The following is a 54297-nucleotide window of genomic DNA, read 5'->3' on the forward strand; positions in this document are numbered from 1 at the left end:
CTCGAACCAGTGACATACGGATTAACAGTCCGCCGTTCTACCGACTGAACTACAGAGGAATCGTGTGAACGAGGCGAATAGTAGCGACCTCAGTTCGTCTTGTCAAAGGGGGAAAACGTACTTTTCGTTCGTTTGCCGACAATTTCAGCAAATCGCTGATTTTATAGCAAATTCGTGCTGAAATTACGCAGCAAATTGCGCCGCCCGCAGGCGGCGCACAGGATTAGAACAGTACGGAGTAGTTCAGACCAAACGTACGGCCACGGCCTTTATAGGTATACAAACCTGGTGCACCGTAGGTTGGGCTATACAGCCCCGGCGCGCGCTGACCCCAGGCGGTGGTGTAGTCTTTGTCCAGCACGTTTTCCACGCTGAAGCTCACTTTACCCACCGGCAGGGCGTAGCTGCCCAGGAAGTCGACCGTGTTATAGCCATCGATCTTCTTGCCGTCCGCATCTGACACGTCAAAGGTCTGCGTGCTCTGCACGCGCAGGGTCCAGTCGCCCGGTGCCCAGTTGACCCATGCGCTGGCTTTTGACTGGCTGGCGCTGTCTACCGTCAGCTTCTCCCATTTACCGTTTTCGCGGGTTTCAGACTTAATGGCGTTAAAGTTCGCGCCCGTGCTCCAGTCGCTGTCGGTGAAGAAATAGTCCACCTGGCCTTCAATCCCGTAGATACGACGCTTGTCGTCTTCGAGGTTGATGGTCATGTCCGTCTTGTTGATGGTGATCGTTTTGTCCGAGAGCGAGTAGTACGCCGCGACCTGGGTACGCAGGTTATCGCCGGTGTAGCGCCAGCCCAGCTCGTAAGCGTTGACCTTGATGCCGTCAAGCGTCGAGTCGTTCACGTTCACGCTGTTCAGCAGGCGATAGTGACCATCCACCAGCTGATAGGTGCCGGAACCGTAGTACTTCGCCAGATCCGGAATTTCAAAGCCCTGGGAGAAGTTAAACCACAGCTGCTGCTGTTCGGTCAGACGACCGAGGATCCCGGCGTTAAACAGGAAGTTATTGTAATCGGTTTTCCCGCCCGGCACCGCGTCTGCGGAGGTGGCTTTCCCGGTAGCAATGGCCTGCTGCTGGGCGTAACCCACAAAATCGTCCACCTTGTTTTCGGTGTACTGGTAGCGCACGCCGCCGCTCAGGGTGATGGCGTCAATGTCGTAGCTGGCCTGCAGGAACGGGGCGAGGTTGGTAATGCTGTAACCCGGGTAGCGGCCCACGTTATAGGCATTATCAAGCTCCATGCCGCCGCTCGCCGCTGCTTTGCTCAGATCAAAGAACTGCTGATTGGCATCGAAGGTTTCATGGTCGGCATCCACACCCCAGGTCAGGGTTAAATCATCCACCGGTTTGCTGTTCAGCGTCAGCTTGCCGCCGTAAAAATCGGTTTTCTGCTGCGATGCACCGATGCTGCTCACGACGCCTTTGGTCAGGGTCGGGAAGGGGTAGTAGGTCAGGCTTTCGTCACGATAGTAAATCTGCGCAACCAGATCCTGGCCCCAGAAGTCGGTATTGGAGTATTGCAGGTTAATCAGATGACGCTCGGTACCCGGTATACGGTCAGAATCGAGATTACCTTTGTTATAGGCAGTCGCATCGCCCGTGACCGCCGAGAAGTTTTTCCCGAGGTACAGGCCATGCTTGCCGTCGGACTCGCTCTTATAGTACTGCGTCGTGAGCTGAAGCTGCTGGTGTTCGTCAATGTTGAGGGTGCCGGTCCCCATCACATCAATACGGTCGGAATACTGTAAGCCGGTCTGGGTGTTATCAATGATCACCTCGTCGCCGTTGCCGTCATACCAGCCGCCGTAACGCTGATACGACACCGACAGACGACCCGAGGCGTTGTCGTTGCCGCCGCTGACCGCCGCCGACACGTTCTCATCGTGGTCGTTGTGGCTGTTAAAGCCGCTTTTTGCTCCGGTCTGGAACTCAACTTCGGCCTCAGGCTGGCCTTTTTTGGTGACGATGTTCACCAGGCCGCCGGTGCTGCCGCCGCCGTAGAGGGACGTGGCGCCGGAGATCACTTCGATACGGTCAATGTTGAACGGATCGATGGAGTCGAGCTGGCGGCTGTCGCTGCGGGAGGAGTTCAGGCGCACGCCGTCCACCATCACCATCATCGAGCGGCCGCGCAGGTTCATACCGTAGTTGGTACGCCCCTGGCTGCTAACGTCCATGCCCGGGATCAGCTGCGCCAGGACTTCTTTAATCTCCTTTCCGCCCTGAACCTGCTGCTCAATTTCAGACCGTTCAATAACCCACGTGGTCTGCGCCATCTCGGCCACGCTGCGGTGTGCACGGCTGGCGGAGACCACGATATTTTCTTCCTTTTGTTCTTCCGCCCACGCAGAGGTAGAAAGTATTGCAAGCAAGCAAGGATTTAAAACCCAAAGATGAGAACGTTTCATTGTTATGTTGATCCTGATTGTGTGTGTCAGTACTCGGTCGTTTTCTCTAACGCGTTAAAAACCGGGCTGCTGTCCTGGCTGGCGGTGGTGCGCCAGTGGATAACGCCGGGTGTGGTAGCCAGCTCAAATGGCTCGTCAGGATGCGCGCGGTTAAGAATGCGTGCGGCACGCCAGGCCATCAGGCTGAGCTGGGGTTCAGCAATGCCGAGACGGTGCATCCCGGCATTGACGGCAAACAGGCGGTTGCTCTGCGGGCCGTCCCATTCGAGGGTGAAATCGTTGTTGATGCAGAAGGCTTCGTCCGTATCCAGATGCAGGCGGTGAGACAGCGGGGCAAGGAACGCAGGCTGCACGGCGCGGTAACCGGTGGCAAAGATCACCACGTCGGTATCCAGCTGTTCGCGACCGCCGTCGAGATGATGCTGTATGCTCAGACGCTGACCGTTTTCCTGACGCGCCAGTGACGTCACCGAGCGGGACGGCAAAAGGTGCGCCCACGGTTTTTCACGCAGCACCTCAAAGCGGTGATACATGGCGCGGTAAATTGCCAGCAGGGACTCGGTGGTAATGCCGTCAGAGGTCATCTTCTGCTCGTGCAGCATCTGACGACGGGCCTCTTCGCCGAGCGTTGAGAAGCTGTCCACATACTCCGGCGTGAAGTACTCGTTGGCGAAGGCGGCTTCATCCAGCGCGTTATAATTGTTACGGCGCGACACCCAGTTCAGGCTTAGCGGCTGGCCCCATTCCCCGCGGAAGATATTTAAGAACAGGTCGGCACCGCTCTGGCCGCCACCGACGACGGTCACGCGCTTGCCCGCTAAATTTGGCGTGCGCAGCATCATCTCGCTGGCGTGGAAACAGGTGTCGTCCTGCACCGTCACGCAATCCGGGAGGTTAATCTGTTTGCCAATCCCCACGCAGACGTGGCGGGCAAAGAACCGATCCCGCTGGGTCACGACCTCAAACAGACCGCGTGTCTCATCAAAGCTCACCTGCTGCACCTGCTGGCTGAAGGCGAGGTTGGTGAGGTTTTCTGCCGCCCAGCACAGGTAATCGGCAAACTCTTCGCGAGACACCGTGCGCTGTTCGGTGGTCAGGAAGCGGTAGAACTTTTTACGCTGCACCAGGTAGTTCAGGAAGCTGTGGCGGTTGGTCGGCTCCACGGCGCTGACCAGATCCTTCAGGAAGCTGGTCTGCATGTGGCAGTCCGGCACCATCATCCCCGGGTGCCAGGAGAAGTGCGGCTTGCGCTCAAGGAACAGCGAGCTAAAACCGTCCAGCCCTTCGGCCAGGGCGGCGATGCTGAGGTTAAACGGGCCAATACCAATGCCGATGAAATCATAGGTTTTCATTGCGCTGACTCCTGGGAGGCCAGAAAAAGAGGGTTATCAAGGTCGGTAACGTAGTTCGGCAGCATGCGGCTGCCGCCGTCATGCTCGGAGAAGGTCAGTTTGACCGGGTTGAGGATCACGCGAATAATTTGCGGCTTAAACAGGTCGAACATCGCGAAACGTTCCGCAAGCTCGGGGTGCGCAGCCATATACCGGCGCAATACCCCCGCCAGGATTTGATAGAAACGGATTTCGCTCACGCCGCATTGCAGGGTGAGACGCGAGATAAAGCGCAGCACCGTCACAAAGTTGCCGGTTTGCAGGTCGTGGATGATGTAATCCGCGCTCAGACGTGCCGTAACGTCCTTCACCTGCGCCGGCAGGCTCTGCGCCTGCGGGAAATCTTCGTCCACCAGACGCATATCACCCTGGAAATCCTTCAGCAGGATGCGCTGCGGCACGTAGTTTTTCATCACCAGCGTCACGTTCTGACCGTGGGCGATCAGCGCCACGCCGTAGCGGCAGAGCAGGTGATAGAACGGGATCACTGTCGCGTCGAACAGCTTTTCCAGCCACGCGTCGGCGCTTAGCCCCGAGCGCTTAATCCACGCGTCGATCAGCGGACGCCCGGCGTTATCGGTTTCCATCAGCGCCGCCATCAGCACCGCCTGTTCACCGTCTTCTAAATAACAGGACGGATTCTCGCGCCAGATCACCCCCAGCATCTCCTGATAGCGGTAGGGCGCTTTAGGTAATGCGGCATAGCCCGGATGCGACAGATATCCGGCGGCGGGTTCACCCAGTACCTGCGCGCCGCAGCGAATCAGCGTGGCGTCAGAGGCGAACTGCTGCTGCAGCCAGCGTGAGGCCAGCGGCCCGGCGGCAATGTATTTGCCCGGAATGCCGCGATAGCAGGAGGTGTTGTAGATGGTCAGCGGCAGCTTGATGTCAAACGGCGCGCGACGACTGGCGTTGGTGAGCGTGCGCAGGGACTGCTGCGCCAGATACTCATCGCCAAATTCGCCCAGCTCCACCATCTCACCGCGCGCCAGCTGCGCCAGGAAGTGAATGGCAATTTTCTGCTGCCACTGCCACGGGTGTAGCGGCACGGGCAGCCAGCTTTCGTCGAGCTCCAATGCCTGCCAGCGATGATCAAACCGGACGCGCTCGGCGTTGTCCATGGTACTGGCAAGCAGATTCTGAATGTCGCAATCGGCGTCGCTGCTCCAGACCAGGTGTTCACGCTGAACGGCAACCCAGTGCAGACGAAAACGTCCGCGATACTCAGGCGCGTACTGATGCAGGGCATCCAGCCCCCATCCGCGGCGGCCTTTGTTGAAAATAAACTTAGGATGACCGCTCATCAGACACTGTAATTCATCCGGGTCGAGGTGGATCAGCGCGTCGGCATCCAGCGCTTCACGCGCCTGGAGCAGCTGAATATCACCGCGCAGCGTGGCGTAAAGATCTTCCATATGCTCCGCCGTTTGCGCGTCGCTCATCTCCAGCACGGTCGCCAGCTGCAGCAGCGCGCTTTCCGCTTCCACGGCGGCGCCGCTGGCGGTGGTCAGGGTATCAGGATCGATATGCAGCCAGCCCCAGATCCCGCGCGTGGCGCGAAACTGCCAGGACTCCGAGCCCATGGTGATGCGCCAGCCGTCCGATGAAACCGGCTCAGCGCGCAGGGTACGTTCGTATTCCAGTTCGGCGAGGATCTTCGCCACCATCTCGCGGTTTACTTTCTGCCAGAGCGCGTTCACAGTTCCACCTCATGGAAGAAGCGGTGACGCTCGCTCACGATCAGGCGCGAGCGCTTGTGCGGGAAGTCGAACTCTTTTGCGGTGTCGAAACCGGCGGACGCCAGGTGGCGGAACAGGCGTTGGTTGTCGAAGCGCGGCTCGGCCACAATGCGCGTCGTGCGCGGTTCATCCAGATACAGGTAGTGGCTCAGACCGCGCAGCCAGCTGCGGATGTACTGCGCGCCGCGCCAGCGCTCTTCGCCCACCAGCATATGCAGCCCGCGGTCGAACGGCTGCCAGCGGTAGTGGCGGCCAATGCGGTCTTCAGGTGCCCAGTAGAGTTCAAAGTAGCCGAACGGCTGATCGTCGAAGCAGCCGATAACCGGGTAGCAGTAGGTCGAGTCAAGCTGACGGCGCAGGTAGTTTTCCTGTTCGGCCTGCGGGCCGGCCATCTCCCAGAAGGCGTTCACGCGCGGGTTGTTCATCCATTGCGTGAATCGTTCGGCGTCCAGCGCCACGTCGGCCACGCGGAAGCTCAGCGTGCGTTTAATTTGCGGATCGTAACGGCGATACACCTCACCCTGCGGGCGGCGAGGGCGCTGCGGGAAGTACAGCTGACGGCTCTCATCAAACTGCATACCGTTGCTCGCCTGCGGTCGTTCACCTTTCAGCCAGAGCGGCAATTGCCAGAAGGTTTCACGCGCCAGGTAATCCCCGTGGGCCAGGCTAAACAGCGCCTTTGCCTGAGGTTCATCCTGCCAGGTTGCCCACGGCAGCGTAATGCCGGTCAGCGCGGGGGCGGCGACAAACAGCTGATCCAGCGCTTCCACCAGCCAGCCCGCCGGGATAGCCCCGAGACGCTCCAGCACCGCGCTGCCGTCGAGACCTAACGTCAGCGGCAGCGCGGTATCCGTTGCGGTGCAGCGAAAGCCGAAGCCAGAATGGACGATATTCGCGATGGCCATTACGCCTTCTCCTTGTAGAACGGGTTGCTAAAGTCGAAATAGATCACCGCCGGATCGGCGATGGTGTTTTCGTTGCGATCGTGCAGATAACAGAAGAAGTTGCCTTTGCAGTTCCAGGTCGGGCTGTCCAGCACGTAGTCAAGGCAGCGGGTCTGCTTCGCCGTACGGCGCAGCGCGACCAGCGCGTCACGCACGCGCGCCATCAGGCGCTCTTCACTGTCGAAACCGGCGGCGGCAAGGGCGGCAGTCACCGCAAGGGTGGAGTTCAGCAGCAGGTAGTAAGGGAAGTAGCGCAGCAGCTGGCTCTCACCGAAGCGGTTTTCCACGTCAGTTTCACCCGCCTCTTTCAGCCACCCGTCGGCTCCTTCGGTCCAGGCGCTGCCCTGGCAGTCACGGTAGATAAGCCCGACGGGGAAATCCTGCTGCATCTCAACCAGGATATTTTGCTGGTGGGCGAGCAGCACCAGGCCGTAGTCCGCCTCGGCGCTGAACAGGGGGAGTAACACGCGGTCACAATAGGCGTCCAGCCAGCAGCGTGCGGCCTGAGCGAGGGGTAAATCCAGACGCTGGCTCAGACGACGCACTGCCGCAGCCAGCAGGCTGTCACCGCCATCCGGGGCGGCCTGCGTCAGGCTGACCAGCACGTTGGTCTGCGTGTCCGGCGTGTCAAACAGCAGATTGACGCGCAGGGCCATCAGGCTCTCTTCCTGCACCACGCCGTTTTCGTCACGCAGTCCCGCCCAGCCGTCTTCCTGCATCACGCGCATCGTCGGGTAGCGTGCCTGAAGCGTTTGCCAGCGTTCCGTTTTCGCCAGGCGCGCCAGGCGCATCCCGCGCTTAACTTCTTTCACCGACAGCGTGCGCATGGAATTGGTCAGGCGCACGCTGAGGGAGAATTTAATCATGTCGCTGTTGGTTTCGCTGTACAGCGAGCGGGACGAGCTGGTGGGCAGCCACTGTGCGCCCGCTTCGCCCAGATCCTGCAATGAACCGTTTTCCACCAGACGCTGGCACCAGGCCTGACCCAGCAGATGCTCTGCCTGCCATGGGTGCATAGGCAACAGCCAGCGCGTGTCGGTGAAGTGGCCGAGCAGCTCAGGCGCGCTCTGGGCGGCGAAGCGCAGCAGACGTTCGCGCAGGGAGACGTTCAGGCTGTCACCGGCAATTCGCGTGCTCTCAACGGCAAACCAGCGCAGCGGGAAACGGGAGGCAAAATCAGGCAGATAGCGTCGCGCTTCGGTTTCGTTGAATGGCTCGTGCGACTTCGGTGCCGGGTGAAATGCGTGGCCGACCAGCAGCGCCTGTTCTGCTTCAGCAAACGTCAGCGGTTTATCACGCAGCGTGGACCAGCTGTGGCGCAGGTCGATCGCCTGCCAGGTATGCGCATGACTTTCCAGCACGCGTTGCTTAAAACGCGCCAGCGTATCGGCATCAAGAACGCCTTTTACTGATGGTTTTTCAAGAAGTAAATCAACCAGTTGGGTATATGTGACGGCGTCACCGCAGTCGCTATCGCTCTGGATAAGCGTTGCCGGGAAACAGTACTGATGGTGCTGGGTGGGAGAGAAATAGCGTACCGGAACCCGCAGGGCCTGAGCGGGAGAAAGCGGGATATGAATATGCGCCAGCTCATCCGCAGCGGCTGCGGGGAGATAGCGCCAGTCCGTCGTTTCGCGCAGCAGGGCATTTAAAAAACACTGGGCCGCAACGTCTGTACCGACGGAGCGGGGCAGAGTACGCATAGATGTACCTCATTCCATGATTGATAATAATTCTCGTTATGATATTCATTCTATTTACACTCACAACCATTTTTGCAATATTTGTTTTCATAAACTTCATAATTTCCACACATTTATTGACACTATGTTCACATTCTCATGCGCGCTAATTCAGAAACGCTGACTGAAAACGTCACCTCTAAAGCCAACTGGCCGCTGGCACTCTGTGCAGGTTTATTGGGCATCGGGCAGAACGGTTTGCTGGTCATGCTCCCGCAGCTGGTGAACCTGACCGGGCTGTCGCTCTCGGTCTGGGCCGGGCTGTTAATGTTCGGCTCCATGCTTTTTTTACCGGCATCGCCCTGGTGGGGGCGTCAGAGCGAGCGACGCGGCTGTAAGGTCGTGATGGTGGCCTCGCTCAGCGGCTATCTTGCCAGCTTCGCCGTGATGGCCGTGGTGGTCTGGGCAATGGCGGCCGGATTGCTCCAGAGCACCTGGGGGCTGGCGGGGCTGATCTTTTCGCGCCTGCTCTACGGTTTAACCGTGTCGGGGATGGTGCCTGCCGCCCAGACCTGGGCTATTCAGCGTGCGGGGCTGGACAAACGCATGGCGGCGCTGGCCACCATCAGCTCCGGCCTGAGCTGCGGCCGTCTGCTGGGGCCACCGCTAGCAGCAATGATGCTCAGCATTAACCCGGTGGCACCGCTCTGGCTCATGGCGATTGCGCCGTTTATCGCTCTGCTGCTGGTGCTGCGAGAAGTGGCTGACCCTCCACTGCCGCCGGTGGCGCATCAGGCGACCCGTCTGCAGGTCTCTATGCTGCCGTTCCTGCTGCTGGCGATGCTGCTGGCGGCGCTGGTGAGCCTGATGCAGCTTGGCCTCACGCCGCATCTCAGCCCCTTGCTGGAGGGCAACGCCCGTGAGATCAGCCACCATGTTGCGCTCCTGCTGAGCCTGGCCGCGCTGGCCACGCTCGCGGCGCAATTTTTGATAGTTCGCCCGCAGCACTTCAGCCCGCAGACGTTGCTCTGTATGGCGGCGGTATTGATGGTGGCAGGACTTGGGTTGATGTGTATTGCCGGGCTGGCGCTGTTCTACGTGGGAATTGCTGTCAACTCGCTCGGCGCGGCGATGGCAACACCGGGCTATCAGCTACTGTTGAACGATCGGCTGACCACGGGGAAAGGCGCGGGCGCGATCGCCACCAGCCATACGTTAGGCTACGGCATCAGCGCGCTGCTGGTGCCCGTAGTCACGCGCTTTTTCGGCGAGCAGTATTTAACGATGGCGGCAGGGGGGATGGCGGTGCTGTTTTTCGTACTGAGCATCGGGGTACGGTTAACCGGGCGCACCCCTGTCGAAAAAAATTAATGGACCTGGTGAGGGGAAGGGCCGACCGCCTCATTTTGACGCAGACGCTTAAGCGGATCCTGCTGATAAAACTGGGTAAAACGCTGCCATAGCGCCGGGAAACGCGGGGCGAAGAGTTCGGGGGCGCTGAAGAAGTACTCTGAAAGCACCGCGAAGCACTCTGCGGGGTCGGTCGCCGCGTAGGCATCAATGCTGGCGGCACTTTCGCCCACGAGATCGATCTCGTCCTGGATGTTATCCATCGCCGCATGCAGATCGTGCTCCCATCCTGCGACTTCACGCAGCGGGATCAGCGGAACGCCGCTGGCGCGGTCGCCGTTGCGGGTATCCAGCTTATGCGCGACTTCATGAATAATCAGATTAAAGCCTGACGCGTCGAACGAGTCCTGAATGTCGAGCCAGTTCAGGATAATCGGCCCTTGCTGCCAGCTTTGTCCGGACTGTACCACCCGCTGGTTGTGTACCAGGCCGATGTCATCCTCCCACTCATCGTCGACGATGAAGGGCGCCGGGTAGATCAGCACTTCATGGAAGCCGTCCAGCCACTCGATACCCAGTTCAAGCACCGGCAGGCAGAAAAGCAGGGCGATACGCGCGTTTTTCAGGGGATCCAGCTCGAACCCCTGCAGAGGAACCAGGCGTTTTTGCTGCAAAAAACGATCCGCCAGCTGAACCAGTTTTGACTGTTCGTCCGGCTGGAGATTCGCCAGAACAGGGATCGCCAGCGCGTCATCCCACGGCAGCGCCATATCCCGGCCAGCCTCATTCGTTTTCCAGGGCCACTTAATCATCGCTTTGCTCGCAAACTCGTCACTTGAACAAAAATGGGAAAGTCAGGTTCAGTTAAGATGCCAGAAAATGGCTTATTTCTACACTTCCAGCCTGAATAAACTATCATTTCGTACAGAGCAGTGGGTAGCGCTTTGCAGGCATCACCTTCATTTTGTGATGTCTGTCGTAGCCTTTATCCGCAGCCCGAGTGAATAAATCAGTCCGGTATTGAAAAGATGAGTGATTTCAAAGGTAACAAGCAGAACCTGCCCTGTCGGGCGTGTGTGCACTGCCAGCGGCCCATGACGTGGCGCAAGAAGTGGGCGAAATGCTGGGACGAGGTCAAATACTGTTCTGAGCGCTGTCGCAGGAGCCACCGTTGACCGAACTACGCCTGATTCTGGGCGATCAGCTCAATCCGCATCACAGCTGGTTTGATACCTGCAGCCCGAATGTCATTTACGTGATGCTGGAACTGCGGGCGGAAACCGCGTATGTCCTTCATCATGCTCAGAAAATCATCGCTATCTTCGCAGCCATGCGCGCGTTTGCCGCTGAGTTAAAAGAGAAGGGGCATCGGGTAAGGTATGTCCGGCTCTCTGAGGCTTCAAATCGCGGCGCGCTGGAAGATAATCTCAACGCGCTTATCGCACATTACCGTGCTGGCAGGGTGATGTGGCAGGAGCCCGATGAATGGCGCCTTGATGCGCAGTTGCAGGCGTGGGCGAAAACGGCGACCGTCGAGACGACCTGCGTCAGCAGCGAGCATTTTTTCACCTCCCGGGAGCAGGTGAGCGCGTTCTTTGCATCGCGTAAAAGCTGGCGAATGGAATATTTTTATCGGGAAATGCGTCGTCAGCATGGCGTGCTGTTGACCCCGGAAGGCGAGCCCGAAGGGGGGAAATGGAATTTCGATGCTGAAAACCGCAAGCGCTGGTCCGGCGAACCGCCTGCTCCGGATGACTCTCGCATCTACCACGATCGCTCAGCATTATGGGAAGAGATCCAACGCTGCGGCGTACGCACCTTTGGCGAACCGCAGGCCAACACTTTTCGCTGGCCAGTCGACCGTGCTGAAGCTAAAGCCCGGCTGGATGCGTTTATTTCGCACGTCCTGCCCCAGTTTGGTAACTGGCAGGATGCAATGCACACGGAAGAACCTTTTCTTTTCCACTCCTTAATTTCATTTGCGCTGAACACCAAAATGCTCAATCCCCGTGAAGTGGTTGCCGCCGCCGAGCAGGCATGGCGCTCGGGTGATGCGCCGTTGCCTGCTGTCGAAGGGTTCATCCGGCAAATTCTTGGCTGGCGGGAGTATGTGCGCGGGATCTACTGGTCGCAAATGCCGGGCTATCGGGAGCTGAATGCGTTAGAGCAGCACACCCCACTGCCGGAGTGGTTCTGGACGGGCAAGACGCAAATGCGCTGCCTGGCGCACGCCATTGGACAGTCGCTCACTGAGGCTTACGCTCACCATATCCAGCGCCTGATGATTATCGGGAATTTTAGCCTGCTCGGTGGTCTCTCGCCGCAGGCGGTACATGAATGGTATCTGGGCGTGTATATTGATGCGTTTGAGTGGGTGGAATTGCCCAATACTCTCGGCATGAGCCAGTTTGGCGATGGCGGTTTACTGGCCAGTAAGCCTTATGTTTCAAGCGCGTCTTACATCCATAAGATGAGTAACTACTGTCAGGGATGTCGGTATCAACACAATCAACGCACCGGCGAGCTGGCATGTCCCTTCAATGCGCTTTACTGGGATTTCTTTGAGCGTAACCAGGCACGTCTCGGTCACAATCCCCGGCTGGGCATTGTCTTTAAACAACTCGCGGATATGACGGAAGAGGAACGGCACGCTATTGCTGAGCGCGCCGGACACATTCGTCTCAATCTCAACGACCTTTGAACGGCATTCCGACACCGCGCCGGTTGCGGCAGGTTAATAAGCCGTTATTATTTTGGACTTTGTAACGTATTCCCTGACAGGACCGCCAGATACTATGCCCGTGAATTTTGACCTCAACGATCTCTATGCCTTCAGAGCGTTAGTGGAATACGGTAACTTCCGTGTCGCCGCTGAATCTATCTGCCTGTCCCAGTCAGCGCTGAGCCGCAGGATTGAAAAGCTGGAAGCCGCGCTGGGGAACCGACTCTTTGACCGAACCACCCGCCGCGTCTCGCTGACGTTATACGGGCAAAACTTTGCGGAACGCTCCGCGCAGCTGCTCGATAACGTAGAGTCAATGCTGGCTGATGTCGATAAAGCCAGCGAAGAGCGGACGGGGCTGATCACGGTGGCCACGGTACCTTCCGCAGCCTGTTACTTTATGCCCGATGTGATCCGTCGCTTTCAGTCTCGCTATCCGCGCGTTCGCATTAAGCTCATCGACAGCAGCGCGGGCAACGTGATGGACGCCGTGGCCCGAAGCCAGGCGGATTTTGGTATTTGCTTCGCAGGAAACTTGTCGTCTGAAATCGAATTCTTCCCGCTGGTGGAGGATGTGTATGTTGCAGCATGCAGAAGGGATCACCCGCTGGCGCAGAAGAGCCAGCTGACGTGGCAGGCATTTTTTCAGCAGGATTACATCTCTCTCGATAAAACGTCCGGCAATCGCAACCTGCTCGATCGCCTGCTGGGGGATATCATTCCCGAGCGTCCCAGCGTCTGCGAAACGCGTCATGTCACCACGATGCTCGGTATGGTAGAGGCGGGGATCGGCATTGCTGCCGTTCCCGCCATGTCGATGCCGACGTCAGAGCACACGCTGCTGACCCCTTTGCCGCTGGTGGCGCCGGAGGTGAAGCGTACCGTGGGGCTTATCCGGCGCCGGGGGCGCATCCAGTCCTATATTGCGGCTGAGCTTGAAAAACAGATCACCGAGCAGTATCGCCGGACGTAACGGGGATCATCCCCGTTACGCGGATGACTTCCCTTGAGGGCGGTGAGGCGAGATAGTTCAGCAGCGCTTTTCCCTCCGCGGGATGTTCCGCGTCACGGGTGACCGCGCCAGCGAAGCGCGTGATGTATTGCAAATTATCCGGGATTTTACCGATAAAGGTGACGCCCTGAATCGGCAGCAGCTCGCTGACCTGCTGGAACCCGACGGCGTATTTTCCTTTCGCCACTTCTGATGCGACCGGAATGCGCTCGACTTTTGTCGCTTTGCTCGTCACCTCCTTTTCAATCCCCAGCTTTTTAAACAATTCTTCGCTGACATACCTGCCGCTGGCGCTGTCTGAGTAGGCGATGGAGCGAGCCTGCAGCAGGGTATTACGCAGCGTCGTCTCGCTGCTGATATCAGGGATATCCGCACCTTTTTTCACGACCATGCCGATGGGAGAGTCCGCGAGTTCAGTCCGCGTACCCGGCCGGGTCAGACGGGCCTGTTCAAGCTTCGCCAGTGCATTGCCCACCATAATCACCACGTCGGCTTTCTCTCCGCGCGCGAGCCGGTTTGGGATTGCCTGCGGCGTAGTGCCCATTGAGGGACCGGGGATGATCACAATGTTATCCCCGGTCCGGCGTTCATACTCCGGAGCCAGCTTTTCCAGGGCGGCCTTGAATCCGCCCGAAATCATGACCTTCACGTCCTCTGCGCAGGCATTGACGCTCAGGAACATCGTCATTAGCGCGATGGCGGTAGAGCGAGACGTACGTTTCATGCGGCCCCCTGTGACTTAACGGTGTTTTGCAGCGATGCCGCGCGGCGACGGTAGAGGTAGAGCGTTGCCAGCAACGCGCAGACCGCCGCAAAGCTCATCCAGTATCCCGGCGAGGCTTTGTCACCCGTGTATTCAATCAGCGCGGTGGACATCACCGGGGTGAAACCGCCAAAGACGGCGGTAGCCAGGCTATAAGCCAGCGAGAACCCCGCCACGCGGACTTCAGCAGGCATGATTTCCGTCAGCGCCGGGATCATCGCGCCGTTATACAGGCCGTAGAGGAAAGAGAGCCACAGCAGGACGCTCAGCATCATGGAGAAGCTGGGGGCCGCCGCCAGCATCGTCAGTGCCGGGTAGCTGGTGGCGAGCGCCAGCAGCGTCATGACAACCAGCACCGGTTTACGACCGAAGCGGTCCGAGAGGGCTCCACCTATCGGCAGCCAAATGAAGTTAGAGACGGCCACCAGCAGCGTGACCAGCAGGCTGTCCGACGCGCTCAGCATCAGCACTTTTTTGCCGAAGGTTGGCGCGTAAACGGTGATCAGGTAGAACGCGGTGGTGGTCATCGCTACCATCAACATACCTGCGACCACCACCTGCCAGTTTGTCAGCAGCGTTTTGAAAACCTGGCGCATCGCCAGATGATGGCGCCGTGCGTTGAACGCTTCGGTCTCCTCCAGCTTACGACGCAGGAAAAAGATGAACGGCACGATTAAACAGCCAAACAGGAACGGGATGCGCCAGCCCCACGCGCGAATGGCGCTCTCCTCCATCAGGGCATTCAGGGCAAAGCCCATCGCCGCGGCAACCATAATGGCAACCTGCTGGCTGCCGGACTGCCAGCTGGTGTAAAAACCTTTGCGGCCCGGCGTGGCGATTTCTGCCAGATAGACCGAGACGCCGCCAAGCTCCGCACCGGCGGAAAAGCCCTGCAGCAAACGGCCCGTCAGCACCAGCAGCGGTGCCCACAGCCCAATGCTCTGATACGACGGAATAAGCACAATCAGGAATGTTCCGGCAGCCATGATCGACAAGGTGACAATCAGCCCTTTACGACGACCCACTTTATCGATGTAAGCGCCGAGCACAATAGCGCCGATCGGGCGCATCAAAAAGCCCGCGCCAAAGACGGCAAAGGTCATCATCAGCGAGGCAAATTCACTGCTCGCCGGGAAGAACGTATGCGCAATGTAGGTGGCATAAAAGCCGAACAGAAAGAAGTCGAATTGCTCAAGAAAGTTGCCCGAGGTGACGCGAAAAATCGCGCCCGCTTTCGCACGGACCGTTGCAGGTGAGGTTGAGGAAACCATGATTATCTCCAGTTTTTATCGTGACGTTATGCTCGTCTGTTTTTGAAAACTGGATCAGGAAACGGGAATTAATAAGCGCAAAGAGTGAATGAACTGATGCGCGTTGTGCATCAATGACAGGATGTTGACCAGGATTTACATACCTAACAATAACTTAACAATCGTGTGATTTTTTATTCACGCTAATTCGCTAAGTTGCTGATATCGCTGTTTTGTGACATTGCGCAGAGAAGACGCCAGGCAGCGCCTGGCTCTTAAAATCAGCGCAGCGCGTTCGCGATTGCGCTAAACATTAACGATGCTTCCAGCGGCTGAGCGCTGAAGGACGGTTCCGCCTGCGGCCAGGTGGACCACTGGACGATAACCAGGTTCTCTTTCTGATTCACCATAATCATCTGTCCAAAGATCCCCAGCGCCCAGAGCGACCCTTTAAGTGAATTGTCGACCTTTGGCGCGAAGTGGGTGGCATTAACCGGCACTTCGTTGTTCCACCACTGATAGCCATACAACCCCTTCGGATGCGCGGCGGACACCGAACCTTTTGCCTGCGTCCAGTCTGAGGACTGTTTTACCCAGCCTTCGGGCAGGATCTGCTTCCCGCCGGGCAATGTGCCGTTATGAAGGATGAACTGACCGAAGCGGCCCCAGTCTTCCAGCGTGGCGTTAAAGCCGTGGGCGCCGACATCATGCTGGCCTTTGCTGTAGGCATGCCACACGCCGTCGCTGGCCATGCCGTAGGGTTGCCAGATGCTTTTCTCCAGATACGCCGCGAGCGTCATGCCGGTTGCGCGTTCAAGCACGTCACCCAGCAGCCACGCGCCGCCCGAGGAATAGGACCAGTTTTCGCCCGCAGGGTGTGCGCGGTGTAACCCTTTTACTAATGTCCGCACGCAGTCATAGGTGCCCGGTTTGGCTTCGCACTCTGTCAGCTTTGCGAAATCGGATCCCGGATTCGTGTAGTCCTCATTCCACGCCACGCCGGAGGTGTGGGTAATAAGCTGTCTCAGCGTCACACCGTCCCAGGCGGTGCCTTTCAAATCAGGTTCATATTGGGTAATAAGATCGTCGAGGGAGTGGATTTTTCCCTCTTTAATCGCTACCCCAACCAGCGCAGAGACCACCGATTTACCGACAGAGCGTGAGGTCCAGAGCGTGCTGTCGGTATTCCCTTCACCCAGATACTTATAGGCAACGTGGCCGTTTTTTAATACCAGCATGCCGCTGACGTTCTGGCGTTTCAGGTAATCATGGAGATCGTAGGTCTTGCCATTCACCTGATAGCGGGCATCGGTCAGCGGTTTTTCTGCGGCCAGCAACGGCGAGGCGTTGCCGTGATGGAATACGTCGCCCGCATAGTTGCGGTAGTCATTGCGGAAACCCACGACGCGGTCGGCCTGGCTCCAGGTGAGCATCGTATGTGCGTCCGGCAGTTTTGTATCAAAAGGGGCAGGACAGGTGTCGAGAACGGTACCGTTGCAGGCAGCCATGGCGGCAGGAGAGAGCAGGCTGCTGACAATCAGCGCCGCGAGCAGAGTGCGGTTTGTTTTGTTTTTCATGTTTTTCTCGTATGGCTCAGGAAGGACTTCAGTTTACGAACCCGCGGCCTATAATAAAAAACGCGTTATGGGGGAAAATCCCCCGAAAAGGAACTGTGGAGGATCGCGTGGCGTCATTGATCTATTCGTTTGCCCAGCTTGAGGCGTTCACCGCCGTGGCTGAACATGGCAGCCTGGTGAAGGCGGCCACTAAACTGGGTAAAGACCGCACGACCCTGCGCGATCTGATTGATTTTCTGGAAGATGGTCTGGGTTACGCGTTGTTCCTGCGCGAGGGGCGAACCCTGCGTTTAACGCTGGAGGGGGAGCAGTTACAGCGGCAGGCGCATCTGTTGATGCGTCAGGTAAAAGCCTTTGAGGCGTTCGCCAGAGCCGTTCCGCAAAGCGCGACGCAGGATATTGCGCTCGTCTACGATCCGTTCACCCCACGCGCTTTTTTGCAGGCGCTGATAGCAAAAATGGCGAGCCAGAATATTCGGCTGAGCCTGACCAGCACCTCGCGTGATGAAGCGGAAGCGATGCTCGCCAGCGGTGAGGCCGATATTGGGATCTGTCAGGCACGTAATCGCAGCGTAGGCAATGAGATGGAATGGCGGGCGTTAGGGTCCATAGAGATGGATTTGTACGCCTCGAAAGCGCTGTTCCGGAATAACGCCTCTCCGGTTTCGCTACTCGATCTCTCTCTGGTGCCGCAGGTCATTATGCATGCGGCGTCTGACGAGCCGGTCGCGCGCCGTCTGCAAATCTCCGGACATACCCTTTTTACCAATGAACTTGAGATGCTGCGCGGTCTGCTGGAAAAGGGGTGCGGCTGGGGATTTTTGCCGACGCATCTTCATGCGGCGCAGTGGAAGGATGTAAAAAGGCTGCCCACCGAGGTGGGCAGCCAGGGGATAGCTCAGACGATGGTGACCATCTGGAAACCGGGTAGCGACAAGCGCGGGCTTATCAACGAAACGCTGTCGCTGTTACCGGCGTTGTGGAAGGCCTCAGCGCTGTGAGCAGCCTTTGCACTGTTGATTCTGGATCTGCTGGAAGAAATCGTTGCCTTTGTCATCCACCAGGATAAACGCCGGGAAATTTTCCACTTCAATTTTCCAGATGGCTTCCATACCCAGTTCAGGATACGCCACGCACTCCAGGCTCTTAATGCTGTTTTGCGCCAGCACCGCCGCCGGACCGCCAATGCTGCCGAGGTAGAAGCCGCCGTGCTTATGGCAGGCGTCGGTCACCTGCTGGCTGCGGTTGCCTTTCGCCAGCATGATCATGCTCGCACCGTGGGATTGCAGTAAGTCTACGTACGAGTCCATACGTCCCGCGGTGGTCGGGCCGAGTGAGCCAGAGGCGTAACCTTCCGGCGTTTTGGCCGGACCTGCGTAGTAAATCGGATGATCTTTAACGTACTGCGGCAGTTCCTCGCCGTTATCCAGCAGCTCTTTCAGCTTCGCATGGGCAATATCGCGCGCCACGATGATGGTCCCGTTCAGCGACAGACGGGTAGAGACCGGGTGCGCGGAGAGCTGGGACAGGATCTCGTTCATTGGCTTGTTCAGGTTGATGCTGACCACGTCGCCTTCACCCTGCTGACGCAGTGATTCAGGAATATACTGGCCCGGGTTGTGTTCCAGTTTTTCAATCCAGATCCCGTCGCGGTTGATTTTCGCTTTGATGTTGCGGTCTGCGGAGCAGGAAACCCCCATGCCGATCGGGCAGGACGCGCCGTGGCGCGGCAGGCGAATAACGCGGATGTCGTGGGCAAAATATTTACCGCCAAACTGTGCGCCCAGGCCGAGGTTCTGCGCTTCCTCGAGCAGTTCCTTTTCCAGCTTAACGTCGCGGAACGCCTGGCCATGTTCGTTACCTTCGGTTGGCAGCGCGTCATAGTAGCGGGTAGAGGCCAGCTTCACGGTTTTCAGCGTGGCTTCTGCGGAGGTACCGCCGATCACAAACGCGATATGGTAAGGCGGGCAGGCGGCGGTGCCCAGGGTACGCATTTTCTCCACCAGGTAGTTTTTCAGCTTCGCAGGGGTAATCAGCGCTTTGGTTTCCTGATAGAGATAGGTTTTATTCGCGGAACCGCCGCCTTTTGCCATGCACAGGAATTTGTACTCATCACCGTCCACGCTGTAGAGGTCAATCTGCGCGGGCAGGTTGGTGCCGGTGTTCACCTCTTTATACATATCCAGCGCGGCGTTCTGGGAATAACGCAGGTTGTCTTCAATGTAGGTGTTATACACGCCCTGGCTCAGGGCGGCTTCGTCACCGCCGCCTGTCCAGACGCGCTGGCCTTTCTTGCCCATGATGATCGCGGTGCCGGTATCCTGACAGGTCGGCAGGACGCCTTTTGCGGCAATTTCAGAGTTGCGCAGGAACTGCAGGGCGACGTACTTATCGTTCTGGCTGGCTTCCGGGTCGTTAAGAATGGCGGCAACCTGTTTCTGATGAGAAGGACGCAGCATAAAGGCGGCATCGTGGAAGGCCTGCTGCGCCAGCAGCGTCAGGGCTTCCGGCTCGACTTTCAGGATTTCCTGCCCCTCGAACTCGGCAACGGAGACGTGCTCTTTGGTGAGCAGATAATATTCGGTGTCGTCATGGGAAAGAGGGAAGGGGTTCTGGTAGATAAACGGTTTGTTTGACATAGCTTGCTCCACAAAAATAAAACCGCCGGAGGAAGACCCCGGCGGTCAGAAATCAGAACATCATCGACATCCACGGATAACCAATCAGCAGCAGGGCCGCCAGGAAGATGGCACCGAAGATAGTGCCCAGGCGCCAGTAGTCTTTGGTTGGCAGGTAGCCGCTACCGTAGTAAATCGGGCTTGGGCCGGTACCGTATGGGGTGATGATCCCCATTACACCCAGCGAGGTCACCATCAGCAGGACGAACACTTCCATATTCATGCCCGGAATGGTGGAGGCGATGGTCAGCATCGCGGGCAGCAGCGCGGTGGTGTGTGCGGTGGTGCTGGCAAACAGGTAGTGCAGCAGGTAGAACGCCAGCAGCAGGACGATAGTCGCCACGCCCGGAGAGATACCGCTCATCAGCAGACCGCCTTCTTTACCTAACCAGCTGATAAAGCCGGTAGAGGAGAGGCCATCCGCCAGCGCCACCAGGGTGGCGAACCAGACGAAGGTGTTCCACGCGGCTTTGTTACCAGTGATATCGTTCCACTCCAGCACACCGGTCCACAGCATCAGACCGACAATTAACAGGGCAGCCATGGCCGGTTCAATCCACGCGGCGGCGAAGATCCACATCAGCAACGCACAGCACACGAAGACCAGCAGCAGGATCTCATTGCGCGACAATTTGCCAAGTTTTTCCAGCTCGCGGGTCGCCCACAGCGGTACTTCGTTATTCACTTTCACTTCAGGCGGGTAGAACCAGTAGGCCAGCAGCGGCATGGTCAGAATCAACAGGATGCCCAGCGGCAGGAACGCGAGGAACCAGGTGCCCCAGGAGATATCAATCCCAACGGTGCTTTTCACCAGCGCCAGCGCCAGCAGGTTCGGCGCCAGAGCGGAGAGGAACATAGAACTGGTGATACAGGCCGCGGTGATAGCCACCCACATCAGATAAGAACCAATTTTGCGCGCGCTTGGGTCGTTGGGTTTTGAGCCGTACAGCGGCGGCAGGTTAGCGATAATCGGGTAGATGGTCCCGCCGCTGCGCGCCGTGTTGGACGGGGTAAACGGTGCCAGCAGCAGGTCTGCAAAGGTAATAGCATACCCGAGCGTCAGGCTGCGACGGCCGAGATATTTTACCAGAATCAGCGCCAGACGGCGGCCGAAGCGGGTTTTGTCATAGCCTGCGGCAAACATAAAGGCACCGAAAATCAACCAGACCGTGGAGTTACCGAACCCGCTCACCGCCCATTTGAAGGAGGCGCCTGCCAGCTTGAATTTTGGATCTGCCAGCTGGTCCGGGCTGAAGAGCACCCACTGGCTACACAGCGCAATGGCGACCACGCCGGTCAGGCCAATCACCGCGCCAGGCAGTGGTTCGAAGATCAACCCGACGATCACGCCAACGAAGATAGCGAAGTAGTGCCACGCGTAAGGCGGTAAACCTTCCGGTACCGGAACAAACAGCAGCAGTACGGCGACGATGACGGGCAACGCCATCATCAGCAGTCGTTTCGCTTTTCCATTTGATGCCTGGTTCGCCACTGGGGGCGTTACAGCAGTTTTTGTATTCATAGTTTCACGTCTTAAGTTGTCAAAAATTCGGTGGTGCAGAAAAAACCAAATGCGTTTTTTTAAGTTTCTTTGCTTTTTTTAGTTATTAAAGGTGCGGTTTGGTTTTTTCATTAATAACGATTTAACGCCTTTCTGTGTGCGTTAAATTAAAAATTGATGATGTTTTTATATTGCGCTTTTGGATGCTGCAACTATTGATCAGGATCAAAAAAACAGAAGTGCAGCGTTATTTTCGTGCTTTTATTAATAACCACTCTGGCGTATGGGGTTATTATTTATTTTTATCGTTTTCTTTATCATTCTTGTAACAATCCAAAATCTGGTATTAATTTTATTGTTTGATTTTATTGAAATTTTTATGGTTAAATGAAATTGGTATGACCAATATTTATTTAACGTATTTTAAATTATTGTAAACGGGTGAATTATTATCACTAACACCATTGTGTTATTTCTGTTATCTCAGGGATTAAATAGTTTTTTAACTAACGTAATGGCTTTAGAAACTAAAAAAATCATTATATTAGTATCATGACATCGGCAAATAACAACCAATTTAAAAATTAAACCCGATAACGAATTCTTAATTTTAAAAGTTTGGAGTTTCTATTATGAGCACTAACGAACGCATTCTTAGCCCCTTCACATTACCGAATGGCACTGAACTGAAAAACCGTTTGTTAATGGCCCCGATGACCACCTGTACCGGCTACTATGACGGTACTGTCACCAGTGAGCTGGTGGAGTACTACCGGGCTCGCTCCGGCAGCATCGGTACCATCATCGTGGAGTGCTGCTTCGTTGACGATCTCGGTCTCGCCTTCCCGGGCGCCATCGGTATTGATAACGATGAGAAAATTGCCGGGCTGGCGAAAATCGCAGAGGCGATTAAATCCAAAGGTTCGAAAGCGCTGCTGCAGATCTACCACGGCGGCCGTATGGTTGACCCAAAACTGATTGGTGGCCGTACCCCGGTTGGCCCAAGCGCGGTGGCCGCACCGCGTGACGGTGCCGCAACGCCGGTTGCACTGACCGCCGAAGAAGTAGAAGGAATGATCGGCAAGTTTGGGGAAGCTGTGCGTCGCGCCATTCAGGCCGGTTTCGACGGCGTGGAAATCCACGGGGCCAACACCTACCTGATTCAGCAGTTCTACTCACCGAACTCTAACCAGCGCGATGACGAGTGGGGCGGCAGCCGCGACAACCGCGCGAAGTTCCCGCTGGCAGTGCTGGACATTACGCACAAAATGGTGCGCCAGTACGCGGATGATGCCTTCATCATCGGTTACCGCTTCTCCCCTGAAGAGCTGGAAGTCCCGGGCATCCGTTTTGAAGACACCATGTACCTGCTGGAGAAACTGGCCGCGCGCGGCGTGGATTACCTGCACTTCTCCGTCGGTGCAATCCTGCGTCCTTCGATTGTTGACACCCAGGACCCGACCCCGCTCATCGAAAAATACTGCGCGATGCGTTCAGAAACGCTGGCGCAGGTTCCGGTCATGGGCGTGGGCGGCGTGGTGAATGCTTCAGACGTGAATGACGCGCTGGACCACGGTTACGACCTGATTGCCGTTGGCCGCGCCACCATCGCTTATCCGGACTGGACAGACCGCATTGCGGCTGGCGAAAGCCTTGAGCTGTTTATGGACAGCACCAAACGCGAGGAGCTGAGCATCCCGGAACCGCTGTGGCGCTTCTCGCTGGTGGAAGCGATGATCCGCGACATGAGCATGGGCGAGTCTAAATTCAAACCGGGCACCTTCGTCGAGAAAGTGCAGGACGACGCTAAGGAGCTGGTGATTAACGTCAGCCTGGAAACCGACCGCATTGCGGACATCGCGCTGGCCTCTGGCCCAAGCGAAGACGTTGAGTTTGTGACCAGCTTCGAAGAGATCCGTACCCGAATTCTGGATGCCAACACCCCGCACGTGGATGCCATCACCGGCGCAACCAGCCAGAGTGAAGCGGTGAAAAAAGCGGTTTCTAAAGCGATGCTGAAATCCAGTAAAGCGCTGGCGGCAGAGGAGGGCGTTGACCCGAACGAAACCCGCAGCGTTGACGTGGTTGTCGTGGGCAGCGGCGGTGCCGGTCTGGCGGCGGCGATTCAGGCGCACGACGAAGGCGCAAGCGTGCTGATTGTCGAGAAAATGCCAACCATCGGCGGTAACACCATCAAAGCGTCTGCCGGGATGAACGCCGCTGAAACTCGCTTCCAGCGCGTGAAGGGTATTCAGGACAGCAAAGAGCTGTTCTACCAGGAAAGCCTGAAAGGCGGCGGTAACAAGAACAACCCGGAACTGCTGCGTCGCTTTGTCGAGAACGCACCGGAAGCAATTGAGTGGCTGGCAACCCGCGGCATTATGCTCAACGACATCACCACCACCGGCGGGATGAGCATCGACCGTACTCACCGTCCAAAAGACGGTTCTGCAGTAGGCGGCTATCTGATCAGCGGTCTGGTGCGTAACGTCAACAAACGCAACATCGAGGTGATGCTGGATACCTCCGTCAGTGACATTATTTTCGAAAACGGCGAAGTGACCGGCGTGCGCCTGACGACCGAAGAGAATGAAACCGTCATCGTGGCAACCAAAAGCGTGATTGTGGCGACCGGCGGCTTCAGCGCCAACAGCCAGATGGTGGTGAAATACCGTCCGGACCTGGAAGGATTCGTCACCACCAACCATAAAGGGGCCACCGGCGGCGGTATCGCGCTGCTGGAGCGCATCGGGGCGGGCACCGTGGATATGGGCGAAATTCAGATTCACCCCACCGTGGAGCAGAAAACCTCGTACCTGATTTCCGAATCCATCCGCGGCGGCGGGGCGATTCTGGTCAATCAGAAAGGGGAGCGCTTCTACAACGAAATGTCGACCCGCGACAAAGTCTCCGCGCAGATCATCGCGCTGCCAGAGAAATACGCTTACATCGTCTTTGATGAACACGTACGCGCCAAAAACAAAGCTGCGGATGAGTACATCGCCAAAGGGTTCGTGACCAGCGCCAGCTCACCAAAAGCCCTGGCCGAAGCGCTGGGCATGGATCATCACGCCTTCCTGGCAACGCTGGAACGCTACAACGGCTTTGTCGAGAAACAGCACGACGATGATTTTGGCCGTACCACCGCGCTGCGTGCGCCAATCAATGAAGGGCCGTTCTACGCCATTCAGATTGCGCCGGGCGTGCACCACACCATGGGCGGTGTGACCATCAACACTGAAACCTGCGTGCTGGACAGCAACCACAACGTGCTGCCAGGGGCATTTGCTGCGGGTGAAGTGGTCGGCGGGATCCACGGCGGTAACCGTATCGGCGGTAACGCGGTGGCAGACATCATTATTTTTGGTACCCTTGCCGGACATCAGGCGGCGATGCGCGCAAAAATGGCATAAAGCACCTGTGTTGTAGGCCGGATAAACGCAACGTTATCCGGCGATTTCCCCGGCGGCGCGGTGCTTGCCGGGGCTACATCTGAGGAAACATGCATGTCAGATAACCGTGTTTACAGTTACTCCGCCGTCCTGATGGGTTCCCCCATCCTCCTGAAACTCTTCTCCCATGACGAAGCCCTCGCCTCCCGCGTGTTTCGACTCATCAAACAGTATGAAGATCTGCTTACCGTCAACCGTGCCCACTCGCAGGTGATGGACATCAACCACGCGGCTGGGCAGCATCCGGTCATCGTCAGCCGACCGGTGTTCGAGCTGATCCGCTGTGCAAAAGCGGCAAGCCTGCTCAAGGACAGCGCTTTTAACCTGGCGATAGGCCCGCTGGTGAAGCGCTGGAAAATTGGTTTCCGGGGTGACAGCGTTCCGCCTGCTGATGACATTGCGGCGCTGCTGGCGATTACCCGTCCTGAGGATGTCATCCTTGATGAGGCGCAGAGCAGCGTGTTTCTGGCGAGAGCAGGCATGGAGATCGACCTGGGCGCCATCGCCAAAGGCTATATCGCTGACCGGGTGCGGGATTACCTGCACAAAGAGGGGACCGAGCGGGGACTCATCAACCTGGGGGGAAATATCCAGACGTTGGGCTCACCGGAAGGGGGCTGGAGCGTCGGGCTGAAAAAACCGTTCGTCAGCGACGCGCTGATTGGCGCGATGACGGTGGAAAACCGCTCCGTGGTGACGTCAGGAACCTACGAGCGCTTCTTTGAGCATAACGGCAAGCGCTATCACCATATTCTCGATCCGCGCACCGGATACCCGCTGGACAACGCGCTGGACAGCGTCACCATCGTGTCAAAAGAGTCTATCGACGGCGATATCTGGACCACGCTGATGTACGGCATGGGCATAGAGAAGGGCTGTGCGGTGCTGCGCTCTCGCCCGGATATTGAAGCCATTTTTGTGACCAAAACAAAAGAAGTGGTGATCTCATCGATGCACCACTTCCGCTTTACGTTGCTGGATAATACCTACCGCGTTACTGACAGTACTGCTTAAGCAGCCCCGTCTGTTCCGGCTGGAGACGGTAACGATACACTGGCCTCCCGGTGGCACCGTAGTGAATGCTGGTGAACAGAATGTTGATTTGCGCCAGCCAGATCAGGTATTTGCGGCACGACACGCGGGAGATATTCACCGCGCTCGCCAGGTCATCGGTAGAGAATTCCATCTCCGGGTGGGCGTCAATCCACTGGCAGATCGTGCGCAGCGTCTGCGGCGTTAACCCTTTCGGCAGCTTTTTGCTGTCCGCCAGCTCCGGTGCTCCGCCGTGGATCAGGCGGTCAACGTCGGCCTGTTCATAATACGGATGCGATTCCATCAGGTTATGCTTCGCTTTCCAGCCGTTGAGCGCCTCTTCAAAGCGCGGGAACTGGAAGGGTTTGATCAGGTAATCCACCACGCCATAGTGGATAGAGGTCTGGATCGTGGCGGCATCGGCGGCCGAGGAGATCATAATGACATCGATCGGGCGGCCGGACGCGCGAATCACGGGCAGCAGATCCAGCCCGTTATCCTGCTGCATATAGACATCCAGTAGCACCAGATCGACCGGCTGACCCGGGTCGTTAATCACGGCCTTCGCCTGGTTGAGCGTGGAGGCGACACCGCAGCAGCTAAAGCCTTCAACACGGTTGACATACAGACGGTTGAGGTCGGCAACCATGGCGTCATCATCGACAATTAATACATTTATCACGCGATATTCCTCTCGCTATCCCAGGGGATGTGAACAAAAAATTGGGTAAAGACGCCAGGCTCAGACTCCACGGAGATCTCTCCGCCCAGGTTCTGAATCTGCTGGCGAGCAAGGAACAGCCCAACGCCGCGGTTTTCACCTTTGGTTGAGAAGCCCTTAGTAAAAATAGCCTCCAGCTGAGTGGGATCAATGCCGGGGCCATCGTCGCTGACTTCGCAACTGAGCCAGCCATTCTGATAATGCAGCAGCAGGCCGATCTCGCCCTCCTGCTGTCCTTCCATCGCGTCGAGCGCGTTTTCAATCAGGTTACCCAGCGCGGTGATCAACACCGCGGCCTGCTCTTCGCTGGCGGTATCCGGTATCTGGCTCTCGTCCGCCAGCGTCAGGGTGACGCCCGCCTCTTTTGCCCGGTTGATTTTACCCAGCAGGAACCCGGCAATGACCGGCGATTTTACCTTGCTCTGGATCGTACCGATATCCGTCTGGTAATTATGCGCCGTCTGGATGATGTACTCCTCCAGCTTGTCGTAGCGCTTCATATGCAGCAGGCCAAGGATCACATGCAGTTTATTCATAAACTCGTGCGTGTGGCTGCGCAGGGCATCGACGTAGTTGACCATGCCATCAATGCGCTGCATCAGCTGGCTGATTTCCGTTTTATCGCGGAAGGTGGCGATCGCCCCGATGACCTGCTCCTGGCTTTTGACCGGCACCATGTTGCACAGCAACAGCCGACCGTTACAGCTGATCTCCTGATCCTGGCGCGCGACGCCGGTTTTTGAAATCTCACGCAGGCTGGCTAAAAGTGGTGCGCTGGCGTTTTCCGTTTGCTTGCCGGAGGGCAGGAGTAAAATTTCTCTGGCGGTGTGGTTGATCATCGTCACGCGCCCGTGAATATCGACGGCCAGTACGCCTTCGCGAAGCGACTGCAGCATTGCCTGACGTTGTTCGAAAAGGGCGGATATCTCGTAGGGTTCGAGGCCGAACAGAATGCGCTTCAGCACCCGCACCAGGCCCCAAATCGCCATCGAACTCATAAAGATACTGAATAATATCGTCCAGAGCGCATTCAGCCGCCCGCGGGCAATCTGGTCTTCCACCTTTTTGAGGGAGATACCGACCACCACCACCCCGATCTGATCGTGCTGGCTGTCATAAACCGGGGTAAAGACGCGAAGCGCTTCGGCGAGGGCGCCCCGGTTAACCGAGACATTCTCTTTACCTTCCAGGGCGGGTTCCAGATCGTTGCCAATAAAATGCAGGCCAATCAGTGCTTCGTTCGGGTGCGAGTAACGAATACCGCGCATGTCGGTCACCACGGTGAGCAGCAGATCGTTGCGTTGGGTGACCGCTTTGGCGATGGGCTGAATGATGTCGGCCTGCGGGGACTGCATCAGGCCTCGCTGGATCTCCGGGCTGTCGGCCAGCGTGCGGGCGATACCCAGTGCGGTGTCTTTGACATCATCGCGGGTGGCCCGGGTGATCTGAACGGAGTAGAGCGCAAAGACCAGAAGCAGCACAGAGGCAATAATCGCGCATACCATCAACGTGACCAGCGTGTTCAGTTTCATGGGGCGCTTGCGCGTCAGAAGGAAAGGCTGCAAATCGCTCATCAATACTCCGCGATGATTAACAAAGGGGTAATTATCGCTGATGACGCGCGTTTCTTAAAGCCATGTAAAGGCGTGGATTTGGTCCTCTTTTCGTGACCCTCCTCGCAGGTCATCCATATAAAACACTTTATAGTGTGTGGGTACTCATAATAAGGAGGCTGTTTATGAGCATTATGCTTACCGGTTCGGTCAAGGAAAGACGGCACGCCAGCACGATGAATATTGATAGATTGTCCACGCTGGACATGCTGAAGGTCATTCACCAGGAAGATGCACTCATTTCCGCTGCAATATCCCCCTGTTTAACGACGATCGCCCGCGTGGTGGATAACGCCGCGGCAACTCTTAGTCACGGGGGCCGTCTGGTCATTGTCGGGGCGGGGCCGTCTGGCCGTGTCGCACAACAGGCTGCCGATGAATATGCGCCGGGTAAAACCCCCGTGATTGCCGTGACGGCACAGGAAGGGGAAGGGAGCTACGAGCGTGGCGTTGCCGATCTGCAGGCCATTAAGTTTGGTGAACACGATATGATGCTGGCGGTCACCGTTAGCGGAAAAACGCCGTGGGTCTGGGGGGCAATGCGCCATGCATGGTCGCTGGGCTCTATGGTCGCCATCATTACCGGTGATGCACAAAGTGAAGCGGCGCAGCTGGCAAGCATGGTAATTGCCCCGGCGCTGGGGGCTGATGTGGTGGCAGGCTTTAGCAATACCAAAGCGGGTATTGCGCAAAAAATGATCCTCTCGATGGTCACCACGGGGCTGGCCGTGCGGACCGGGCGCGTTTACAGCAACCTGCGGGTGGATCTGGAGGCACGCAATACCAAATGGGCCGAACGACAAATTGCCATTGTGATGGAGGCGGGGGGCTGCACCCGGGCGCAGGCAAAAGCCGCGCTGGAGAGCTGTAACCATAACTGTAAAACGGCAGTCCTGATGGTACTGACCGGGCTGGATGCATGGAAAGCCCACGAACTGCTGGCGCAGAATAACGGGTTTATTCGCGTGGCGTTGCAGGAAGCGCCGTAAATTCGGCTCTTATAAATGAAAAAAAGCCCGCGAGTGCGGGCTTTAGTAATTTTGGGGATTAGAACTGGTAAACAATACCCATCGCGAACTGATCGTCCGTCACATTACCCGTAATGGCTCCGTCTTCTTCATCCAACAAGTTAAATTTATATGCAGTATAAACATTCATGTTTTTATTGAAGTAGTACCAGGTACCAAGTTCGATGTAATTCACGCGGTCAGCGTTGACACCTTCATAACCATTAGTTGCACCGAAATCCTTGGCCTGAGAATAAACATAGCCAAGGGATGGACGCAAACCAAAGTCGAATTGATACTGAACGACTGCTTCTACGTTCTGAGTCTTATTAGCAAAACCGCGATTAGAACCTGCTTTGGTCATGTTACGCGTTTCGCCGTACATAACTGCGGCGTAAACGCTATTTGCATCATACTTAGCAGACAGTGCCCATACTTCAGCGTTGTCGCCATAGCCGTCAAGCGTTTGTAAGTCAGTACGGTCAGATTTACCGTAGACGCCGACAAAGCCAAAGCCGTCTACATTATAATTCACAGACATGCTGTAGCCATCGCCATTTGCTTTGAAGCGATCCCGGTCGTCTTTCTTACCCTGATACTGAACAGCGAAGTTCAGACCATCAACCATACCAAAGAAATCGGTATTGCGGTAAGTTGCGACACCGTTGGTACGTTGTGTCATAAAGTTATCGGTAGCGGCCCAGGAGTCTCCACCCCATTCAACCAACATATCGGTGTAAGCTGCGCCGTCATAAGCCACGCCATAGTTACGGCCATAATCGAATGAGCCGTAGTCAGACATTTTCAGACCTGAAAATGCCAGACGGGTACTTTCGTCCTGGTCACCTTCAGGTGCGCTGGCATCGATGTTGTATTCAAACTGGCCATAACCGGTCAGTTGGTTATTGATCTGTGTTTCGCCTTTCACACCAAAACGAGCATATGACGTATCTTTGTTTTCACTGTTGCTTGTGTCAGTGTCAGACCAGATGCGTTCACCAACCATCTTGCCGTAGAAATCAACTTTGTTGCCGTTTTTATTATAAATTTCAGCCGCATTTGCTGCGCCAGCCATTAATAATGCGGGTACCAGAATTGCCAGAACTTTTCTTTTCATTATATATTCCCTTTAAAGATAATTTATATGAATATATGTAATCACCCTCCGTAATTACGATTTTGATACTATTCTATGGATTGTTATTTTGGTTCAAAAATAAATGTAATTAAATCGGTAAAAATATTGCAAAATATTTCTAAAGCTCTCATTATTTTTCATGTGAATTAATGAACTGAATACATTGCGCATAATTATTATTAAGTATTTCTCATTTCTATTTTTTAAATCATTTAATTCGGCTGTGTTATAATCCATAGCCTGTTTTCGTCACAGGATAGAATGATGGAACCCATACAGTGGCAGCAGCGTTTTGAATCCTGGCTTGATGAACATCACGCCAGCGAAGACAGTGCGCATGATATTTCGCACTTCCGACGCGTCTGGATGACGGCCCGCAAAATAATGATTCATCATCAGGCCGATCCGCTGGTGGTCCTGACCGCCTGCTATTTTCACGACATCGTTAGCCTGCCGAAAAATCATCCTGAACGCAGTCAGTCATCGTGTCTGGCGGCGCGCAAAACGCGGGACATTCTGCACCGCGATTTCCCGGACTTTCCGCCGGATCGCTTTGCCGCCGTGGAGCATGCCATCGAGGCGCACAGTTTCAGCGCGGGTATTGCGCCGCAAAGTATCGAGGCCAAAATTGTCCAGGACGCCGATCGTCTCGAAGCGCTGGGCGCGATTGGCCTGGCGCGCGTGTTTGCCGTCTCGGGGGCGCTGGGCGTGGCACTGTTTGACGCGGAAGATCCCTTTGCCGATGCGCGCTCGCTGGATGACCGGGCATTTGCCCTCGATCATTTTCAGACTAAGCTGCTGCGCTTGCCTGATACAATGCAAACCGACGTCGGGCGCGAGCTCGCGCAACATAACGCCGATTTTCTCGTTCACTTTATGGCGAAACTCAGTGCCGAATTACAGGGCGACTGCATCGGGCTGGATAGCCAGATTCAGCACCGCTTCTGTCGCAGTTTGCCCAACTGAACTGTGGTAATCTGTTCCCAGTCTTTATTCTCCGGTTAAAAGAATGCAGGAAAATCGATCAGTGACAGGGCCCGCGCCAGAGCAGGCTGAGAAATCAACGGCAACGGTGCAGGCATTACTGCGCCAGCTGCTGGATATTTATGATGTCAAAACGCTGGCGAACCAGCTGATAGCGCACGGTGAGAGCCACTGGAGCCCGGCCATCCTTAAGCGACTGCTGACCAGCGAGCGGGCAGGGCGCCGCCTGAGCGACGGTGAGTTTCGTTATCTGCAAAACCTGCTTCCGCGTCCCTCTGCCGCGCACCCGGACTATGCATTCCGCTTTATCGATCTGTTCGCCGGTATCGGTGGGATCCGGCACGGTTTTGAAGCCATCGGCGGTCAGTGCGTGTTTACCAGCGAGTGGAACAAACATGCGGTACGCACCTATAAAGCGAACTGGTACTGCGATCCGCACGAACATCACTTCAACGCCGATATCCGTGATGTCACCCTGAGCCATAAAAGCGGCGTCACGGATGAACAGGCCGCCGGGCATATTCGTCAGACGATCCCGGCGCACGACGTGCTGCTGGCTGGCTTCCCCTGCCAGCCTTTCTCGCTGGCCGGCGTATCGAAAAAGAATGCCCTCGGACGCGCCCACGGTTTCGCCTGCGATACGCAGGGAACGCTGTTTTTTGATGTGGCCCGCATCATTGACGCCCGCCGTCCGGCCATTTTTGTGCTGGAAAACGTCAAAAACTTAAAGAGCCATGACGGCGGAAAAACTTTCCGCATTATTATGCAAACCCTGGATGAGCTGGGTTACGACGTGGCCGATTCTGAGGATATGGGCGCGGATGACCCAAAAATCATTGACGGGAAACATTTCCTGCCCCAGCATCGCGAGCGCATTGTGCTGGTCGGCTTCCGCCGCGATCTCAATCTGAAGGGAGATTTTACCCTGCGGGATATCCCGTCTCTGTATCCCGAGCGTCGTCCAACCGTCGCCGACCTGCTGGAGCCTGTGGTCGACGCGAAATTTATCCTTACGCCCGTTCTGTGGAAATACCTCTACCGCTATGCCAAAAAGCATCAGGCAAAAGGCAACGGCTTCGGATTTGGCATGGTTAATCCTCACGATCCGCACAGCGTGACCCGCACCTTGTCCGCCCGTTATTATAAAGACGGCGCGGAAATCCTGATCGACAGAGGCTGGGATAAAGCGCTGGGCGAGAGGGATTTCGACGATCCGCAAAACCAGCTCCACCGTCCACGACGCCTCACGCCACGGGAATGTGCCCGGCTGATGGGCTTTGAAACGCCCCAAGGCTACAGTTTCCGTATTCCGGTGTCGGACACTCAGGCATACCGTCAGTTTGGTAACTCGGTGGTGGTGCCCGCCTTTACGGCGGTGGCAAAACTGCTGGCCTCACGTATCCGGCAGGCGGCGGCACTCCGCCAGAGTGAGGCCGTCAGTGACGGACGTTCACGATAAGGCAACGCGCAGCAAAAACATGCGTGCCATCGGCACGCGTGATACCGTCATTGAAAAGCGTCTGGCCGGGCTGTTGACGCAGGCGGGGTTTGATTTCCGCGTGCAGGATGCCGCGCTGGCGGGGCGACCGGATTTCGTCATCGACGCGTATCAGTGCATTATCTTTACCCACGGCTGTTTCTGGCATCATCACGACTGTTACCTGTTTAAAGTTCCGGCAACGCGCACCGATTTCTGGCTGGAGAAGATTGGCAAGAACGTTGCGCGCGACGCGCGGGATCTCACCACGCTTATCGCGCAGGGCTGGCGCGTGCTGATCGTCTGGGAGTGTGCGCTGAGAGGGCGGCTAAAACTGAACGATGCCGATCTGCGCGAACGGCTGGAAGAGTGGATCTGCGGCGGCGGACACACCGCGCAGATCGACACACAGGGGATCCACGCGCTTACGGTTTCTCCACCCCGCAAGGCGTAATCACGGGCTTCGCCGGCAGTAAATATTTGCCCAGCGTCACCAGCACGACGGCAAAAACAATCACCCCTAATGCTAACCACTCAACCGGAGAGAGCGTTTCCCCGCCGAGCCCGGTACCGAGCAGCACGGCCACGACCGGGTTGACGTAGGCATAGCTGGTGGCAACCGCCGGAGAGACATTGCGGATCAGGAACATGTAGGCATTGATTGCAATGAGCGAACCAAACAGCGCCAGATACCCGACCGCCAGGAAGCCCGACAGATCCGGCATGGTCGTCAGCCTTTCCCCCGTCAGCATGGAGGCAATCAGAAGCACGATCCCCGCGGCAAGCATCTCAATCGCCCCCGCCATCATGCCGGTTGGCAGTTCGATACGCGAACCGTATACCGAACCAAACGCCCAGCTCATTGAGCCGATAAGAATAATGACCGCGCCCCACGGATTGCCGCTCAGGTTACCGCCGCTGTTGAGCAGAATAATGCCCGCCAGGCCGATGCCAATCCCCAGCCATTCCAGCTTGCGGGTACGGATGCCAAAAAGACGGCTGAAGCAGAGGGTAAACAGCGGTACGGTGGCAACGACCACGGCGGCGATCCCCGACGGTACGTTCTGGTGCTCGGCAATGGTCACAAACCCATTCCCTACCGCCAATAGCAGCAGGCCAATCAGGGCGGCGTTGAGCATCGGGCGCAGCGGCGGTAGCTTATGACCGCGCAGCAGCAGAAAGGCCAGCAGCAACACGCCCGCCGAGAGGAAACGAATGCCCGCCATCATCAGCGGCGGCCAGCTTTCCACGCCGATGCGAATGACAAAGTAGGTCGAACCCCAGATGATATAAAGCGAAAAAAGTGCCCCGATGAGCGGTAGCAGTTGCCGGAAACGCATAATCCCTCACGACGAAATAAAAAGGTCGCTGATAGTAAACGCGAAAACTATCGTGCTGGCGAGCCCTTTAATTGTGTAGTTGATGTGAATTTTTTGTTGACGTGAGGTGCCTGTTTCCGCGTTTGCGCTTTTGCTCCATACTATTCACTTAATTACCAAAAAAAGAAGGATCACGATTTTGGCAGGAAGTAGCTTATTAACATTGCTGGATGATATTGCCACCTTACTGGATGATATTTCCGTGATGGGGAAACTGGCGGCGAAGAAAACCGCGGGTGTGCTGGGGGATGATTTATCGCTTAACGCTCAACAGGTGAGCGGTGTACGGGCTAACCGCGAACTGCCGGTGGTGTGGGGCGTGGCAAAAGGCTCGTTTCTGAATAAAGTGATCCTGGTGCCGCTGGCGCTGCTGATCAGTGCATTTATTCCCTGGGCCATCACGCCGTTGCTGATGATTGGCGGGGCATTTTTATGCTTTGAAGGCGTGGAGAAAGTCCTGCACTCCTTCAGCGCACGCAAGCAGAACGACACGCCGGAGATGCGCCAGCAGCGTCTGGACGCGCTGGCCGCGCAGGATCCGAAAACCTTCGAGCGCGATAAAGTCAAAGGCGCCATTCGGACCGACTTTATTCTCTCGGCAGAGATCGTCGCCATTACGTTGGGCATTGTCTCCGATGCGCCGCTGCTCAATCAGGTGTTGATCCTCTCCGGCATCGCCATTCTGGTCACCGTCGGCGTGTACGGTCTGGTCGGATTGATCGTGAAGCTGGATGATATCGGCTACTGGCTGGAGGAGAAATCAAGCGCGGTGGCAAAAGGCATCGGTAAAAGCTTACTGACGCTGGCACCGTGGTTGATGAAGAGCTTGTCGGTGGTTGGCACCCTGGCGATGTTCCTGGTGGGGGGCGGTATTGTGGTCCACGGCATTGCTCCGCTGCACCATGCGATCGAACAGTTCTCCTCGGCGCAGGGGAGCGTGGTGGCCGCTATTCTGCCGACGCTGCTTAATCTTGTTCTGGGCTTTATCGTTGGCGCTATCGTGGTGGCGGCGGTGAAACTGGTCGAGAAAATGCGCGGTTCGGCGCACTAATTGTTACCTGTTGTGGTATGCAAAAAGACTATTCCTCGTCTAAATTGAAACAGTTTCACCCTGATACAGGAGGCAGGTATGGTCTTTTTGGTCAGTGATGAAGTTAAGCCTAAGAAAGGTGGCCCACGTATGATTGTCACAGGCTATTCCAGCGGAATGGTGGAGTGTCGGTGGCACGATGGCTATAGCATCAAGCGGGAAGCATTTCGTGAAGATGAGCTTCAGCCGGGCGACGGGCAGCACAAGCGGGACAAGGCTTAATCACATAACGCCCGGCTTTGCCGGGCGTTTTTATCTCATGTACCGGGTGTAAGGCAGTAATCAGGGAGTGTGTGTGCAGCGCGATACCTTTGTTGTAAAACAATATTTTCTGCAATGGCTGCATAAGCGTAGCAATCCGGGGTTAATCGTTAATCTCTGTTTTCTTGTCGTCCTTGTCTTTTCCACCCTCCTGACCTGGCGTGAGGTGGTGGTCCTGGAGGAGGCGTATATCTCCAGCCAGCGTAACCATCTCGAAACGGTCGCCACGTCGCTGGACCGTCAGCTGCAGTACAGCGTGGACAAAATGCTGTTTTTTCGCACCAGTATGCATGATGCCTTACAGACCCCCCTGGGGTTTGATGTCCTGCGCGATGCGGTGTCTCGTTTTAGCGCCGTGCGGACGGATGAAACCTGGCAGCTGGCCGTTGATAAAAAACGCACCCTTCCCCTGAACGGCGTGTCAGATGCCTTCGTTGCAAAATCCACGCTCCTTAACCGTGATAGTGAGCGTATCAGTAATGAGATCTCTGCCGCGCTGGAAGTGGGGTATTTACTGCGCCTGGCCTCGTCGGGTGTGCAAAGTGAAGAGCGGATAATCTACGTTTCCCGCGCGGGGTTTTATCTTTCGACAGACACGCCTGATATGGCTGACGATATCAGCGCCCGCTATTACTTTCTGGTGACTCAACCCTGGTTTACCTTGCACTCAGAACGCCACAATCGCGCGCGCGCGGTGCGCTGGTTTATTTCGGCGCCGTCGCCCTGGAGCAATGGGGAGCGCACGATAACGGCGAGCGTGCCCATCTATTTTGAGCATTACTGGTATGGCGTGGTAGCGATGGATTTCTCCATACACACCATGAAACGCCTGCTGACTGAAGCGACGCAGGACCGGACGGAGGGCGAGTATCAACTGTATGACACGCGTCTGAACATGATTGCCACGTCAGAAGTGGACGGCAGTCAGGTGAACCGCTTTGACGAGGTTGAAACGGCGCAAATTGCTCACGCGATTGAGCACGACACCCGAGGCGGTATACGCCTTGGAAGCCGTTTTATTAGCTGGGAGCGACTCGATCATTTTGACGGGGTGATCTTACGCGTTCATACGTTGCACGAAGGCGTACAGGGTGACTTTGGCAGTATCAGTATTGTGCTGGCCCTGCTGTGGGCGCTCTTTACCGCCATGCTGCTTGTTTCATGGCTGGTCATCCGCAGGATGGTCAGCAATATGTACACCCTCCAGCACTCCCTGCAGTGGCAGGCCTGGCACGATCCCCTCACGCGTCTGAATAACCGCGGCGCGCTGTTTGAGCGCGCAAAAGTGATTGCGGAGAACTGTCGACAACAGGGTCAGCCGTTTACGGTGATCCAGATCGATCTTGACCATTTCAAATGCATTAATGACCAGTATGGGCATCAGGCGGGTGACAAAGTGCTGTCCCATGCCGCAGGGTTGATTACCAGCGTGCTGCGCAAAAATGACGTTGCCGGGCGCGTGGGCGGGGAAGAGTTTTGCGTGGTCCTGCCGGGGAGCAGCCTGGAAGAGGGGAGGAGGGGCGCGGAGCGCATCCGGTCACGCATCAACAGCAGGGAGATCCTGGTGAAAAAGAGCACGACTGTTCGCATTAGCGCCTCCCTGGGCGTCGCCAGCGCGCAGGAAAAAGAGAACTATGTTTTTGAACAGCTGCAGTCTGCCGCGGACGACAGGCTGTATCAGGCCAAGCAGAGCGGGCGTAACCGGGTGTGCTGGAGCGATCAGGAGAAAAAGTGATCCATCCCTTCCCGCCAGCCTAAGGGACCGCTCAGCTGCGTGTGATAAGCCCGTTCAGGGCTATCATTTTGTAGCGTAATGCCCTGGCGGTTTATGCTTTTAATCACCACGGCGAAGTCGACGCTGTCCAGCAGCGGCGCATCGTTTGGGCCATCCCCCAGCCCCAGGGTGGTGGGGACAAAATCTTCCTGCTCGCGGTACTGCGCAATCAGCCAGTTAACCGCCACGTCTTTACCGCAGCGTGCATCCAGAATGTGCCAGAAACGGGCCCCCTGTAAACATTTCAGACCCCTTTGCGCCAGCGCCTCTTCAAAGCGGACCATTGCGTCGTCGGTATCACGCCAGATGAGCGTGACAGAGGCGTCGTGTTTGCGTGCGAGCGCCGCACGGTAGCGCGTCAGCCCGGTCCATTCGCTGATGACGCGTTCGTTCACGTCATCAAACGTGACGAATTTAAAGCCTGCCTGCTGGCGGATTTGCTCAATAAGCGGATGAATTTCCCGATGCGTCATCCCTGTAATCTGGCGCAGCCCCCTCTCCCAGCGCACATCAGGCTGAATGACCGCGCCGTTCTCAGCAATAAAAGGTAACCCCTCCAGACCCAGATCCTGTTGGATATCCAGCATCTCTGCGGCACCCTTGCTGCTGCACAGAATCACCGGCACCTGATAATCCTGCAGTTTGTCCAGCCATGGCATCGCGGGTTGCCACTCGTAGGTATGAATGTCCAGAAGCGATCCATCCAGATCGGTAAAAACCAGCAGGGGACCCTGAAGTGAAAGCATGATGACTCCTGAAAGCGCATGCGCCTCTACCTAAGAATATTCTTAAAAAAATACTGAAGGGAAAACCGTCTTTATAAGACGCGATTCAGCCAAAGCCGCATTCACCGTGCGTTATTGCTCATAACAAAAATGATTATGTTAAAAATATTATATTCGCCGTAAGAATATATGCTTGTCAGACAAAATCGTTGGGGATAGTGTGGTTTGTACATCAGATTTCCTGGTGTAACGAATTTTCAAGTGCTTCTTGCATAAGCAAGTTTTGATCCCGGCCATCCCCATGACTGGGATTTTTTTCGTGCTAACGATTGGCTTCAGACACGCTAAAGTCGTGAATATCAAGCTCGAAGGCCTCCGCCAGTTCGCGGTAGGTATGGTAATCCCTCCCGTTCACCATCACCCTCTCGGAATCATCCTCTGCACGACGTACTTCGGATTCACTGATCTCATTGATGGCGGCCAGCAGGGCATCGACATCCACTTCGACTTCGCGCTTGATGGTGTCGCTATACGCTTTGTTGGTCTTCATTACGGGGTACCTCATATAAACGTGTCCACGGTTAAGTATAGACCGCACACAAAAACGGCATTCGCATCCGTCAGCGATGTCAGCGCATGCGTTTTGTTCTACACTGGCTCAAAACCAGAGGAGGAATGTATGAAGGTCAACGATCGGGTTACCGTTAAAACGGACGGTGGGCCGCGCCGCCCGGGGGTGGTACTGGCAATTGAAGAGTTCAGTGAGGGGACAATGTACCTGGTATCACTGGAAGACTACCCGCTCGGCATCTGGTTTTTTAATGAACTGGGGCATCCGGACGGCATTTTTGTCGAAAAAGCGGAGTAACACAGCGTCGGGTGGCATTGCGGTTGCCCGACAACGCCCACATAAGCAAAAATCTCTGGCCTGGCCAGAGATCAAAGGTAGGGTGCAAAGGGGTTTAAGCCACTAACGCATGTTGACGAAAATCCCGTTCGTCACATTATCGGTCAAACGTACCACGTGATAGATCACTTGCTTATTATGCGTTTTAATTTTCCTTTTAATATTTCCTTTATGTGATGAAACGGTTTTTGCTTTAATATTCATCTGGTCAGAGATCTGAATAGTTCCTTGTCCTGCCATCCACATTCGCAGCATACTTGATTCAGTCCTGCTTAATGATAGGGTGGGTAAGTTAACCGCTCCTACATTTTTAACTTCTTTATTCAAATAATCACCCAGAATGTCATCCAGCGACTCGGGCTTAATCGACTTAGAACTGATCAATAAATTTTTACGGACCAACAAATACTCATCGAAATGGATATTCGCGATCGCCATAAAAACAATAAACAGAGTTTTTGGATGCTGATTAATGATTTGCTTAATGTGCTGACTGTTGGCTGGATCGTGAATGAAACAGTCCTCATTAATAAACACCACGCCTGGTTTTAGTTCGTCACAAGCGGCTGCGAGTTCGTCAACGGTGTGTGCATCGTTGATGTCTCTCTTTCTTACCCCTCTGCTTGCCAGGTACCCGGTTAACCCTAGCCGGGTGTAGCTGCATAAATCCATAATGATCGTTGACATGGCATACCCTCACTCAATGCGTAACGATAATTCACCATCTGCCTGAGAGCTCAAAACAGCCATACGGGATGGAAAAAAATAATAAACCTGTGAGCATGACAAAGACTTTCAGGCGGACTCACTATCCCGTAAAGTTACGTATAATTTGCCAGGAATCTTCTTAAAGTAAAGTAAATATTAAGTATTGTGAGGTGGTTAGAAACAATTAAACCCCGTCAGATATATCCTGGAAGATGTTTTTCATGTTTTATTTTAGGAATATCCTCAGAAAGACAATATCAATCGTGAGGACTATTATTTACGTGGCAGCTCGCTGACAATATCTGCTAACAGATTGAATATCTCGCCGAATAAGTGTTCACAGAAGGGGGCGATAAGGGGCATCAGTAATGACATTAATAAAATTCCGACCGTCAACGTCAGCGGAAAACCGATCACAAAGATGGAGAGCTGCGGTGCCATGCGGTTCAACAGACCTAATGCCAGGTTGACGGTCAGGAGCAGGGTGATAATCGGCAACGCCAGCATCAGGCCGTTAAGGAAGATCAGCCCCGCCGCGCGGGTGAGCGCGAGAAAGGCATTGCTGTTGACCGGGTTTTCACCAATCGGCAGCGTATGAAAAGTATCCACCAGCATGGAGATAAGCCACAGATGACCGTTAAACGACAGGAACAGCAGCATGGCGAGCAGATCGATAATGCGCGCCAGCACCGGCATATTGAGGTGGCTGCCGGGGTCAACAAACGTGGCGAACGATAAGCCCATCTGCAGGCCAATCAGTTCCCCGGCCGTGCGAACGGCGGCAAAGGCGAGCTGCATGGTAAAGCCTACGGCAACGCCAATCATCACCTGCTGTAATGCCACCCACACCGCATTCGCCGAGAAGATCGGAATATCCACCGGGGGAAGGGAAGGGGCGACGATGATGGTGATGATAATGCCCAGCCCCACTTTGACACGCTTGGGGATCGATTTCTCGCTGAGAATCGGGGCGGTGGTGATCAGCGCCAGAATGCGCAGCATCGGCCAGAAATAGACGCCGAGCCACTGAACCCACTGGTCGCTGGTGAAGTGCAGCATCGTCAGGTCAGCCGATGATGTACGGCAGATTGGTAAACAGGTTGCGCATATAGTCCAGCAACAGGTTCAGCATCCACGGCCCGGCCACGATAATCGCCACGAATACGGCGATGATTTTCGGAATGAAGGACAGCGTCATTTCGTTAATCTGCGTGGCGGCCTGCAGAATACTGATAATCAGACCGGTAACCAGCGCGACAAGCAGCAGGGGAGCGGCAACGGCAATGGCGATTTTCATCGCTTCCGTGCCCATCATCATGACCGATTCGGGTGTCATTGCCGTTCCTTAACTGTAGAAACTCTGCGCCAGCGAACTGACCAGCAGCTGCCAGCCATCGACCAGTACAAAGAGCATGATCTTAAAGGGCAGGGCAATGGTTGCGGGCGGCACCATCATCATCCCGAGCGCCATCAGGACGCTGGCGATCACCAGGTCGATAATCAGGAACGGAATAAAGATGGTAAAGCCAATCTGAAACGCCGTTTTCAGCTCGCTGGTGACGTAGGCAGGCAGCAGAACGCGCATGGGTACCGCTTCCGGCCCCTGCAATTCGCCGGTATTGGACAAGCGGACAAAGAGTGCCAGATCCGCCTCGCGCGTCTGGCGCAGCATAAATTCCCGCAGCGGCTGTGCGCCTTTATCCAGCGCCTCCTGCATGGAGATTTTATCTTCGCTGAACGGCTGGTACGCGTCGGTATAAATCTTATCGATGACCGGCGACATAATGAAAAAGGTCAAAAACAGCGCCAGCCCCAGCAGCACCTGGTTTGGCGGCGCGGAAGGGGTTCCGAGCGCGTTTCGCAGCAGACCAAAGACGATAATGATGCGGGTGAAGCTGGTCATCATCAGCAGGATGGCCGGGATAAAGGTCAGCGAGGTGATGAACACCAGCGTCTGCACCGGGAGCGACCAGCTCTGACCGCCACCGGCAATGGGCGTTGAGACCAGACCGGGCAGTTGCGCATAAACCGCGGGAGCAAACAGGCCAATGCCCGCAAGCGTAAGGGATAACAAACGGCGCATCAGGATCTACCGGAACGCTTAAGCAAACTCTTCATGACGGACTGAAAATCCGCAGGGGCTTGTGCGCGCTCCTCCACCGTGACAGGGGCGGGCGGCAGTTTATGTAATACGTTGATGTTCGAGGCGGTGACACCCAAAACCAGACGCGCATCGTCCACCTCGACGATAACCACGCGTTCACGCGGCCCCAGCGTGGTGCTGGCGCTCACCTTCAGGCCGCGGGTGCCGGCGGTTTTACCCGCCAGACCAAAACGCTTCGCCAGCCAGGCGGCGATAAGAATAAAGGCAATAATACCGAACAACGCCCCGCTCACCTGGAGCAGCGGGGAACCGGGAACCGCAGACGGTTGCGATAGTGTTGCCTGGGTTTTCATACTTATCGGCTCAGACGACGCATACGTTCAGACGGGGTGATGATGTCCGTGATACGCACGCCGTATTTATCGGCAACCACCACTACTTCACCCTGGGCAATCAGATAACCGTTGATCAGAATATCCAGCGGCTCACCGGCCAGACCGTCAAGGGCCACGACGGAACCCTGCGTCAGGCGCAGCAGCTCTTTAATGGTCATCCGGGTGCGTCCCAGTTCAACGGTCAGCTTGACCGGGATGTCCATAATCAGGTCGATATCCTGCAGCGTGCCGCTGACGTCACCGCCGCCGAGTTGCTGGAATACCGCATCCGCTGCGCTTTTCGTTGGGGTCGCTTTTTGTTCGTTTAACGCGTCAGCCCACAGATCGTCCAGTGCTCCGCTGTTTTCATCGGACGGATTGTTCATGTCACTCATTTGGGCTGTTCCTCATTCAGCGAATTCAAAATCGGGTTGATCAAGTGCTCAACGCGTAACGCATACTGACCGTTAATCGTGCCGTACTGGCTTGTCAGCACGGGGACACCATCCACATGGGCAATAATGCGGTCGGGTTTGTCTATCGGCAAAACGTCGCCGGGTTGTAATTTCAGGATCTGGGATAACCGCATTGAGATGTCGGCAAAGTTAGCCACCAGCTCAAGCTGTGAGTGCTGGACCTGGCGAACCAGGTTTTCACGCCAGTTCTGATCTTCGTTGCGTGAGTTTTCCAGCGGCGGGTTAACCAGCAGCTCGCGCAGCGGTTCAATCATGCTGAACGGCAGACAGATATTGAACTCGCCGGTCAGGTTACCGATCTCAACGTGGAACGGCGTGTTGACGACGATATCGTTCGGGGAGGTGGTGATATTGGTAAATTTCACCTGCATCTCGGAACGAACGTATTCCACTTCCAGCGGGTTAATCGCTTTCCACGCGTCGCTGTAGGACTCCAGCGCCAGCTTCAGCATGCGGTTGATGACGCGCTGTTCGGTGTGGGTGAATTCACGACCTTCTACTTTGGTCGGGAAACGCCCGTCGCCGCCGAACAGGTTATCCACCGCAATGAACACCAGGCTTGGCGAAAACACGACCAGACCGGTGCCGCGCAGCGGCTTCAGATGAATCAGGTTAAGGTTGGTTGGCACCGGCAGGTTGCGGGCAAACTCGTGATACGGCTGAATGCGGATCGCACCGACCGTGATATCCGGGCTACGACGCAACAGGTTGAACAGCCCCATACGGAACTGACGTGCAAAACGTTCGTTAATGATCTCCAGCGCCTGCAGACGTTCACGAACTACGCGGCGCTGGGTAGTCGGATCATAGGGACGAATATTGTCGTCACCCGTTAGGCCCGGTTGCGGATCATCGTTTTTATCGCTGTCGCCGTTGAGCAGCGCATCGATTTCTGCCTGAGAAAGAATACTGTCGCCCATGTCGTTACCGCAGAATGAAGGCTGTATACAGAACGTCAGTGACTTCCTGCTTAGGTTGGCCGTTTACCAGCGGGGTGGCCAGCGTCTCTTTGATGGCGTCGACCAGCTTTTGCTTACCCACGTCGGTGGCCAGCGCGGAGGCGTCCTGACGAGAGAACAGCAGAAGAAGACGGCTACGCACTTCCGGAAGATAATCATTCAGGCGCGCGCGGGTGGCTTCATCCTTCAGGCGCAGCGTAATACCGACATACAGCACACGATCCGCATCACCGAGGTTAACGGTGAAGGTGTCCAGAGGGAAAAAGACCGGCGCCGGCGGCGGTGCGGGTTCGGCTTTGGCGGCAGCGGTTGAAGGTTCCTGCTGCATACGCCAGTAACTATAGCCCGCGGTAGCGCAGGCGGCGAGCGTGATCAACACCAGCAGCGGGATCCAGATGGAACGCTTACTTTTTTTGGTGATAGCGGAGTCTGTCATCTGATACGAGCTTCCTGTTTCGGTACAGCTTAATAAGGTGATTATCCCGTGTCCTGCCGTCGTCAAAGCGTGGAAAAGACGGGGATAATCACGCTACCTCTGGCGTTTAGGCGAAGATGTCTACGGCGCTGTTACCGCGCGCCGCGGATTGCAGGGCGGCAGGGGTGGGCAGTAGCTCCTCGCTCTCTTCATTAAATCCGCCGTTGTGACCGGAACGTGAAGCCTGATGCTGCTGCGATGAGGATTGCTGTTGCCCGGCAAAGCTTTCGCTGCTGACGCTGCTCTGAGAGAGCTGAATACCGTTCTCTGCCAGTGACGTCCGCAGGACAGGCAGTGCCGCTTCCAGCGCCGCGCGCACGTGGCTGTGTGCCGAGACCATCTGCAGCTGCGCCTGGTTATCATCCAGTTTAAGCGAGATTTGCACCTGGCCCAGATCTTCCGGGTGCAGGCGCAGCTCCGCAGTCTGTTGCCCCTGCTTAGTGAACAGCGTGATGTGCTGGCTCAGGGACTGCTGCCATTCGTGAGTACCCAGCGGCTGGCTTAACACCGGCGCGGTGGCAACGGTGGCGGCAGGCTGGCTGGTGGCATGACTGGACATGATCGGCGCCAGGGTAGCCGTGGGTGAGGATGATGAAGAGGAACTGGCGAATTCCTGCTTCTCTGCCGCAGCGGCCACGACCGGAGTGACTGGCGCATTGGCGGAGAGATCCGGGCCGTTGTTTTTCGCCTGACTCTGATAAGGTGCGGAAAGCTGCGCCTTATCGTGGTCTCCCGCTGCCGCGTTCAGGGGGGAGTGGCCCGCTGCGTTTGGCGAAAGCGTCGCTGAACTCAATGTTGAGGTTGCGGAAACGCCGTTACTGCCCGCCGCGTGAGGCGTGCTGGTCTGCTGGTGCGGCAGCATTGCCATCAGCGCGCTTAATCCGGCCAGCTCTTCTTCGCTCAGTTCGCTTTTGCTGTCATCCTTGCTGTTGGCCGCATTGAGCGTTTTCAGGGCATCGCCCTTTGACAGCGGCACCAGCCCGGAAATCAGGGTTTCAGGCGTGGCAAGCTGCGCCGTTTCATCGCCACTCAGGGCTGGCTGACGCGCGAGCAGGTCGGCAATTTTGGCCTGCAGCGCGGTATCGCCTTTGGCGTCCTGAGCGACTTTTGACAGCTTACTGCCAGCGGCTTTCAGGTCAGCCAAGGTCAGCGGCGCATCTTTGCCCTTGCCCGTCGCGTCCGTCAGGGCACCCGTCAGCAGGGAGAGAAAGTCTTGCGCACCGTCGGTGCCTTTCCCTGTTTGCATCCCGCCCGACAGGTCGCTGTCGCTCATCAGCAGTTGTTGCAGTGTGATCATTCCGGTTTCCTCATTGATGCGCGCTGGGCAAACTCATCCATTTTTTTCTGATCCAGACGGTTTTCCGCCAGGGTCGCGGCTGCGATCTGCCGGTCCTGTAAGGTTTGCCAGGCCTGCAGCCGCTGTTTTTTCTCACGCCAGAAATTCAGCGCGGTATCGACTTTTTGGGTCCACTGGTTAAGCTGCTGGCGGTGCTGCTCTATCGCCTTCTCCAGCGTCTGGATAAACTGCTGATAGTTAATCCACCGCTGGCTTCCAATGCCCTGGGTCATATCGGTATTGAGGTTGGTGCGATACTCATGCTGATAGTCGATTAACATCTTCAACTGTTCTTCAGCCTGCTGGCACCCGCGTCGCATTGCGCCAAGCTGCAATGCGGCATCATCGACTTCTTTTTCAGCCAGATCTTTCAGCGTTGATAACGCGCTGTTTTGCGCCATGACCTTCGCCCTCCACCTGTGTTACACCTGCGGGAAAATCAGCTCCAGAGCCTGGATTGAATCTTCCCAGTCGGCACGTTCAAAAATGCCCTGTTGTAAAAACGCCTCCAGCTGCGGCCACAGGCTAATCGCTTTGTCGAGCATAGGATCGCTGCCTTTGGCATACGCCCCCACGCTGACCAGATCGCGGTTGCGCTGGAAGCTGGAGAGGAGTTGTTTAAAGTTACGCACGCGGGCGTAATGTTTCTCGGTGATCAGCGCCGTCATTGCGCGGCTGATGGATGCTTCAATATCAATCGCCGGGTAGTGTCCGGCTTCAGCCAGACGACGCGATAACACAATATGACCGTCGAGAATGGCGCGCGCGGAGTCGGCAATCGGGTCCTGCTGGTCATCGCCTTCGGTCAGTACCGTATAAAATGCAGTGATGGAGCCACCGCCGCTGATGCCGTTCCCTGCGCGTTCAACCAGCGCAGGAAGTTTGGCAAAGACCGAAGGCGGGTAGCCTTTGGTGGCCGGTGGCTCACCGATAGCCAGCGCAATTTCACGCTGCGCCATCGCGTAGCGGGTGAGGGAGTCCATGATCAGCAGCACGTGCTTGCCGCGGTCGCGGAAATCTTCGGCAATACGGGTGGCGTAGGCGGCACCCTGCATACGCAGCAGGGGGGACACATCCGCCGGGGCGGCGATTACCACTGAACGGGCCCGGCCTTCCGCACCCAGAATGTTTTCGATGAAATCTTTGACTTCACGGCCACGTTCACCAATCAGCCCAACGACGATCACGTCGGCCTGGGTATAACGCGCCATCATGCCGAGCAGGACCGATTTACCCACGCCGGAGCCGGCGAACAGACCCATACGTTGTCCGCGTCCTACCGTGAGCAGGGCGTTAATCGGCCGTACGCCGGTATCCAGCACATGCTCGATAGGGGTACGCTGCAGGGGGTTAAACGGCTGGGTGATCAACGCCCCGGTTTCGGTGGTGTCCGGCGCGGGCAGGCCATCCAGCGGTTTCCCGCTGCCGTCGAGCACGCGGCCGAGCAGGGCCGGACCAAGCGGCAGCTGTTTCCCGCTTTGCAGGCCGTCGCCGCTGATGTTTTTCGCGTAGACGCGGGCGCCGGGGAGAATACCTTCCACCTCTTCAAGCGGCATCAGGAACAGTCGCTGACCGTTAAACCCAACCACTTCGCTTTCGACTTCACGCGTTTCCTGACCATCCTGACGCTCAATCACACAGGTTGCGCCCAGCGGAAGCTGCAGGCCGGTGGCTTCCAGTACCAGACCGGTCGCGCGCGTCAGTCGTCCATAACGACGAACGGATGGCAGTTGCGCCATCTTCGTCTCAAAGTTGTCGAGCGTGTTGAGCCAGCGGGTGAGGCGTGCGGTCATCAGACGACTCCCGGTGCCGCCAGGCGGCACAGTTCCTGCCAGCGAGTGGCGACGCTGGCATCCAGGTCACCTTCGTCGGCAGAGACTTTGCAGCCGCCGTGGTGTAACGACGGATCGCCGCGCAAACGCCAGCCGTGCAGGCTGAGGGTTGCCCCTAGACTCTCTTCAATGCGCTGCAGATCGTCCGGGTGAACGCGCAGCTGCGGTTTGCCGCTGAACAGCGGCTCTTGCTGCAAAAGCCCCTGAATCTGTTTGATCAGCGCCGTGTTATCCACCACAGGCGTCTGGCCAATGACCTGACGCGCAGCTTCCAGCGCCATCTGCATCAGACGGGACGCAATCACGCTGTCCAGCGCGTCCAGCGTGTGCTGGAACTCGCTGACCAGCTGCTGCATGCGGGCGTGGATCGGCGCCTGCTGCTGACGCGCCTGGTCGATACCGTGCTCTAATCCTTTCGCCAGACCTTCCTGATAGCCCAGATCGTGACCTTTCTGGCGGCCTTCACTCAGACCGGCAGTGTAGCCCTGCTCATGCGCCTGCATTTGCAGCTGCGCCAGCATCTGCGCTTGCTGCTCCTCCTCGCTCAGCTCGGGCTGCCCGAGGTCGACGTCAGGCTCTGCGGGTGAGACCTTCGCGGGCGTGAATTCAGAAAGGGGAGGGGCCAGATCGTCTGGCGTCCAGCGCTTCCACGACAGCTCATTAGACATAGGTGTCGTCTCCGCTGCCAATCACCATCTCGCCGGTTTCCGCCAGACGACGAACAATAAGCAGGATGGCTTTCTGTTCGTTCTCCACCTGAGACAGACGAACCGGACCGCGGTTGGCAAGGTCGTCGCGCAGGATATCCGCCGCACGCTGAGACATGTTGCGCAGGAACTTCTCGCGCAGCGGCTGTTCGGCACCTTTGAGGGCGATAAGCAGCGATTCGGAGTCCACTTCCTGGAGCAGGCGCTGGATGCTGCGATCGTCCACTTCGACCAGGTTTTCGAACAGGAACATCTCGTCGATAATTTTCTGTGCCAGCTCGCCGTCGAATTCGCGAACCGCGGTAATAACCGCTTCTTCCTGCTGCGTTTTCATCAGGTTGATGATTTCCGCCGCCGTTCTCACGCCGCCCATTTTGCTGCGCTTGAGGTTCTGACCGTCGAGCAGGTTGTTCAGTACTTCGGTCAGCTCCGCCAGCGCGGCCGGCTGGACGCCACCGAAGGTTGCGATACGCAGCATCACATCGTGACGCAGACGCTCTTCGAACAGGGCCAGAATATCGGCTGCCTGACCCCGTTTGAGGTGGACAAGGATGGTGGCGATAATCTGCGGGTGCTCGTCGCGAATAAGGTCGGCGGCACTCTGCGGCTCCATAAAGTTAAGCGTTTCGATCCCGCTGGCGGTATCGCGCGTTTCCAGAATGTCTTCCAGCAGGCTGGCGGCACGCTCTTCGCCCAGCGCTTTGACCAGGACGGAGCGCAGGTAGTCGTTGGCGTTGACGTTGAGCGCGGCAAACTGTTCGGCTTCCTGCTCAAATTCCGACAGCACTTCGGTCAGCTGTTTATTGGAGATCTGACGCACGTTGGCCATGGCCGCACTGAGGATTTGCACTTCCCGCTGGGAGAGGTGCTTAAACACCTCTGCCGCGCGGTCTTCGCCAATGGTCATCAGCAGGATGACGCTTTTATCGGTGCCTGTAAGCGTATTACTCATGTTCGTTACCCATCCACTGGCGGATGACCAGCGCCACGACGCGCGGATCGTTATCTGACATTTCGCGAATGCGCTGGCTCATCACTTCGGCGCCCATGCGCTGGTTAGCCCGACGCTGCTGCATCTGCTCATCTTTGCTGAGGCGAACTTCAACCGCTTCTTCCGTTTCCTGACGCGTAGACATCTGTTCGCGAGCGGCTTTTTCTGCTTCAGCACGACGCTGGAGCTGTGGACGAACGCCCTTACGCCACAGCAGCCACGCGACAATCAGCACCAGCAGCCAGCGTCCTGCGGACATCAGCTGGTCGATAAACGCCTGCTGTTGCCAGAACGGCAGTTCACCGCCGGTCTCTTCAACCGCGTTGAACGGCGAGTTCACCACGTTAAGGGTGTCGCCACGCTTCTCGGAGTAGCCCATTGCTTCGCGGGTCAGGTTTTCAATCTGCTTCATCTGCTCGGCGGTTAACGGCAACGGTTTGCCATCCGCCAGCGTTTTGTAGTTCACCACCACCGCAACAGAGAGACGCTGAATATCGCCCACGTTGAGTTTAGTGTGGCGGATCGTCCGATCCACTTCGTAGTTCGTGGTTTCGTTACGGCTAGTGGTGCGTGGACCGGCGTTACTGGTCGTTGAGGTGGTCTGCTGATTATTTTGCTGACCGTTCTGCTGATTGGCCGGCGGCGTGGAAATCGGTGCCGCGTTTGCCGGAGCTGGCTGGTTAGAGAGCGCACCCGGCACGCCGCCAGGGTAGGCGCCGCCCACCTGTTCGCTGGAGTTGATCTGACGCGAGCGCATCACCGCCTGAGCCGGATCGCCGTTCGGGCTGTATTGCTCTTCGGTTTGTTCTTTATTAGAGAAGTCAATCTGCGCGGTCACCTGCGCATGCACGTTGCTGTTACCGACAACCGGGCCGAGGATCGCTTCAATGCGACGCTGGAGACGGTTTTCTACGTCTGCGGCATATTTCAGCTGCGCGTCGTTCAGGTCACGCCCGGCGGTATTGGATTGGGTCAGCAGGTGTCCGCTTTGATCGACCACCGTCACGTTACCCGGTGGCAGACCGGCGACGGCGCTGGAGACGAGATGCGTCACCGCGCTGATTTGCCCTTCGTCCAGCGCGCGGCCAGGTTCGAGGTTCACGGTCACGGAAGCTGAAGGGGATTTCTGTTCACGAACAAATAAAGAAGGCTTAGGCATCGCCAGATGCACACGGGCACTCTTCACCGGGCCTAACGTTTCAATGGTGCGAGCCAGCTCACCTTCCAGCGCACGCTGGTAGTTCACCTGCTCGCTGAACTGGCTGATACCGAACTTTTCCTGATCCAGCAGTTCAAAACCGACCGCACCGCCCTTCGGCAGGCCCTGCTGAGCCAGACGCAGACGCAGCTCGTGGACCTTATCAGCAGGCACCTCAAGGGCACCGCCGTTATCGGCAAAGCGATAAGGGATGTTCATCTGGGTAAGCTGGGTGACGATGGCACCGCCATCCTGATCGGAAAGGTTGCTATAGAGCGTGCGGTAATCAGGGCTTTTTGCCCATAAAACCATCGCTACAAGGATGGCAATAGCGGCAGCGCCTGCCACGATCAACGGGATTTTAGGATTCGCGCGAAGGCGGTTCATCCACTCGAGTGATTTATTTTGCGGCGCTGTCGATGCTGTTGCACTCATTGCGCACCTCTTAAATCCTGGTGGTTTACGTTATTCGTGTAGAGAAACAAAACTGACTCCCGGGTCGGCAAACACGACAAAAGTTCCATATTGATGGCCCTGCCATTATTTGATGATTCTGGATTTTCTATGCGTCAAATAACCTGGTTTTTTCACGCTATTTACCGCCATTATCTTATTGACAAGCTGTTAGTCTTGACCGCGTAAAAAACCATCCAGGGGAGAGTCATGGCTATACAGGGCATTGAAGGGGTAATCAGTCAGTTGCAGGCAACGGCGATGACGGCCCGTAATCAGAATGTGGCAGAACAACAGCCGACCATCAGCTTTGCGGGGCAACTGCATGCCGCTCTTGACCGTATCAGCGATACCCAGACCGCGGCGCGTACCCAGGCGGAGAAATTCACCCTCGGTGAGCCGGGCGTGGCGCTGAATGATGTGATGGCCGATTTGCAGAAAGCCACGGTTTCCCTCCAGATGGGGATTCAGGTGCGGAATAAACTGGTGTCGGCTTATCAGGAAGTGATGGGCATGCAGGTTTAGGTTGCCTAACCTAATGATATTTATAATTAATAACTATCCGATCCCACGACGTGGGGCATGGATGGGGCAAACTCACTTAATTTCTGGTTGAGGATGAGTACCTGGTCCTTGTTATTTTCAGCCATCCAGGATCCGTACACCCGATAAACCATTTGGGCGTCGGTATGGCCCATTTGCTTCGCGATGAAGTTCGGGTTAGCACCGGCAGCCAAAGACCAGCATGCATACGTGTGTCGGGACTGATATGCTCTGCGATAGCGAATCCCGGCGCGTCGCATTGCCGCTTCCCACGACTGGTTAATCGACCCCACTGCGTAATGATGCCCGGCACGGCCATTACGTGATGCGATCTGCGGGTTGAACACGAACGTGCACGGATGCACATCAGTGCGGCCATACTCGCGCAGTTTCACCTCAACCTGATACTGCTTACCCAGGCGTGTTAATTCGGCCTGGCTATTCAGCACGTCAATCGCCGGCTGAATGAGGTTAATGATGCGGTCCGTTCCGGCCTCCGTTTTCGGAAGGGTGAACTCCTTCGTTAACGTGTGGTTCCGGCGGATCATCATCGTACCCGCTTTCAGGTCGATATCTTCCCAGGCCAGCGACACAAGTTCGCCGTGGCGCACGCCGGTGTAGACGGCAAGAGACCACATGTTTTTCAGTTGCTGGTGGGCGCAGGCGTTAATCATCCTGACAAACTCCTCACGCGTCAGCGGGTCAGGTTCGCAGCGCGACCGCTTAAGCATGGCGATCCCGGTGAACGGGTTCACCCTGACATACCCGCTGTCAGCAGCAAACTTAAACATCCCGCCCATTATCTTCATGTAGTTGTTGACCGTTCTGACCGAGCGGCCTTTAACCGGAGTTTTCTGCCCAGCTTTCAGGGTGTGATAACCGGTCAGCAATTCCTTTCTGATAAACAGCAGATCTTCCTGCGTCACCGCAGATACAAGCCTGTCCCCGCCAATCCTGGGCACCATATTGCGCGCTATAGACGCATAGCGTGACATAGCGTTGGTGCTGATCTCCATGCGCTTCAGTTCAAGCCACTTGGTCGCCAGCTCCAGCACGGTGATTTCCTTGCTCTCCACCCCAAACCTTTTCAGGTTAGGCGAGTCTGGGAATTGCGCTGCATAGTTGAAGTTGCCGGTCTTAATCGAAAAGCACACCGACGCGCGCAGCTCGCCAGCGACCTTTCTGTTTTTTGGTGTATCCGGCACGCCGAGGCTTTCACGCACCCGGCTGCCTTTATAGATGAACCATATGCGGAGCGTTCCGCCATGATTCTCCACGCCTGTTGGGTATGCTGACTTAGCCATTATTCCCTCCTGACGTCCAAGAGCCCGCTAAGCATAAACGGATCTTCATTGGCGCGCACCCGGCTGTTTCTTTGACATGCTCTCAACCCACTGGTCGACAGCTTTACGGTTGTACATGCATTCGCTGTTTTTCTTCGGCACGCCGTCCGGTGAGACGTGAAGATATTCCCGTCCTACCATCCAGCATTTTTTTCGGGCCCGCTCGATAGTGCCCGGGCGAAGGCCGGTAATCTCGACGAGCTTTTCTTCTGTTACCCAGTCGTTGGGAACGATTAAGGTCATTTCGCTCATGGGTGTCTCCAGGCAAAAAAGAACCCGACGCGGGGCCGGGCAAAAGGGATACGCGCCTACGATGTCACCGCGCTGCTCTTCGGTATCAAAATCGTTGTAGATATGGATCGGGGGCTTATCGAGCCCTTCGCGGCGGAACTGGTCGTTTCTGCGAACAATTGCTGACTGACACCACTTAATGGCGCCAGACTGCTGTGCAATGTGCATCAGGCCCATGTAACTGATGTCGAGGCAAATAGCCCCTTTACGCGGAACCAGGTAAGCCAACTTCTGAGATGGGTTGAGCGAAATGCCGATAGCCGCAACGTTGATGATCGCGTTCTGCGTGCTGGTCTGGTTCTGGAATGCAACTTTGGCGAGGTAGTCGTTGTTCTGAAATAGTTGGATGGCGAACTGGCTTTCCTTCGCCCACACCATCCGCTCGTCAGTTGCCGCCTTAATGAAAAGCGACTCCTGTTGTTTGACGAAATCAACAATGGTTAAGCTCATAATCACTCCTTAGAACGGGCAGCCGGTACGGTGTTCCCAGTCGTATTCCGCCTGGGCGTAAGCAACTGCCGAAATGAAATCGTTGTAGGCCTCGCCAGCTTTATCGCTGCGAAGCCCTTCGTATGGGCTGGAGTCAATCGGGATCGTGAAGTGGAAGAGGTCGGAAGGCTCTTTCGGCATCATGTCGATGATTTGCTGTGCCCGGTAGTCGACCCACTTCTCTTTCTCTTCGGTGAGCTGCTGATCAACCCAGCGCCGATCTTCGATGCGGTCGTAAGTGAGGAATGCGTTCATGGTTGCCTCAGTAGTGGATTTTCGCGCATGGCACCAGGTCATCTTTCAGAGCGGTAAGCACTTCGATAGCCTGTTCGCGGGTTAAGCTGGTGTGGCTGGTGAGTGCGTTAACGATGTTGGTGCCGACTGTCTTGCGGTGCTTCACGTCAGCTTCACGCTTTGCCTGTTCGTAGGCGATTCGCTTCTCTTCCTCCAGGCGGGCTTCTTCTGCCTGTTTTGCTTTCAGCCGCTCAGCTTCAACTGCTGCAGCTTTTTCACGCTCTGCCCGTGCTTCAGCTTCCTGCTTCTCACGTGCCGCACGCTGTTCCGCTTCGATGCGCTGACGTTCAGCCTGCTCTGCACGTGCTTTCTCTTCAGCTTCACGGCGCGCTGCAGCTTCTATCTCTGCTTTGTGCTTCGCTTCGGCATCGCGGCGGGCTTGTTCTGCCGCTTCGCGCTTAATGCGTTCTTCGTGCTCACGCTGAGCCTGTTCCGCCAGGCGGCGCTGCTCTTCGCGGTCACGGTCAAACTTGTCATTCATCAGCAGAGCCATTTCGTGGTCTGCCTCGATCTGCGCGGCGCGCTGACGGTCGAACTCTTCGTTCATCACCAGCGCTTCGGCGTGCATCGCGTTCATGGCTTCTTCAGCCTTGATGCGTTCCTGCTCGGCTTCCCATTCAGTGAGTGGGCGCCGGGTCGCATCGCGCAGCTCGTCACAGGCATCAACGAATCGCTTAATTTCGGCCTCAGCGGGACGCACAGCCTCTTTCAGACGCTTCAGGTACTCACGGCCCGGCTTTTCGATTGCCGTCTTGCTGCGGGATACCTGCGCCGCCAGAGAGGCGACACGGTCACGGCCTTTCTTCGTGGACAGGTCCGGCACTTCGTTTACTGCCTGGCGGATTTGCTCGAGATAAGCATCAAGGCCGCCCGCTACGTAAAGCACTGGCGCCTGTTCCGGCTTGATTTCGATGACAGTTAAGTCCGTTACTTCGCTCATGGTTTCTCCTGAAATTTGGATGTGCAGATCCCGCCCGCTTAATGCCAGGCCGATCGGTTGAATATGGGGGTTAGTGCTGGATAGGGTTGCCGTGACCGTCCAGAAGGACGTCAATCACGCAGTCACTGAGTCGGATGATTTCTGCATCGGTGTGCAGATACACCCATTTGCGCTCCTGAATGACTGCTGAGACGCGATAGGT

General features: G+C 56.3%; 50 protein-coding genes and 3 pseudogenes. 16 read left to right on the forward strand and 37 right to left on the reverse strand.

Translation table 11 applies throughout. From position 1 onward, the window contains the following. Positions 1-223: 223 nt before the first annotated feature. From ACOTXR_RS21870 to ACOTXR_RS21890, 5 genes are read right to left on the reverse strand one after another with little or no spacing between them, the layout of a single operon-like run. Positions 224-2413: a TonB-dependent siderophore receptor gene (locus ACOTXR_RS21870; protein ID WP_421767115.1), complete on the reverse strand. Its 2190-nt coding sequence runs from the start codon at positions 2411-2413 to the stop codon at positions 224-226. A 26-nt stretch (positions 2414-2439) separates the two neighbouring features. Next, a complete protein-coding gene (locus tag ACOTXR_RS21875; RefSeq protein WP_058690820.1) occupies positions 2440-3765 on the reverse strand; it encodes a lysine N(6)-hydroxylase/L-ornithine N(5)-oxygenase family protein in 1326 nt (441 codons plus the stop codon). Next, positions 3762-5504, reverse strand: a complete 1743-nt coding sequence (iucC, locus tag ACOTXR_RS21880) for an IucA/IucC family protein (RefSeq protein ID WP_058690821.1) — start codon at positions 5502-5504, stop codon at positions 3762-3764. Before iucC ends, ACOTXR_RS21875 begins: the two co-directional genes overlap by 4 nt. Then, the gene (locus ACOTXR_RS21885) at positions 5501-6448 is read right to left on the reverse strand and encodes a GNAT family N-acetyltransferase (RefSeq protein WP_058690822.1); all 948 of its coding nucleotides are present in this window, start codon (positions 6446-6448) and stop codon (positions 5501-5503) included. Before ACOTXR_RS21885 ends, iucC begins: the two co-directional genes overlap by 4 nt. After that, on the reverse strand, positions 6448-8190 hold the full coding sequence (locus tag ACOTXR_RS21890) for an IucA/IucC family protein (RefSeq protein ID WP_058690823.1): 1743 nt from the start codon (positions 8188-8190) through the stop codon (positions 6448-6450). Before ACOTXR_RS21890 ends, ACOTXR_RS21885 begins: the two co-directional genes overlap by 1 nt. A 138-nt stretch (positions 8191-8328) precedes the next feature. On the opposite strand from ACOTXR_RS21890, the gene ACOTXR_RS21895 reads away from it, so the two are divergent. After that, positions 8329-9540: an MFS transporter gene (locus tag ACOTXR_RS21895; protein WP_200923627.1), complete on the forward strand. Its 1212-nt coding sequence runs from the start codon at positions 8329-8331 to the stop codon at positions 9538-9540. On the opposite strand, the gene mtfA is transcribed toward ACOTXR_RS21895, so the two are convergent. Beyond that, positions 9537-10331 carry a DgsA anti-repressor MtfA gene (gene mtfA, locus ACOTXR_RS21900; protein WP_014884426.1) on the reverse strand — a complete coding sequence of 265 codons (795 nt, stop codon included), beginning with the start codon at positions 10329-10331 and terminating at the stop codon, positions 9537-9539. The two genes, ACOTXR_RS21895 and mtfA, sit on opposite strands and share 4 nt — an antisense overlap. 216 nt (positions 10332-10547) lie before the next feature. Between mtfA and ACOTXR_RS21905 the strand changes: the two genes are divergently transcribed. From ACOTXR_RS21905 to ACOTXR_RS21915, 3 genes are all read left to right on the forward strand, one after another. Further along, positions 10548-10694, forward strand: coding sequence for a DUF2256 domain-containing protein (locus ACOTXR_RS21905; protein WP_072205392.1), 147 nt, complete (start codon positions 10548-10550; stop codon positions 10692-10694). Continuing rightward, positions 10691-12220, forward strand: coding sequence for a cryptochrome/photolyase family protein (locus tag ACOTXR_RS21910; RefSeq protein WP_101706507.1), 1530 nt, complete (start codon positions 10691-10693; stop codon positions 12218-12220). Before ACOTXR_RS21905 ends, ACOTXR_RS21910 begins: the two co-directional genes overlap by 4 nt. A gap of 94 nt (positions 12221-12314) precedes the next feature. After that, positions 12315-13214 carry a LysR family transcriptional regulator gene (locus tag ACOTXR_RS21915; protein WP_047028213.1) on the forward strand — a complete coding sequence of 300 codons (900 nt, stop codon included), beginning with the start codon at positions 12315-12317 and terminating at the stop codon, positions 13212-13214. Here ACOTXR_RS21915 and ACOTXR_RS21920 read toward each other — a convergent pair. The 3 genes from ACOTXR_RS21920 to ACOTXR_RS21930 form a co-directional block, all read right to left on the reverse strand. Further along, a complete protein-coding gene (locus ACOTXR_RS21920; protein ID WP_200923626.1) occupies positions 13189-13977 on the reverse strand; it encodes a substrate-binding domain-containing protein in 789 nt (262 codons plus the stop codon). The genes ACOTXR_RS21915 and ACOTXR_RS21920 overlap by 26 nt on opposite strands. Beyond that, positions 13974-15287, reverse strand: coding sequence for an MFS transporter (locus tag ACOTXR_RS21925; protein ID WP_058690827.1), 1314 nt, complete (start codon positions 15285-15287; stop codon positions 13974-13976). Before ACOTXR_RS21925 ends, ACOTXR_RS21920 begins: the two co-directional genes overlap by 4 nt. A gap of 260 nt (positions 15288-15547) precedes the next feature. Beyond that, positions 15548-16843 (reverse strand): serine hydrolase domain-containing protein, encoded by a 1296-nt coding sequence (locus ACOTXR_RS21930; RefSeq protein ID WP_222834585.1) that lies wholly within the window; start codon positions 16841-16843, stop codon positions 15548-15550. Between the two features lie 95 nt (positions 16844-16938). On the opposite strand from ACOTXR_RS21930, the gene ACOTXR_RS21935 reads away from it, so the two are divergent. Next, complete coding sequence (locus ACOTXR_RS21935) at positions 16939-17844, forward strand: LysR family transcriptional regulator (protein WP_058690829.1); 906 nt, start codon at positions 16939-16941, stop codon at positions 17842-17844. Here the strand turns inward: ACOTXR_RS21935 and fumA are convergent. Together fumA and ACOTXR_RS21945 are read right to left on the reverse strand one after the other, a co-directional pair. Continuing rightward, the gene (gene fumA / locus ACOTXR_RS21940; protein WP_014884419.1) at positions 17833-19482 is read right to left on the reverse strand and encodes a class I fumarate hydratase FumA; all 1650 of its coding nucleotides are present in this window, start codon (positions 19480-19482) and stop codon (positions 17833-17835) included. The two genes, ACOTXR_RS21935 and fumA, sit on opposite strands and share 12 nt — an antisense overlap. A 52-nt stretch (positions 19483-19534) precedes the next feature. After that, complete coding sequence (locus ACOTXR_RS21945) at positions 19535-21043, reverse strand: anion permease (RefSeq protein WP_014884418.1); 1509 nt, start codon at positions 21041-21043, stop codon at positions 19535-19537. A gap of 611 nt (positions 21044-21654) precedes the next feature. Here ACOTXR_RS21945 and ACOTXR_RS21950 point away from each other — a divergent pair. Continuing rightward, positions 21655-24435: a flavocytochrome c gene (locus tag ACOTXR_RS21950; protein WP_410023156.1), complete on the forward strand. Its 2781-nt coding sequence runs from the start codon at positions 21655-21657 to the stop codon at positions 24433-24435. Positions 24436-24528: 93 nt separating this feature from the next. Continuing rightward, entirely contained in the window at positions 24529-25488 is a 960-nt protein-coding gene (locus tag ACOTXR_RS21955) for an FAD:protein FMN transferase (protein WP_058690831.1), read from the forward strand. Here the strand turns inward: ACOTXR_RS21955 and dcuR are convergent. Together dcuR and ACOTXR_RS21965 are read right to left on the reverse strand one after the other, a co-directional pair. After that, positions 25469-26188: a two-component system response regulator DcuR gene (dcuR, locus tag ACOTXR_RS21960; RefSeq protein WP_058690832.1), complete on the reverse strand. Its 720-nt coding sequence runs from the start codon at positions 26186-26188 to the stop codon at positions 25469-25471. The genes ACOTXR_RS21955 and dcuR overlap by 20 nt on opposite strands. After that, positions 26185-27801, reverse strand: coding sequence for a sensor histidine kinase (locus ACOTXR_RS21965; RefSeq protein WP_047626507.1), 1617 nt, complete (start codon positions 27799-27801; stop codon positions 26185-26187). The genes dcuR and ACOTXR_RS21965 overlap by 4 nt, the downstream gene beginning before the upstream one ends. Positions 27802-27965: 164 nt before the next feature. On the opposite strand from ACOTXR_RS21965, the gene ACOTXR_RS21970 reads away from it, so the two are divergent. Continuing rightward, positions 27966-28829, forward strand: a complete 864-nt coding sequence (locus tag ACOTXR_RS21970) for an N-acetylmuramic acid 6-phosphate etherase (RefSeq protein WP_014884412.1) — start codon at positions 27966-27968, stop codon at positions 28827-28829. A 58-nt stretch (positions 28830-28887) separates the two neighbouring features. Here ACOTXR_RS21970 and ACOTXR_RS21975 read toward each other — a convergent pair whose 3' ends face one another. Continuing rightward, positions 28888-29964 (reverse strand): porin, encoded by a 1077-nt coding sequence (locus tag ACOTXR_RS21975; protein WP_023330824.1) that lies wholly within the window; start codon positions 29962-29964, stop codon positions 28888-28890. A 285-nt stretch (positions 29965-30249) separates the two neighbouring features. On the opposite strand from ACOTXR_RS21975, the gene ACOTXR_RS21980 reads away from it, so the two are divergent. From ACOTXR_RS21980 to ACOTXR_RS21990, 3 genes are all read left to right on the forward strand, one after another. After that, positions 30250-30951 (forward strand): phosphohydrolase, encoded by a 702-nt coding sequence (locus tag ACOTXR_RS21980; RefSeq protein ID WP_058691051.1) that lies wholly within the window; start codon positions 30250-30252, stop codon positions 30949-30951. Positions 30952-31012: 61 nt separating this feature from the next. Then, positions 31013-32428: a DNA cytosine methyltransferase gene (locus tag ACOTXR_RS21985; protein ID WP_058691050.1), complete on the forward strand. Its 1416-nt coding sequence runs from the start codon at positions 31013-31015 to the stop codon at positions 32426-32428. After that, entirely contained in the window at positions 32409-32900 is a 492-nt protein-coding gene (locus ACOTXR_RS21990) for a very short patch repair endonuclease (protein WP_058691049.1), read from the forward strand. Before ACOTXR_RS21985 ends, ACOTXR_RS21990 begins: the two co-directional genes overlap by 20 nt. On the opposite strand, the gene yedA is transcribed toward ACOTXR_RS21990, so the two are convergent. Then, the gene (gene yedA / locus ACOTXR_RS21995; protein WP_045281542.1) at positions 32872-33786 is read right to left on the reverse strand and encodes a drug/metabolite exporter YedA; all 915 of its coding nucleotides are present in this window, start codon (positions 33784-33786) and stop codon (positions 32872-32874) included. The two genes, ACOTXR_RS21990 and yedA, sit on opposite strands and share 29 nt — an antisense overlap. Positions 33787-33961: 175 nt before the next feature. Between yedA and ACOTXR_RS22000 the strand changes: the two genes are divergently transcribed. The 3 genes from ACOTXR_RS22000 to dgcQ all read left to right on the forward strand — a co-directional run bounded on the left by ACOTXR_RS22000 (position 33962) and on the right by dgcQ (position 36911). Continuing rightward, positions 33962-34876, forward strand: a complete 915-nt coding sequence (locus tag ACOTXR_RS22000; RefSeq protein WP_349675070.1) for a DUF808 domain-containing protein — start codon at positions 33962-33964, stop codon at positions 34874-34876. 78 nt (positions 34877-34954) lie between these two features. Beyond that, on the forward strand, positions 34955-35137 hold the full coding sequence (locus ACOTXR_RS22005; protein WP_008500307.1) for a YodC family protein: 183 nt from the start codon (positions 34955-34957) through the stop codon (positions 35135-35137). A gap of 73 nt (positions 35138-35210) precedes the next feature. Next, positions 35211-36911 carry a cellulose biosynthesis regulator diguanylate cyclase DgcQ gene (gene dgcQ, locus ACOTXR_RS22010; protein ID WP_058691048.1) on the forward strand — a complete coding sequence of 567 codons (1701 nt, stop codon included), beginning with the start codon at positions 35211-35213 and terminating at the stop codon, positions 36909-36911. Here the strand turns inward: dgcQ and ACOTXR_RS22015 are convergent. Together ACOTXR_RS22015 and yodD are read right to left on the reverse strand one after the other, a co-directional pair. Then, positions 36896-37696, reverse strand: a complete 801-nt coding sequence (locus tag ACOTXR_RS22015) for a mannosyl-3-phosphoglycerate phosphatase-related protein (protein WP_058691047.1) — start codon at positions 37694-37696, stop codon at positions 36896-36898. The genes dgcQ and ACOTXR_RS22015 overlap by 16 nt on opposite strands. 301 nt (positions 37697-37997) lie before the next feature. After that, complete coding sequence (gene yodD / locus ACOTXR_RS22020; RefSeq protein WP_014884403.1) at positions 37998-38225, reverse strand: YodD family peroxide/acid resistance protein; 228 nt, start codon at positions 38223-38225, stop codon at positions 37998-38000. Between the two features lie 129 nt (positions 38226-38354). Here yodD and dsrB point away from each other — a divergent pair, with 129 nt between their 5' ends. Continuing rightward, entirely contained in the window at positions 38355-38543 is a 189-nt protein-coding gene (gene dsrB, locus ACOTXR_RS22025; protein WP_013097741.1) for a protein DsrB, read from the forward strand. A 102-nt stretch (positions 38544-38645) separates the two neighbouring features. Here the strand turns inward: dsrB and rcsA are convergent, their stop codons facing one another. The 14 genes and pseudogenes from rcsA to fliF all read right to left on the reverse strand — a co-directional run bounded on the left by rcsA (position 38646) and on the right by fliF (position 50177). Continuing rightward, positions 38646-39269 carry a transcriptional regulator RcsA gene (rcsA, locus tag ACOTXR_RS22030; protein ID WP_008500313.1) on the reverse strand — a complete coding sequence of 208 codons (624 nt, stop codon included), beginning with the start codon at positions 39267-39269 and terminating at the stop codon, positions 38646-38648. Between the two features lie 278 nt (positions 39270-39547). Continuing rightward, positions 39548-40349, reverse strand: a pseudogene (gene fliR, locus ACOTXR_RS22035) (flagellar biosynthetic protein FliR). A 7-nt stretch (positions 40350-40356) separates the two neighbouring features. Then, a complete protein-coding gene (gene fliQ / locus ACOTXR_RS22040) occupies positions 40357-40626 on the reverse strand; it encodes a flagellar biosynthesis protein FliQ (protein ID WP_008500315.1) in 270 nt (89 codons plus the stop codon). A 9-nt stretch (positions 40627-40635) separates the two neighbouring features. Next, positions 40636-41373 (reverse strand): flagellar type III secretion system pore protein FliP, encoded by a 738-nt coding sequence (gene fliP, locus ACOTXR_RS22045; RefSeq protein WP_014884401.1) that lies wholly within the window; start codon positions 41371-41373, stop codon positions 40636-40638. Beyond that, positions 41373-41747, reverse strand: a complete 375-nt coding sequence (gene fliO / locus ACOTXR_RS22050) for a flagellar biosynthetic protein FliO (protein WP_014884400.1) — start codon at positions 41745-41747, stop codon at positions 41373-41375. Before fliO ends, fliP begins: the two co-directional genes overlap by 1 nt. 2 nt (positions 41748-41749) lie before the next feature. Beyond that, positions 41750-42163, reverse strand: a complete 414-nt coding sequence (gene fliN / locus ACOTXR_RS22055; protein ID WP_014884399.1) for a flagellar motor switch protein FliN — start codon at positions 42161-42163, stop codon at positions 41750-41752. Then, the gene (fliM, locus tag ACOTXR_RS22060) at positions 42160-43164 is read right to left on the reverse strand and encodes a flagellar motor switch protein FliM (protein ID WP_421767116.1); all 1005 of its coding nucleotides are present in this window, start codon (positions 43162-43164) and stop codon (positions 42160-42162) included. Before fliM ends, fliN begins: the two co-directional genes overlap by 4 nt. A gap of 4 nt (positions 43165-43168) precedes the next feature. After that, a complete protein-coding gene (gene fliL, locus ACOTXR_RS22065) occupies positions 43169-43639 on the reverse strand; it encodes a flagellar basal body-associated protein FliL (RefSeq protein WP_014884397.1) in 471 nt (156 codons plus the stop codon). Positions 43640-43745: 106 nt separating this feature from the next. After that, a complete protein-coding gene (gene fliK, locus ACOTXR_RS22070) occupies positions 43746-44975 on the reverse strand; it encodes a flagellar hook length control protein FliK (RefSeq protein WP_023337481.1) in 1230 nt (409 codons plus the stop codon). Further along, complete coding sequence (fliJ, locus tag ACOTXR_RS22075; protein ID WP_014884395.1) at positions 44972-45415, reverse strand: flagellar export protein FliJ; 444 nt, start codon at positions 45413-45415, stop codon at positions 44972-44974. The genes fliK and fliJ overlap by 4 nt, the downstream gene beginning before the upstream one ends. A gap of 21 nt (positions 45416-45436) precedes the next feature. After that, complete coding sequence (gene fliI / locus ACOTXR_RS22080) at positions 45437-46807, reverse strand: flagellar protein export ATPase FliI (protein ID WP_014884394.1); 1371 nt, start codon at positions 46805-46807, stop codon at positions 45437-45439. Beyond that, positions 46807-47514: a flagellar assembly protein FliH gene (gene fliH, locus ACOTXR_RS22085; RefSeq protein WP_058691015.1), complete on the reverse strand. Its 708-nt coding sequence runs from the start codon at positions 47512-47514 to the stop codon at positions 46807-46809. Before fliH ends, fliI begins: the two co-directional genes overlap by 1 nt. Then, positions 47507-48505: a flagellar motor switch protein FliG gene (gene fliG / locus ACOTXR_RS22090; protein ID WP_008500327.1), complete on the reverse strand. Its 999-nt coding sequence runs from the start codon at positions 48503-48505 to the stop codon at positions 47507-47509. Before fliG ends, fliH begins: the two co-directional genes overlap by 8 nt. Continuing rightward, the gene (gene fliF / locus ACOTXR_RS22095; RefSeq protein ID WP_014884392.1) at positions 48498-50177 is read right to left on the reverse strand and encodes a flagellar basal-body MS-ring/collar protein FliF; all 1680 of its coding nucleotides are present in this window, start codon (positions 50175-50177) and stop codon (positions 48498-48500) included. Before fliF ends, fliG begins: the two co-directional genes overlap by 8 nt. 228 nt (positions 50178-50405) lie before the next feature. Here fliF and fliE point away from each other — a divergent pair, with 228 nt between their 5' ends. After that, positions 50406-50720 (forward strand): flagellar hook-basal body complex protein FliE, encoded by a 315-nt coding sequence (gene fliE / locus ACOTXR_RS22100; protein WP_014884391.1) that lies wholly within the window; start codon positions 50406-50408, stop codon positions 50718-50720. A 26-nt stretch (positions 50721-50746) separates the two neighbouring features. Here fliE and ACOTXR_RS22105 read toward each other — a convergent pair whose 3' ends face one another. The 6 genes and pseudogenes from ACOTXR_RS22105 to ACOTXR_RS22130 form a co-directional block, all read right to left on the reverse strand. Then, positions 50747-52042 carry a tyrosine-type recombinase/integrase gene (locus ACOTXR_RS22105; protein ID WP_200923622.1) on the reverse strand — a complete coding sequence of 432 codons (1296 nt, stop codon included), beginning with the start codon at positions 52040-52042 and terminating at the stop codon, positions 50747-50749. 45 nt (positions 52043-52087) lie between these two features. After that, positions 52088-52333, reverse strand: coding sequence for an excisionase family protein (locus ACOTXR_RS22110; RefSeq protein WP_014070846.1), 246 nt, complete (start codon positions 52331-52333; stop codon positions 52088-52090). 60 nt (positions 52334-52393) lie between these two features. Next, positions 52394-52822, reverse strand: a pseudogene (locus ACOTXR_RS22115) (recombinase RecT); the annotation flags it as partial. Positions 52823-52831: 9 nt separating this feature from the next. Further along, a complete protein-coding gene (gene gamL / locus ACOTXR_RS22120; protein WP_222834583.1) occupies positions 52832-53116 on the reverse strand; it encodes a host nuclease inhibitor GamL in 285 nt (94 codons plus the stop codon). Between the two features lie 7 nt (positions 53117-53123). Continuing rightward, positions 53124-54095 (reverse strand): hypothetical protein, encoded by a 972-nt coding sequence (locus ACOTXR_RS22125; protein ID WP_222834582.1) that lies wholly within the window; start codon positions 54093-54095, stop codon positions 53124-53126. 70 nt (positions 54096-54165) lie between these two features. Further along, positions 54166-54297, reverse strand: a pseudogene (locus ACOTXR_RS22130) (cell division protein FtsZ); the annotation flags it as partial.

Origin of the sequence: Enterobacter cloacae complex sp. IR53030, assembly GCF_049238365.1 — a bacterium.
Taxonomy (GTDB): Bacteria; Pseudomonadota; Gammaproteobacteria; order Enterobacterales; family Enterobacteriaceae; genus Enterobacter; species Enterobacter kobei.

Bases quoted from the DNA above. Each gene is read 5' to 3' on its own strand.
- ACOTXR_RS21870 (WP_421767115.1), bottom strand. From the start codon at position 2,413: ATGAAACGTTCTCATCTTTGGGTTTTAAATCCTTGCTTGCTTGCAATA.
- ACOTXR_RS21875 (WP_058690820.1), bottom strand. From the start codon at position 3,765: ATGAAAACCTATGATTTCATCGGCATTGGTATTGGCCCGTTTAACCTC.
- ACOTXR_RS21885 (WP_058690822.1), bottom strand. From the start codon at position 6,448: ATGGCCATCGCGAATATCGTCCATTCTGGCTTCGGCTTTCGCTGCACC.
- ACOTXR_RS21890 (WP_058690823.1), bottom strand. From the start codon at position 8,190: ATGCGTACTCTGCCCCGCTCCGTCGGTACAGACGTTGCGGCCCAGTGT.
- ACOTXR_RS21895 (WP_200923627.1), top strand. From the start codon at position 8,329: ATGCGCGCTAATTCAGAAACGCTGACTGAAAACGTCACCTCTAAAGCC.
- mtfA (WP_014884426.1), bottom strand. From the start codon at position 10,331: ATGATTAAGTGGCCCTGGAAAACGAATGAGGCTGGCCGGGATATGGCG.
- ACOTXR_RS21905 (WP_072205392.1), top strand. From the start codon at position 10,548: ATGAGTGATTTCAAAGGTAACAAGCAGAACCTGCCCTGTCGGGCGTGT.
- ACOTXR_RS21915 (WP_047028213.1), top strand. From the start codon at position 12,315: ATGCCCGTGAATTTTGACCTCAACGATCTCTATGCCTTCAGAGCGTTA.
- ACOTXR_RS21920 (WP_200923626.1), bottom strand. From the start codon at position 13,977: ATGAAACGTACGTCTCGCTCTACCGCCATCGCGCTAATGACGATGTTC.
- ACOTXR_RS21925 (WP_058690827.1), bottom strand. From the start codon at position 15,287: ATGGTTTCCTCAACCTCACCTGCAACGGTCCGTGCGAAAGCGGGCGCG.
- ACOTXR_RS21930 (WP_222834585.1), bottom strand. From the start codon at position 16,843: ATGAAAAACAAAACAAACCGCACTCTGCTCGCGGCGCTGATTGTCAGC.
- fumA (WP_014884419.1), bottom strand. From the start codon at position 19,482: ATGTCAAACAAACCGTTTATCTACCAGAACCCCTTCCCTCTTTCCCAT.
- ACOTXR_RS21945 (WP_014884418.1), bottom strand. From the start codon at position 21,043: ATGAATACAAAAACTGCTGTAACGCCCCCAGTGGCGAACCAGGCATCA.
- ACOTXR_RS21950 (WP_410023156.1), top strand. From the start codon at position 21,655: ATGAGCACTAACGAACGCATTCTTAGCCCCTTCACATTACCGAATGGC.
- ACOTXR_RS21955 (WP_058690831.1), top strand. From the start codon at position 24,529: ATGTCAGATAACCGTGTTTACAGTTACTCCGCCGTCCTGATGGGTTCC.
- ACOTXR_RS21965 (WP_047626507.1), bottom strand. From the start codon at position 27,801: ATGAGCGATTTGCAGCCTTTCCTTCTGACGCGCAAGCGCCCCATGAAA.
- ACOTXR_RS21970 (WP_014884412.1), top strand. From the start codon at position 27,966: ATGAGCATTATGCTTACCGGTTCGGTCAAGGAAAGACGGCACGCCAGC.
- ACOTXR_RS21975 (WP_023330824.1), bottom strand. From the start codon at position 29,964: ATGAAAAGAAAAGTTCTGGCAATTCTGGTACCCGCATTATTAATGGCT.
- ACOTXR_RS21980 (WP_058691051.1), top strand. From the start codon at position 30,250: ATGGAACCCATACAGTGGCAGCAGCGTTTTGAATCCTGGCTTGATGAA.
- yedA (WP_045281542.1), bottom strand. From the start codon at position 33,786: ATGCGTTTCCGGCAACTGCTACCGCTCATCGGGGCACTTTTTTCGCTT.
- ACOTXR_RS22005 (WP_008500307.1), top strand. From the start codon at position 34,955: ATGGTCTTTTTGGTCAGTGATGAAGTTAAGCCTAAGAAAGGTGGCCCA.
- ACOTXR_RS22015 (WP_058691047.1), bottom strand. From the start codon at position 37,696: ATGCTTTCACTTCAGGGTCCCCTGCTGGTTTTTACCGATCTGGATGGA.
- yodD (WP_014884403.1), bottom strand. From the start codon at position 38,225: ATGAAGACCAACAAAGCGTATAGCGACACCATCAAGCGCGAAGTCGAA.
- dsrB (WP_013097741.1), top strand. From the start codon at position 38,355: ATGAAGGTCAACGATCGGGTTACCGTTAAAACGGACGGTGGGCCGCGC.
- rcsA (WP_008500313.1), bottom strand. From the start codon at position 39,269: ATGTCAACGATCATTATGGATTTATGCAGCTACACCCGGCTAGGGTTA.
- fliQ (WP_008500315.1), bottom strand. From the start codon at position 40,626: ATGACACCCGAATCGGTCATGATGATGGGCACGGAAGCGATGAAAATC.
- fliP (WP_014884401.1), bottom strand. From the start codon at position 41,373: ATGCGCCGTTTGTTATCCCTTACGCTTGCGGGCATTGGCCTGTTTGCT.
- fliO (WP_014884400.1), bottom strand. From the start codon at position 41,747: ATGAAAACCCAGGCAACACTATCGCAACCGTCTGCGGTTCCCGGTTCC.
- fliN (WP_014884399.1), bottom strand. From the start codon at position 42,163: ATGAGTGACATGAACAATCCGTCCGATGAAAACAGCGGAGCACTGGAC.
- fliM (WP_421767116.1), bottom strand. From the start codon at position 43,164: ATGGGCGACAGTATTCTTTCTCAGGCAGAAATCGATGCGCTGCTCAAC.
- fliL (WP_014884397.1), bottom strand. From the start codon at position 43,639: ATGACAGACTCCGCTATCACCAAAAAAAGTAAGCGTTCCATCTGGATC.
- fliK (WP_023337481.1), bottom strand. From the start codon at position 44,975: ATGATCACACTGCAACAACTGCTGATGAGCGACAGCGACCTGTCGGGC.
- fliJ (WP_014884395.1), bottom strand. From the start codon at position 45,415: ATGGCGCAAAACAGCGCGTTATCAACGCTGAAAGATCTGGCTGAAAAA.
- fliI (WP_014884394.1), bottom strand. From the start codon at position 46,807: ATGACCGCACGCCTCACCCGCTGGCTCAACACGCTCGACAACTTTGAG.
- fliH (WP_058691015.1), bottom strand. From the start codon at position 47,514: ATGTCTAATGAGCTGTCGTGGAAGCGCTGGACGCCAGACGATCTGGCC.
- fliG (WP_008500327.1), bottom strand. From the start codon at position 48,505: ATGAGTAATACGCTTACAGGCACCGATAAAAGCGTCATCCTGCTGATG.
- fliF (WP_014884392.1), bottom strand. From the start codon at position 50,177: ATGAGTGCAACAGCATCGACAGCGCCGCAAAATAAATCACTCGAGTGG.
- fliE (WP_014884391.1), top strand. From the start codon at position 50,406: ATGGCTATACAGGGCATTGAAGGGGTAATCAGTCAGTTGCAGGCAACG.
- ACOTXR_RS22105 (WP_200923622.1), bottom strand. From the start codon at position 52,042: ATGGCTAAGTCAGCATACCCAACAGGCGTGGAGAATCATGGCGGAACG.
- ACOTXR_RS22110 (WP_014070846.1), bottom strand. From the start codon at position 52,333: ATGAGCGAAATGACCTTAATCGTTCCCAACGACTGGGTAACAGAAGAA.
- gamL (WP_222834583.1), bottom strand. From the start codon at position 53,116: ATGAACGCATTCCTCACTTACGACCGCATCGAAGATCGGCGCTGGGTT.
- ACOTXR_RS22125 (WP_222834582.1), bottom strand. From the start codon at position 54,095: ATGAGCGAAGTAACGGACTTAACTGTCATCGAAATCAAGCCGGAACAG.